Origin of the sequence: Streptomyces sp. NP160 (assembly GCF_006335115.1) — a bacterium.
Classification (GTDB): Bacteria; Actinomycetota; Actinomycetes; order Actinomycetales; family Quadrisphaeraceae; genus Quadrisphaera.
On the sequence record NZ_VDMJ01000037.1, the window covers coordinates 56,720 to 105,991 of the forward strand.

Sequence of the window (49,272 nt, forward strand, 5' to 3'; positions counted from 1 at the left end):
CCCGCGGGCGTGGTGGCTGCGTCCCGCTGACCCCCGCACCCGCGCGGGCAGGGGGGCTGCTGCGGTCCGCCGCCACGAGGTGCCCGACCCGGCCCGGAAGTGCCGGAACCCTGCCCGGAAGTGCCGGAACCCTGCCCGGAGGTGTCGGAACCGGACCTCGGTCCCGACACCTCCGGGCAGGGTTCCGGCACTTCGGGGTGTCCTCCACGAAGGCCGGGCTCGACGGCGCGGCCCCCCCCGCCGTCGTGCCTCCTCAGCTGGCGATGTGGGCGCCCAGCCAGCCCTCCGGCAGCCCGAACGCGTCCACCACGCGCAGCGCGTGCGGGCGCACCTGCGCGCACAGCGCGTTGACCGCGGTGGTCAGCTCGCGGCTGCGGCCGGCGGTGATGAGCCCGCGCTCGAGGTACCAGGCGCGGTCGGCCTCCACCACCGAGAGCACGTGCAGGTCGAGCAGGCGGGACAGGAGCACCTTCGCGCGCTCGTCGTCGGCGCGGCCGATGGCCGCGTCGGCGGTGCGGGCCACCCACGCGTCGAGGTGGGCGCGCGCGGCGAGCACCAGGTGGTCCTGCACCTCGTTCATCACCGTGAAGCCGCTCTCGCCGGCCTGCGCGCGCTTGCGCATGCGCAGCGCCAGGCTCTCCAGCGTCCGGCGCTCGCGGTGCTCGAGCATGCGCAGCTGCCACGCCCTGTCGAAGAGCTCGGCGTCGGCGTCGTCCTGGCCCGCGGCGGCGTGCTTCTGGGCGCCCCGCTGGCGCAGCGCACCGATGTCGGTGACCACCTCGCCGACGAACCCGGCGACGGCGCGGGCGGGGGTGCGCCCGGCGTAGGCGTCCACCAGGGACGTCGTCACGGCCTTCGCCTGCCCGATCTTCCCGGCGCCCTTGAGGGCGTCGCGGTGCTCGGAGAGCAGGTGCTTGCCCAGCAGCTGCATGAGCACCGTGTTGTCGCCCTCGAAGGTGGTGAAGACGTCGGTGTCGCCCTTGAGCTGCGCGATCCGGTTCTCCGAGAGGAACCCGGAGCCGCCGCAGGCCTCGCGCGCCTCCTGCAGGGAGCGGGTGGCGTGCCAGGTGAGCAGCGCCTTCATGCCGGCGGCCTTCGCCTCCAGCGCCTTCTGCGGGCCGGGCGTCGGCGCGGCGCCGAGGAGCACGGGGTTGGTCACGCGGTGCAGCTCGGCGACGACGTCGTCCTGCGCGAGGGCGTACACGGCGGAGGAGGCCAGCAGCGGCAGCAGCCGTCGCTGGTGGGTGCGGTAGTCGAGGAGCGTGACCTCCTCGCCCTCCGCCCCGCCGGCCTTCGGGAACTGCGCGCGCCGCTCGGCGTAGGTGACCGCGATGGCCAGCCCGGTCTTCGCGGCGGCCAGCGCGGCGCCGCCGATGCAGACGCGGCCCTTGACCAGCGCGCCGAGCGTGGTGAAGAAGCGGGCGTTGTCGCTGGCGATGGAGGAGGAGTAGGTGCCGTCCTCGGCCACCTGCCCGTACCTGTTGAGCAGGTTCTCGCGCGGCACGCGGACGTGGTCGAACATGATCCGGCCGTTGTCCACGCCGTTGAGGCCCATCTTGCGCCCGCAGTCGCTCAGCGTGACGCCGGGCAAGGCGTTCCCGGCCTCGTCGCGGATCGGCACCAGCACGGCGTGCACTCCGTGCTTCTTCCCCCGCGTCACCAGCTGGGCGTAGACGACGGCCATCCGGGCGTCGCGCGCGGCGTTGCCGATGTAGTCCTTGCGGGCCTCGGGGCCGGGGGAGTGGACGACCAGCTCGCCGGTGGCCTCGTCGTAGGTGGCGGTGGTGCGCAGGTTGGCGACGTCGGAGCCGTGCCCGGTCTCCGTCATCGCGAAGCAGCCGAGCAGGTCGGTCTCCACGGCGTCGCGCAGGAAGCGCTCGTGGTGCTCGGCGGTGCCGAGCGCCTGGATCGAGCCCGCGAACAGGCCCCACTGCACGCCCGCCTTGATGGTCAGGGACAGGTCGGCGTGGCCGAGCATCTCGAAGTTCACCGTCTGCGCGCCGACGCTGTCGCCGCCGATGCCGCCGGTGGCGCTGGCGGCGAAGCCGTAGCGGTGCTCCCCGGTGGCGACGATCTCCTGCAGGCGCTGCAGCGTGACCGCGCGGTGCTCCTCGGTGGAGAGGTGGTCGGTCGGCTCGCACCAGGCGGCGGGGATGGTGGTGCGGGCGCGGTCGCGCACGTGCGCCCAGCGCCCGTCGAGCACCTTCTGGACGGCGCGCGGGTCGGCGGCGAGCTGTGCGGGGTCCACCGGCCAGACGTGGCCGGCCCGGCCCTCGGCCTGCCCGTCCAGGCGGCTCGGCGAACCGTCGGAGGTCTCGGCGACGCCGGCGGCCACGTCAGCCGTGGCGGTGCTGTCGGTGCGGGCCGCGCTCTCGGTGGCGGGGGTGCTCATGGCGTCTCCTCCAGGTGGTCCCGGGCCGCCGGGTCTCGACGGCCTGTCGTCGGGGTCGTGTCGTGTGCGGTGGGCGGTGAGGACGACGACGGCGGCGTCGTCAGCGGAGCCCGCGACAGCCCGCCCCACGCCAGGGCGGTGAGCTGCTCGGCGAGCACGTCGGCGGGCGTGCGGCGGCCGCCGTCGGGCACCGGGGCGCTCATCCAGTGGTCCGCGGCGGCCCGGACCATGCCCACCAGGCCGTGGGCCCACGGCTCGGCGGTGGCGGCGTCGAGGCCGGCGGTGCGCAGCTGGCGGGCGATGGAGCGGGCGAACTCCGCGCTGACCGCCTGCGTCAGCCCGGCCAGCGGGTCAGCGGCTCCGCCGGAGCTGCTCGTGGCCATCGAGCCGGCGCCGCGGGTGACGAACCAGTACACGTCGGGGTCGTGCTCGACCAGGCGCAGGTAGGTGGCGATGACGGCGCCGAGGGCGGCGCGGGGGCGGTCGTGCTGGGCGGCCGCGGCCACCAGGTCGCGCAGGATGCGCCGGCTCACGCGGTCGGCGACGGCGAGGTAGAGCTGCTCCTTGTCGGCGAAGTGCCGGTACAGCGCGGTCTTGCTGGTGCCGGCGGCGGCGGCGATCTCGTCGACCCCCACGCCGGGGCCGTGCTGGGTGATGGCCCGCAGCGCCGCCTGCACGAGCTCCTCGCGGCGGGCCCGGCGGTGGGCCTCCCAGCGGGTGCTGCGCCCGTCCGCGGGCGCAGCAGCCGTCGGCAGCGGCGTCGTCGCAGCGGGTGTCACGGTGCGAGCGTAACCCGGTACCCGCAGTACCCGCTACCTCCAGTACCGGATAGACCACGGCTGCCGGTACCGTCGGCGGGTGGCCACCTCCACCGCTCCCTCCTCCGCCTCCGCGGCCCCGCCGACGGGACTGCGCGACGCCGTCGTCGTCGCCGCGGACCGCACCCCCTTCTCCCGGGCCGGGCGCGCCTACGCGCGCGCCTCCAGCCAGGACCTCCTCGCCGCCGCGCTGGACGGCCTCACCGCCCGCACCGGCCTGGCGGGGGAGCGCCTCGGCGCGGTCGTCGCCGGCTCCGTGCTGCGCCACAGCACCGACCTCAACCTCACCCGCGAGGCGCTGCTGTCCAGCGCGCTGGCGCCCACCACGCCCACCACGGACCTGTCGATGGCGTGCGCCACCGGCCTGGAGGCGGCGGTCATCGTGGCCAACGCCATCCGCGTCGGCCAGATCGACGCGGGTGTCGCCGGAGGCGCCGACTCCGCCAGCGACGCCCCTCTCGCCGTCAGCGACGACCTGCGCCGCACCCTCCTCGCCACCCGCTCCGCGCGCTCGGTGCCGCAGCGCCTCAGGGCGCTCGCCGGCCTGCGCCCCGGAGCCGTGCGCATCGAGGCCCCGCGCAACGCCGAGCCGCGCACCGGGCTGTCGATGGGGGAGCACGCGGCGCTGACCGCCGCCGCCTGGGGCGTCAGCCGCGCCGCGCAGGACGGGCTGGCCGCCCGCAGCCACCACGCCCTCGCCAGGGCCTGGGACGAGGGCTTCTTCGACGACCTCGTCACCAGCTGCCTGGGGCTGCGCCGCGACGACGTGCTGCGGCCCTCCACCAGCGTGGAGGCGCTCGCCGCGCTGCAGCCCGCGTTCGGCCGCGACCTGCCCGCGGACCAGACCGGCGCCGCCACCATGACCGCCGGCAACTCCACGCCGCTGACCGACGGCGCCGCCGTCGTCCTGCTGGCCACCCGCGAGTGGGCCGAGCAGCACTCGCTGCCCGTGCTGGCGCGGGTGGTGGACGCGGAGTCGGCCGCGGTGGACTTCGTCACCGGCACCGACGGGCTGCTCACCGCCCCCGTCTACGCCATGCCGCGCCTGCTGGACCGGATCGGGTGGACGCTGCAGGACGCCGACGTCCTGGAGGTCCACGAGGCCTTCGCCTCCACCGTGCTCGCCACCCTGGCCGCGTGGGAGTCCGAGGAGTTCTGCCAGCAGCGGCTCGGCCGGCCCGCCCTCGGCGCCGTCGACAGGACCCGCCTGAACCCCGTCGGCTCCTCCCTGGCCACCGGCCACCCGTTCGCCGCGACCGGCGGGCGCGTGCTCGCCACGGCCGCCAAGCAGCTGCACCAGCTCTCGGTCTCGCGCGGCACCGGCGACGGCGCAGCGCCCCACCAGCACAGGCCCCGCGCGCTCATCTCCGTGTGCGCCGCCGGCGGGCAGGGCGTGGTCATGGCGCTGGAGGCGGCGTGATGGCGCGCCCGGCACAGCCCCGCGACCTGTACGCCGAGCTGGTGCGCACCGCCCCCGGTGCGGCGCTCGCCCGCCGGGCAGGGCTGCCGCGCCCCGCGGTGCTGCGCCGCTTCGAGGCCGGAGCTCCGCTGCTGCCCGGTCCCGCGCTCGTGCTCACCCTCGGCACCGGGTTGTCCGCGTTCCGCACGCGCGAGGCCGGCGGCGCGCTCGCCTCGGTCCTGGCCCGCGCGGGTGCCGACGTGGCGCTGGAGCTGTCCGCCGTGCCCGACGGCGAGCGCCTGGGCGCCGTGGTGGTCGACGCCACCGGCGCGACCAGCACCGCCGACCTCGCCGCGCTCGGCCTGGCCCTCGGGCCCGCCGTGCGGCGGCTGGGGCCGAGCGCCCGGGTGCTGCTCGTCGGACGCACCCCGGCCGCCGGTGGGGGTGCCGCCGCCGTCGAGACCGCGGCCGTCCAGCAGGGCCTGGAGGGCATCACGCGCACGGTGGGCAAGGAGCTGCGCGCCGGGGCCACCGCCAACCTCCTGCGCCTGGCCCCCGGTGCCGGGGCCGGCGACCTGGCCGGGCCGCTGGCCTTCCTCGCCTCGGCGCGGTCGGCCTTCGTCGACGGGCAGGTCGTCGAGGTCGCGCCCGGCACCGCTGGCGACGACGACGGGGGCACCGCCTCCGAGCGACCGCTGGACGGCGCCGTCGCCGTCGTCACCGGGGCCGCCCGCGGCATCGGACGGGCCACGGCGCAGGTGCTCGCCCGTCAGGGCGCCCGCGTGGTCGCCGTGGACGTGCCCGCCGCCAGCGGCGACCTGGCCCGCACCGCCAACGGCGTGGCCGGGCAGGCGCTCGCGCTCGACGTGACCGCCGCCGACGCGCCGACGCGCCTGGTGGAGCACCTGCGTCGGGTGCTGGACGGGCCCGCGGGCGACCGGCTCGTCGTCGTCCACAACGCCGGCATCACCCGCGACCGGCTGCTGGTCAACCTCGACGCCGCCCGGTGGGAGGCCGTGCTGGCGGTGAACCTCGCGGCACCGCTGCGCCTGACCGGTGCGCTCCTGGACGCCGGGCTGCTCGGTGCGGGCGCGCGCGTGGTGGGCGTCTCCTCCACGTCCGGGCTGGCGGGCAACCGCGGCCAGGCCAACTACGCGGCGTCCAAGGCGGGCGTCGCCGGCATGGTGCGGGCGCTCGCGCCGCGCCTGGCGGAGGTCGGAGCGACGGCCAACGCGGTGGCGCCGGGCTTCGTCGAGACCGAGATGACCGCCAGGATCCCGCCGGTGCTGCGCCAGCTGGGACGGCGCACGGCCAGCCTGCAGCAGGGCGGGCTGCCCGTGGACGTCGCCGAGACCGTGGCCTGGCTGGCCGAGCCCGCCAGCGCGGGCGTCACCGGTCAGGTGGTCAGGGTCTGCGGCCAGGCGCTGGTGGGCGCGTGAGCGGCCGGTCCCTGACCCCCGTGTACGCGCGGGCGGTGCTGTCCGCACGGCGCAAGGGCGCCGCGGTGCGCGCCGCCGCCGCCGCGGGTGAGCCGCTGGTGCTGCCGAGCGGCCCGGGCTCCGCGCTCGTGCACACCGGCGTCAGCGTCAGCGCTGACCGGGCGGCCGCGCTGGCCCGGGCCACCGGGGTGCCGCTGCGCCCGGTGCTGCCCGTGCTGGGACCGCACCTGCTGGCCTTCGCGGCGCAGCTGGAGCTGCTCTCCGCCGACGCCTTCCCCCTGCCGCTGCCCGGCCTCGTGCACGTGACCCAGCTGGTGCGCCAGCACCGCGCTCTCGCCCCCGGGGAGCGGGTCGACGTGCGCGTCACCGCGCGCAGGCCGCTGCCCCACACCAAGGGGGCCGTGGTCGAGCTGGAGTCCGTGCTGACCAGCGGCAGCGAGGTGGTGTGGGAGGGCACCAGCGGCTACCTCGCCCGCGACGCGAGCGCCGGTCCCGGCGCTGCCGCGGCGTCCGAGCGGCGCCCACCGCTCGAGCTGCCCGGTCCGGCCTCCCGCACGGCGGCTCGGTGGCTCGTCCCCACCGGCGCGGGCCGCCGCTACGCAGCGGTGAGCGGCGACGTGAACCCGATCCACCTGTCGGCGCTGGCGGCGAGGGCGTCCGGCTTCCGCGGCGCCATCGCGCACGGGATGTGGACCCTGGCGCGCGCCCTCGGCCAGGTGGAGCCGCAGCTCGGTCCCGCCGTCGAGGTGCGCGCCCGCTGGGGCTCGGCGCTGCTGCTCGGCTCCCGCGCGGCCCTGTGCGTGGAGCCGCTGGGCGGCGGGCGCGGCGGCTGGTCGCTCGCGGTGCGCTCGGGCTCGCCCCAGCCGGGCGCCCGGGTCCACCTCACGGCCGTCACCGCCCCCCTCGCTCCCCCTTCGTGACCACGGGGGTGCCGCTCAGGCCTTGTCGAGGGCGTCCGGCTTGTGGACGGCCTCCTTGCCGGTCTTGTCGCTCTTGACGAGGTACTGGGGGTCGTCCTTGTCGGCCTTGACCTTGCGGCCGCCGGCCTCCGTGTCCTCGGTGATCTTCTTCTCGACCGTGCCCTCGACGGTGTTGCCGTGCGACGACCACTCGACGTCGTCGCCCTTGCGGAGGGTCTGCTCCTCAGCCATGGCCCCCCGATGCCCAGCTCGCGGCGGTTCACACGTGGCCGGACGGGGGACGGGTTGCCGGCCGGTGATCGGCTGCCTACGGTCGGTACCACCGGGACAGCGACGTCGTCGGTGACGCCGCTGCCCGCCCACGGGAGGTGCGCGCATGAGCAGCAACCGGGCGGTGGCCTACAACGGCCACGGCGTGGACGTCATCGACATCGACTACCCCACGTTCGAGCTCAAGGACGGACCGGGCGTCAACCCGGCCAACGTGGGCCGCCCGGTGCGGCACGGCGTCGTCCTCAAGACCGTCTCCACCAACATCTGCGGCTCCGACCAGCACATGGTCCGCGGCCGCACCACGGCGCCGGAGGGCCTGGTGCTGGGCCACGAGATCACCGGCGAGGTGGTCGAGGTCGGGCCGGACGTGGAGTTCATCAAGGAGGGCGACCTCGTGTCGGTGCCCTTCAACATCGCGTGCGGCCGCTGCCGCAACTGCAAGGAGCGCAAGACCGGCATCTGCCTCAACGTCAACCCCGACCGCCCGGGCTCGGCCTACGGGTACGTCGACATGGGCGGCTGGGTGGGCGGCCAGGCCGAGTACGTGCTCGTGCCCTACGCCGACTGGAACCTGCTGAAGTTCCCCGACAGGGACCAGGCGATGGAGAAGATCCTCGACCTGACGATGCTGTCCGACATCTTCCCCACCGGCTTCCACGGCTGCGTCACCGCCGGCGTGGGCGTGGGGAGCACCGTGTACATCGCCGGCGCCGGCCCGGTGGGCCTGGCCGCGGCGGCCGGCGCGCAGCTGCTCGGCGCCGCCGTCGTCATCGTCGGCGACCTCAACGAGGACCGCCTGGCGCAGGCCCGCAGCTTCGGCTGCGAGACCGTCGACGTCTCCAAGGGCGACCCCAAGGACCAGGTCGAGCAGATCCTCGGCGTGCCGGAGGTCGACTGCGGCGTGGACGCCGTGGGCTTCGAGGCCCGCGGGCACGGCTCCGGCTCCGGCTCCGAGGCCCCCGCCACCGTGCTCAACTCCCTCATGGAGCTGACGACGGCGGGCGGCGCGCTCGGCATCCCTGGCCTGTACGTCACCGGTGACCCGGGCGGCGTGGACGAGGCCGCCAAGCGCGGCGCGCTCTCGCTCGACCTGGGCACGGGGTGGGCGAAGTCGCTGAGCTTCACCACCGGCCAGTGCCCGGTGATGAAGTACCACCGCGGTCTCATGATGGCGATCCTGCACGACAGGGTGCAGATCGCGAAGGCCGTCAACGCCACCCCGATCGGCCTGGACGAGGCCCCGCAGGGCTACGCCGACTTCGACAAGGGCGCGGCCAAGAAGTACGTGCTCGACCCGCACGGCGTCATCGGGCGCTGACCCCTCGTGATCATGGGCGTCCGCCACCCTGCCCGGGGTGGCGGACGCCCATGATCACGGTCGGGGGCGCGGCGGGTCAGCGGCGGACGCTGCTCATGTCGGGGTAGCGCTCGCCGGCGGTGGCGCCGGCCGGCGCCGCCTCGTCCAGGCGAGCCAGGTCGTCCGCGGTCAGGTGGACGTCCAGCGCCCCGACGTTCTCCTCCAGGCGCGACACCTTCGTGGTGCCGGGGATCGGGACGACGTCGGGGCCCTGGGCGAGGACCCACGCCAGCGCCAGCTGCGCCGGCGTGCAGCCCTTCTCGTCGGCGATGGCGCGCACCCGGTCGACCATGCGCAGGTTCTCGGCGAAGGCCTCGCCCTGGAAGCGGGGGTTGTTCCGGCGGAAGTCGTCCGGGGACGTGATCGCCCCGGTGAGGAACCCGCGGCCCAGCGGGGCGTACGGCACGAAGCCGATCCCCAGCTCCCGCACGGTGTCGAGCACCCCGTCGGACTCCACGTCGCGCGTCCACAGGCTCCACTCCGTCTGGAGCGCCGTGACCGGGTGGACGGCGTCAGCGCGCCGGACGGTCTCCGGCGCGGCCTCGGAGATGCCGAGGAAGCGCACCTTGCCGGCCGTCACCAGCTCGCTCATGGCGCCCCACGTCTCCTCCACCGGCACGGTCGTGTCGACCCGGTGCTGGTAGTAGAGGTCGATGTGGTCGACCCCGAGCCGCTCCAGCGACGCGTCGCAGGCGGCGCGCACGTACTCGGGTCGGCCGTTGACGCGCCGGGTGCCGTCTCCGCGCCGCTCGTTGCCGAACTTCGTGGCGAGCACCACCTCCTCGCGGCGCGAGCCGATGGCCCGCCCGACCAGCCGCTCGTTGGTGAAGGGGCCGTACATGTCGGCGGTGTCGAGCAGCGTGATGCCCAGGTCGAGGGCGCGGTGGACGGTGCGCACCGACTCCTCGTCGTCGCGGGCGTCGGCAGAGCCGTAGAACTCGCTCATCCCCATGCAGCCGAGGCCGAGGGGTGAGACGGACAGGTCGCGCAGGCGCCGGGGGGCGCGCTGGGCGGTGGGGTCGGTGGTCGTCACGGGCACGACTTCCTCGATCGTCGGAGGGGGATGGGGGTCAGCGGCGGCGCAGCGAGGCGTCGGTGAGGGACGGCGGGGCGTAGCCGGCGTCGGCGGCGGCGAGCGTCGTGCCCGGGGGCACGATCTCGTCGATCCTGTCCAGCACGTCGTCGGTGAGCACCACGTCGACGGCGCCGAGCTGGCTCTCCAGCTGCTCCATGGTCCGCGGCCCGATGATCGGGCTGGTCACGGCCGGGTGGCGCAGCACGAACGCCAGCGCCAGGTGCACCAGCGACAGGCCGGCCTCCTCGGCGAGCACGGCGAGGGCGTCGGCGGCCTCGAGCTTGCGCTGGTTGTCCGGCAGGGACAGGTCGAAGCGCGCGGGGATGCGCTGGGCGCGGCTGGAGACCGGGGCGCTGCTCGCGTCCATGCCCTTGCGGTAGCGCCCGGTGAGCCAGCCGCCGGCCAGCGGGCTCCACGGCAGCACGCCCATGCCGTACCGCTGCGCCACGGGCAGCAGGTCGCGCTCGACCCCGCGCACGAGGATCGAGTACGGCGGCTGCTCGGTGACGTAGCGCGACAGCCCGCGCTCCTTCGCGACCCACTGGCCCTCGACCACCTCGTGGGCGGGGAACGTCGAGGAGCCGAAGTACCGGATCTTCCCGGCGCGCTGCAGGTCCGTCAGCGCCGACAGGGTCTCCTCGGTGTCCACGGTCGGGTCGGGGCGGTGGACCTGGTAGAGGTCGATCCAGTCGGTCTGGAGCCGCCGCAGGCTGTCCTCGACCTCCCTGACCAGCCAGCGCCGCGAGTTGCCCTGGCGGTTCACGCCCTCGCCCATCTGGCCGTGGGCCTTGGTGGCGAGCACCACCTCGTCGCGCCGCCCCTGCAGGGCCCTGCCGACGATCTCCTCGCTCTCGCCCTGCGCGTACACGTCGGCCGTGTCGACGAAGTTCACGCCGGCGTCGAGCGCGCGGTGGATGATCCGGACCGACTCGTCGTGGTCGGGGTTGCCCCACGCGCCGAACATCATGGCGCCGAGGCAGAGGGGGCTGACCTGGACGCCGGTGCGTCCCAGTGTGCGGGTGTCCACGTCCGCCCACGCTGCGCCTGCTCCGGCGATCACGCACCCCGGGGCGGCGCGAGGACGACGACGGGCGCGGCCGGTCCCCGGCCGCCGCGCGGCTACGCGGCGGGCTGCAGCGGGTGGATGCGCAGGGCCACCTGCTCCGGCGGCGTCTTCCCGCGCCTGCGCGCCGCCGCAGCGCCGGCGCGCTGGCCGCCGAGCAGCAGCCGGCCCAGCAGCGGGTGCTTGATCTGCACGAGCAGGCGCAGCCGGCGGACCACGGCCGGGTCGACCACCACCTCGGCGAGCGCCTCCAGCTCGGTGGCCGCGGGGTCGGCCCTCCCGCGGCGGTCGCACGGGACGAGCAGCACCCGGCCGTTGTGCCGCAGCCTCTTGACCTTGCCGGCCTGGGCGCCGGTGATGACCAGCAGGTCGCCGTCGCGGCCGCCGAGCGCGGACCTGTCCGCCACCACCCACACCGGGGTGGGCACCGGTACGCCGGTGCGGCGGAACGTCGTCAGGCGGACGTAGCTGTGACGGCTCAGCGCGATGAGCGCCGCCGAGTCGGCCGCTTCGGCGTGGATGGCCACGGCGCCACCCTAGGGCTGGGAGGATGCTCGTGGGACGACAGCGCAGCCGACCCGAGACCGCCCCGCCCACCCGCACGCCAGACCGGAGGCCGCGCACCCCGTGGACGCACCCCAGCACGCCCCCAGCACCTCCGAGGGGGGCTCCACGCTCGCGGGCAGCGCTGCCGCCCGGCCCGGACCGGCGCTGCTCGCGCTGGCGATCGGCGCCTTCGCCATCGGCTCCACCGAGTTCCTCATGATGGGTCTGCTGCCCGAGATCGCCGCCGACCTGCGCGTGTCCGTGCCGGCGGTCGGCTACGCCATCTCCGCGTACGCCCTCGGCGTCGTCGTCGGCGCCCCCACGCTCACCGCCCTGTCCACGCGCTTCCCCCACCAGCGGGTGCTCACCGGCCTCATGGCCCTGTTCGTGCTCGGGCACGCGGTGACCGCGCTGGCGCCCGGGTACGACGGCCTGCTCGTGGGCCGCTTCGTCACGGGCCTCTCGCACGGGTCCTTCTTCGGCGTGGCCGCCGTCGTGGCGAGCCGGCTCGCGCCGCCCGGGAAGGCGGCCAGCGCCATCAGCCGCGTCTTCACCGGCCTCACGGTGGCGCAGGTGCTCGGCGTGCCCGTCGGCACGCTGCTCGGCCAGCAGCTGGGGTGGCGCTGGGCCTTCGCCGCCATCGGCCTGCTCGGCGTGGCCACCGCCCTCGCGGTGCTGCGCTGGGTGCCGCTGCGCCGCGACACCGCCACGCCCCTGCGCCGCGAGATGGCGGACCTGGTCCGCCCGCAGGTGCTGCTGACGCTGGCGGCCACGGCCATCGGCACCGGCGGGCTGTTCGCCGTCTACAGCTACGTCGCCCCGATCCTCACCGACGTCGCCGGCTTCTCCGCGGGCGCGGTGGCGTGGGTGCTCGTGGTCTACGGGCTGGGCACGGTCGCCGGGACCCTGCTGGGCGGGCGCACCGCCGACAGGTTCCCCGAGGGCTCGGTGGTGCTCGGGCTGCTGGGCCTGGGCGCGGCGTGCCTGCTGCTCCTGGCGCTGTCGGGCTCGAAGGCCGGCGCGCTGGTGGCGCTGGTCGTCTTCGCCGTCCTGGCGTTCTTCGTGGGCCCGGCCCTGATGAACCGCACCATCTCCGTGGCGCCGGGTTCCGGCCTCATGGCCTCGGCGTTCAACCAGGCCGCCTTCAACGCCGCCAACGCCCTCGGCGCCGCCGCCGGCGCCCAGGTGCTGGCCGCGGGGTTCGGGCTGCGCGCCACGATGGTGGTGGGCGCGGGGCTGGCCGCGGCGGGCTCGCTGGTGGCGCTCGTGGCGGTCGTGCTGCTGCACGGCGCGCCGCAGCCCGCGGCGCGCCTGGCCGAGGTGGCGCGGGCGCGCGCAGCCCGCCGCGCGGCGGAGCACGAGCCGTCGCTGGTGCTGGAGGCGCTGCGCCTGGCGGGGGAGGCCGGCGCCACCTCCTGCGTGGCCGCCGTCCGCCTCTCCGAGCCCGCACCCCGCAGCTGACGCCGCCTCGCCGGCAGGGGCGCGGGGGGTGAGGATCGGGCGGTGCCCGAGGGAGACACCGTCGCGCGGCTCGCGCAGCGCATGCGCCCGCTGCTCGAGGGCCGCACCCTCGTCCATGGCCGGCTCAACGTGCCCGCGCACGCCACCGCCGACCTCGCCGGCGCCCGCGTGCTCGGCATCGCCACCCACGGCAAGCACCTCCTGACCCGCCTCGACCTCGCCGGCGAGGCGCTCACCCTCCACACGCACCTGCTCATGGACGGGGAGTGGGCGCTGCTCGGCCCCGGCAGGCGGCTGCCCTCCCGCCTGGTGCCCGACGTGCGCGTGCTGCTGGTCACCGACGAGCAGCGCACCGCCGCGGGCCTGCGCATGCCGGTGGTGGAGCTGCTGCGCACCGCCGACGAGGACCGCGCCACCGGCCACCTGGGCCCGGACCTGCTCGACCCCGCGCTCGACGTGCCCGCCGCCGCGGCCCGCCTGCTGTCGGACCCGGCGCGCCCGCTCGCCGCGGCCCTGCTCGACCAGCGGCTCGTCGCCGGCCTGGGCAACCTGTGGGCCAACGAGCTGTGCTTCCTGACCGGGCGCAGCCCGTGGACGCCCGTCGCAGACCTGGGTGAGGACGGCGCGCGGCGCCTGGTGGTGCGCGCCGCCCGCGCGCTGCGCGCCTCGGCGAGCGGCGTCACCGGCTACCAGGTGACCACCGGCAACACCCGCCCCGGCCAGGAGCACTGGGTGGCCGGACGGGCCGGCCAGCCCTGCCGGCGGTGCGGCACCCGGGTCGAGGTGGTCGCCGAGGTGCCCGGCGCGGCGCGGGCGTTCGGCGAGGACGACGACGCGGCCACCGGCGTCCGCCGCCGCACCTGGTGGTGCCCCCACTGCCAGCCGGGGCCGTCCCCCCTGGACCGCGCCGGCCGGCCCTAGGGTGGCGGGCGTGACGAGCGACGCCCCCCGCGAGGTGCTGACCTGGGACCTGTTCGGGACGGCGGTGCGCGAGCTGGCGCAGCAGGTCGCCGACAGCGGCTACGAGCCCGAGGTGGTCCTCGCGATCGCCCGCGGCGGGCTCGTCCCCGGCGGTGCCCTCGCGTACGCCCTCGGGGTGAAGAACACCGCCGTGATGAACGTGGAGTTCTACACCGGCGTCGACGAGCGCCTGCCCGTCCCGGTGGTGCTGCCGCCGGTCCTGCAGGCCGTCGACATCGCGGGCAGCCGCGTGCTCGTCGTCGACGACGTCGCCGACTCCGGCCGGACGCTGCGCATGGTGCTCGACTTCTGCGCCGGCCACGTCAGCGAGGTCCGCAGCGCGGTCATCTACGACAAGCCCCGCTCCATCGTCGCCTGCGAGTACGTGTGGAAGCGCACCGACCGCTGGATCGACTTCCCCTGGTCAGCCCAGGGCCCCGTCACCGCGGGGGAATGAGGGCGCGCGTTCCGTCGGGGTGCCGACGCGTGGCACCGCGCCGGTCCAGCAGCTCCAGCAGGGGGACGACGACGCGGCGCGTGGTGGCCAGGGCCCGCCGCGCCTCGCTCGCGGTGAACACCGCTGACGCGTCCTCGAGGTGCGCCGCCAGCACCGAAGGCGCCGCCTGCACGGCACCAGCCGCCAGGTAGACGCCCTCGGCCACGCGCTCCAGCGCCCCCGCGCGCACCGCGGCCGCCAGCTCACGGGACCCCAGCCCCAGGTCGCGCAGCCGGTGCGCCTCCGGCGCCGCGTACGGCTCGCGGCTCAGGTCAGCCAGCACCTGCGCCACGGCCCTCTCCACCGCGGGCGGCAGCGCCGGGCCGGCCGGAGCGCCGCCAGCCACGAGTCGCCCCTCCCTCACTGCCAGCGGCGGACGGGCCCCGCCCGCGGACGCCACCGGCGTCCCCGCCGTCGCCGGGGACCTCACCAGCGCCGCCACCAGACCCGCAGAGGCCAGCCCGAGCCGGCGCCGCACCACCTCCACCGGCGGGCCGGGCTCCAGCGGGTGCTCGCGCAGGTGCGCGGCCACCTCCCCGGCCAGCCGTCCCCGGAGGGCGTCCGCGAGGGCCGGTGAGAGGAGGTGGTCCCCGTCGGCGAGCACGCCCGGTGCGGCGGCCAGCGCCTCCACGGCCTCGCGCCGCAGCCCCAGCGCGTGCAGCTGCGAGCCGGTCACCTGCCCGCGGCGGTCCAGCTCTCCGGCGGGGTCGCCCCCCACGGCCGACGCCCCACTGAGCCCGGCCAGCACCGCCGCGCGCTCGCGCGCGGCGCCCCGGCGCGACAGGGACGGCGGCACGGGGTCCAGCACCAGCGCCGCCGCCAGCACCCGGTGGCCGCCGGGGTCGCGGACCAGACCGCGGTCACCGGTGCGCAGCGGCAACGGGGACGCCAGCGACAGCCGCGCGTGCCGCCCTCCGAGGGGGCGGACGCGCACGGGCACGGTGGCGGTCCCGAGGTGCAGCACGAGGTGCTCGGGCCAGCGGTCCTCGCCACCGGCGCCGTCCCCGTCCCCCCTACCGGGGACGGGCAGCAGCCGGACGTCCGCGCTCGTCGTCGTCGTGGTGGTGCCCGGGGTGCTCAGCGCGGTGCCGCGGCGGACGGCGCCGGCCGCCACCCCGCGCAGGTTCAGCGCCACCCGCGCCGGTCCCGCGGCGACGGCGACGGGGGTGTCGAGGGTCTGCAGGCCGCGGACTCTGACTCGCGTGCCGTCGGGAAGGGCGAGCTCGTCGCCCGCGGTCACGGTGCCGGCGGCCAGCGTGCCCGTGACCACGGTGCCCGCGCCGCGGACGGTGAAGCTGCGGTCCACCCACAGGCGCACGGGTGCGGTCGGGTCGGGCCGGGGGGCGGCGGCCAGCACGCGGGCCAGGGCGGTGCGCAGCGCCGGCAGGCCCTCGCCGGTGACCGCGCTCGCCTCGACCCGGACCAGGCCCTCCAGGCCCGTGCCCTCCAGCTCGCGGGCCGCCCGCGCCAGGACGCGGTCGCGCTGGGCGCGGTCGGCGAGGTCGGCGCGGGAGAGCACCAGGAGGCCGCGGCGCACGCCGAGCGCCGCGAGGGCGTCGACGTGCTCGCCCGTCTGGGGCATCCACCCGCCGTCGGCGGCCACGACGAGCACCACGGCGGGCACCTGGCCGACGCCGGCGAGCATGGTCGGCACGAACCTCTCGTGGCCGGGGACGTCGACGAACGCGACGTCGTCCTGGCCGTCCTCGAAGTCCAGGCGGGTCCGCACGAAGCCGAGGTCGGTGGTCATGCCGCGCCGCTGCTCCTCGGCGAGCCTGTCGGGGTCGGTGCCCGTCAGGGCGCGCAGCAGCGCGGACTTGCCGTGGTCGACGTGCCCGGCGGTGGCGACGACGTGCACTCAGGCGTCCCGGCGGACGAAGACGCCGGGGTCCGCCACCGCGCGGGCGGCGAGCCGCACGGCCAGGCGCAGTGCCCCCCAGTCGTCCTGGGGGACGGCGCGCAGGTCGAGCAGGCAGCGCCCTCCCTCCACACGGGTCAGCACGGGCGCGCCCACCGGCCCCGGGTCCCGGGCGGCGACCGGGCCGAGCTCGGTGGGGACGGCGCGGCGCGGGTGGCGCAGCGGCTCGGCGAACGCCGCCGGCAGGCTGAGGGCCACCGAGGGCAGGACGACGCCGGGGGCCCCGCCCCCGCCGACCACGGCCTCGCTGTCGACCACGTGGACGTCGAGCTCGGGGTCGGCCGTCCGCATGACCGCCGCGCAGTGGCGCGCCCGCTCCCGCAGCCCGTCGACGTCGGCCTCGAGCGCCGCGAGGACCGGGGGAGGCGGGCCGGTGAGCGTGGCCTCCAGCGCGGCGAGCGTGAGCTTGTCCACGCGCAGCGCACGGGCCAGGGGGTGGCGGCGCAGCCGCTCCACGAGGTCCGCGCGTCCCAGGACGAGCCCGGCCTGCGGGCCGCCGAGCAGCTTGTCGCCGCTGGCGGTGACCAGGTCCGCACCGGCCCGCAGGGCGGTGGCGGCGTCGGGCTCGTCGGGGAGGTCGCGGCGCGGGGCGAGCAGCCCGGAGCCGGTGTCGACGAGCAGCGGCACCGGGCCCCCCGGAGCCGCGGCGCAGACGCGGGCGAGGTCGGTGGTGCTCGGCGCGGAGGTGAAGCCCTCCACGCGGAAGTTCGACGGGTGCACCTTCATCACCAGGCCCACGCGACGGCCCTCGCGCTCGGCGGCCTCGAACGCCGCCGCCACGTCAGCGGCGGTGGTGCGGTTGGTGGTGCCGACCTCGCGCAGCCGGGCCCCGGTGGAGGCGACCAGCTCGTGCAGCCGGAACCCGTCGCCGACCTCCACCATCTCCCCGCGGCTCATGACGACGTCGCGGTCGAGCCCGCCCCCCGCCAGCGCCGTGGCGGCGAGCACCAGGGCGGCGGCTCCGTTGTTGACCACGTGCACGGCCTCGGCGTCGGGGACGGCGGCGGCCAGAGCGCCCGTGGCGCCGCGGCCGCGGCGGGCGCGGCGCCCGGTGGCGAGGTCCAGCTCGACGTCGGTGGTGCCGGCGGCGTCGACCACCGCCTGCACCGCGGCCTGCGACAGGGCCGCCCGGCCCAGGTTGGTGTGCAGCAGCACGCCGGTGGCGTTGATGACCGGTCGCAGCGTGGACGCGGTGGGCGGCAGGTCGGCCAGGACGGCCGCGACGACGACGTCGAGGTCCGGGTCGAGGGCTCCGTCCCGCACGCGCTGCTGGGCGCGGCCGACGGCGGCGCGCACCAGCGAGCGGCCGAGGCGCTGCCGCGCCTCGGCGAGGGCGGGGGAGTCGAGCACCGCGTCGGTGCGCGGCACCTGGCGGCGGACGTCGGGACCGGGCGGCACCACCTCACCCTAGGAAGCGCCCGCGGTCCGCGCGCTCCCGCTCCACCGGTCCGCGCCCCACCGCGCCGGTGGCCGCTCAGCTGCCCAGCTGGCCGACGGCGTGGGAGACCACCAGCAGCGACGTCATGAGGGCCGCCGTCGCCTCCACGCCCATGAGCGCCTTCGCGGGGTGCGTGAGCGGCATGGTGTCGGTGGGCGAGAAGGCGCTCGAGCCGCTCAGCGAGAGGTAGAGGTAGTCGCCGAAGCGGGGGGTCCAGTCCGACCCCTCGCTGGAGCCGCGCGCCACCTCGACCACCGTGTGGAGGTTCTCGTCCTGGGAGAAGCGCCAGTCGGCCCCCGGCAGCTCGGCACGGCCGAGGGTGGCGCGGGAGACCGGGCCTCCGCGGTCCAGCTCCCAGTAGAGGACGGCGAACCCGAGCACGCCGGTGGTCCAGATCGCCAGCGCTGCAGCGAGCTCGCTGCCACCGCTGTGGGAGCCGCCGGAGACGAGCTCGTGGACGGAGCGGGCGAGGGCGACCAGGTTGGTGACCACCACCAGGGTGGTCAGCGCCAGGGCCGCGCTGCGCGAGGTGCGCGTCTGGCGCGTCAGGCGGACGGGGTTGCCGGCGACGATGGCGACGAGGAGGACCGCTTCGAGGGCGGGCACCAGCCAGCGCTCACCGAGGAGGAGGCGGTGCGGCAGCAGCGCGTACAGCGTCCCGGCCAGGACGAGGGCCAGCGCCGGTGGCCACCGCAGCTCCCCGCGGCGTCCCCGGGGCGGACCGGTCGTGATGGTGCCTGAGCGCCCCCCGCGTCTCACGGCGCGGCGCTCATGACGAACAGCTCATGACGAACAGCTCATGACGGGCACGGCAGGCTCCTGGGGGTCCGGGGGCGGCCCTGCCGTGGACCCCCGGCAACGCTAGGCACCCCGGCGCTGCGCCGCACCCGCAGCACGCGGGCCCGGCCCCTCCGGCGCGCCCGGGCGCACCCCGGCTGCACGAGGGCTTCGTGGCGCGAGTCCTCGGACCAGGGTCCGCCCGGGGGCGCGCGGCCGGGCGAGGTGCTGGGCACCGGCGACGGGTCCTTCGTCGCGGAGTTCGTCGAGACGTCGCAGTCCACGGGCGGGGCCCGGCAGGTCGTCCACTGGACGACGGCGCGGATGGCGCAGGACGCCACCCACTGGCACCCGGTGGTGACGGCGACCTTCGAGGTGCTCGAGGGGGAGCTCACCGTCGAGGTCGACTGCCGGGTGCACCTGCTCACCGCCGGCGGGGTGGTGGTCGTCGCCCCGGGCAGCCGCCACCGCTTCCAGGTGGAGCGGTGGGCCCGGTGGCGCCAGACCAACGCGCCGGCGCTGCGCCACGAGCTGCTCTTCCGGGCCGACGTCGACCGCTCCCGCCGGTGTGGCTGCAGAGGGCGCTGGTGGCCGTGATGGACCGGGTGCGCCCGGTGCGCGGCCTCCCCCCGGCGCCCTGAGAGCCCGGCGGACCGCGTCCCCGGCCGGCGGCCGCACCACCTCGACGCGCCACCGGCGCCACCGGCTGCCAGGGGGCCGATGCCCGACGATGGACGGGTGCCCGGCTCCACGCTCCTGCTCGTGCTCGACCTCGTCGGCGTGCTCGCCTTCGCCGTCGACGGAGCGCTGACCGCCTCGCGCACCGCGCGCCTCGACGTGGTCGGCGTGGTCACCCTCGGCGTCGTCACCGCCCTCGGCGGCGGCATCATGCGCGACCTGCTCATCGGCAGGGTCCCCCCGGCCACCTTCTCGGACTGGCGCTACCTCGCCGTCGCCGCCACCGGCGGCGCGCTCGTCTGCCTGTTCGGGTACCGCATGGGGCGGCGGCGCGTGGCCGGCGCGCTGACCGTGCTCGACGCCGCCGGGCTGTCCCTGTTCGCCGTCACCGGCACCGGCACGGCGCTCGCGGCGGGCCTCGGGCCGGTGCAGTCGGTGCTGCTCGGCGGCCTGACGGCCATCGGCGGTGGCACCCTGCGCGACCTGCTCACCGGGCGCACGCCCCAGGTGCTCAGCTCGGGCCTGTACGCGGTGCCGGCCCTGCTGGCCGCCACCGTCGTCGTCCTGTCCGCCCAGCTGACGCACACCGACGTGGTCGGGGTCGGCTCGGTCTGGGCGGTGGTCGCGGCCGGGCTGTGCTTCACGCTGCGCATGGTGGGCGTGGTGCGCCGCATCGACCTGCCGGGTCCGCGGCAGCCGCCGGTCGCCTGACGGCTCCGCCAGGCAGGTGATCACGGGATCGGGGCGCCCTCGGCAGGTGCCGGCCCCTCAAGCGACCCGCTCCCGGCCCGATGCCCTCTGAGGGACCGGCCGGTCCCGCAGCAGGGCCGGCGCGAGCGCGCCGCTGAGCAGGGGAGCCGTGAGGTGGCAGGAGCGGTGCGCAGGGCGAGGGTCGGAGCGAGGCTGACGGTGGCGCTGGGCGTGGTGCTGGCCCTGCTCGTGGCCGTCGGGGCCGTGGGTCTGGTGGGGCTGCGCAGCCAGGAGCGCGCCGCCGAGACCGCCCGCGAGGTCAGCACGGTGGTCCGCTACGTCCAGGACGTCCGCTACTACGACGCCGATGTCACCGGCTGGCAGGTCACCTACGCCTTCGACACCTACCGGATCGGCGTGGAGGCGGCCCTGGAGGACACCGCCGCCAACCGCGCCGGCTTCCTCGCGGACAAGGAGGCGCTGCAGGCGCTGCTGGCGCAGGCCCCCACCGCAGCGATGACCGCCGAGGAGCGGGCCCTGAACGACCAGCTCACCGCCAGGTGGCAGGCCTACTTCACCAGCGAGCAGCGCACGGTGGACCTGTACCGCTCCGGGGACCGCGCCGGCGCCGAGACCGAGATGCTCGACACCGGCTTCGGGATCTACGGCGAGGTGCTGGACCTGACCGCGGAGCTCGTGGACTCCGTCGACGCCCGCGACGCCGCGGCCCAGGCGAGCGCGCAGTCCGAGGCCGCCAGGGCCCGCACCCTCATCGTCGCGGCGCTCGGCGTGGCGCTGGTCGTGGTGGTGCTGCTGCTGGTGGTGCTCACCCGCAGCCTCACCACCCCCCTGCGACGGCTGCGCGCCGACGTCGCCGCCCTCGCCGCGGGCGACCTGACCGCCGAGCCGGTGGTCGACGGCCGTGACGAGCTCACCGAGGTGGCCGACGGGCTGCGGACCGCCGTCCGGGCCACCCGCGCCACCGTCGGCGAGCTGCGCTCCGGCGCGGACGCCGTCGCCGACCTCAGCCGCGAGCTCACGGCGGTGGCCGGGGAGCTGGCGCGCACCAACGCCGCCGCCGTGAGCAGCGGCCAGCACGTGCGCACCGCCGCCGGGGAGGTGGCCGGCAACGTCACCACCCTGGCCGCCGGCGCCGCGGAGATGGGTAGTGCGATCCAGGCCATCGCCGAGGGGACCGTCCAGGCCGCCGAGGTCTCCCGCCGCGCGGTGGAGACCGCCGACGCCACGAGCGCCTCCATGGCGGAGCTGACCAGCGCGAGCGAGGCGATCGCCACGGTGGTCAAGACCATCACCGCGATCGCCGAGCAGACCAACCTCCTGGCCCTGAACGCCACCATCGAGGCGGCCCGCGCCGGGGAGCTGGGCAAGGGCTTCGCGGTGGTGGCCGGGGAGGTCAAGGAGCTGGCGCGCCAGACCGCGGAGGCCACGCAGGACATCACCGGCAAGGTCGGCGCCATCCAGACCGGCAGCCGCGCGGCCAGCGAGGCGATGGCGCAGATCAGCGAGGTGATCGCCACGATCGACAGCCACCAGGCGACGATCGCCGCGGCCGTGGAGGAGCAGACCGCCACCACCTCGGAGATGGCGCGAAGCGCCGCCGAGGCCGCGGCCGGCACCCACGAGATCACCGGGGTGGTGGACGGCGTGGCCAGCGCCGGCGAGGCCGGGGCGCGCAGCACCGAGCGCGTCACGGCCACCGTCGACAGGCTCACCGCCACGGTGGAGCAGCTGCGCTCGTCGGCGGCCGCGTTCCGCCTCTGAGCGCAGGCCGACGGTCGCGCCGGTCGGGCGCGCCCGTCGGGGCCCTCCGGGTCGCCGGGGTCGCCGGGGTCGTCGGGGGAGCGGAGGCGGACGGGGATCGAACCCGCCAGACCGAGGTGCTCGGTCTCGTCGGCTTTGAAGGCCGCGACTCCCACCAGGTGAGCAGACGCCTCCCCGGCCCCGGTCCCGCACGAGGCGGGTCGCGGCCGTCCCGACAGGCTAAGCGGACGGCGCCGTGCCTACCGTGCGGGGTGAGCTCCGCCACCGCCTCGTCCGCCCAGAGCACCCGCAGGCTGACCAGCTACGCCCACGGCGGGGGGTGCGCCTGCAAGATCCCGCCCGGAGAGCTGGAGGCCGCCGTCGCCGGTCTGGTGGGCAGGCAGCCCGGCAGTCCCGCCGTCGACGGCGCGGAGCTGCTCGTGGGCCTCGACGACGGCGACGACGCGGCCGTCGTCGTCCTGCGGGACGGGAAGGCGGTCGTCTCGACCACCGACTTCTTCACCCCCGTGGTCGACGACGCCTACGACTGGGGCCGCATCGCCGCCACCAACGCCCTGTCCGACGTCTACGCGATGGGCGCGGACCCCCTGGTGGCGCTGAACCTGCTGTGCTGGCCCCGCACGGGCGACGCGCCGCTGCCGGTGGAGCTGGCGGCGGAGGTGCTGCGCGGCGGGCTGGACGTGGCGCGCGTCGCGGGCTGCTTCGTGGCGGGCGGGCACTCGGTGGACGACCCCGAGCCCAAGTACGGCATGGCCGTCACGGGGCTGGGCGACCCGGCGCGCCTGCTGCGCAACGACGCCGGCGAGGCCGGCCAGCCGCTGACGCTCACCAAGCCGCTGGGGCTGGGCGTGCTCAACAACCGGCACAAGGCGACCGGGGAGGTGTTCGAGGAGGCGGTGGCCGCGATGACCACGCTCAACCGCGACGCCTCCCGCGCGGCGCTGGCCGCCGGGGCGCGCGCCGCCACCGACGTCACGGGGTTCGGGCTGCTGGGGCACCTGTACAAGCTGGCGCGCGCGAGCGGGGTGACAGCGGTCGTCGACGCCGCGGCCGTGCCGTACCTGGACGGCGTCCGCTCCTCGGTGGCGCAGGGGTACGTGCCGGGCGGGTCGCGGCGCAACCTCGCGTGGGTGCAGCCCCACCTGTCGTCCGGCGGCACCGCGGACGAGGAGCTGCTGCTGCTCGCCGACGCCCAGACCTCCGGCGGGCTGCTCGTGGCCGCCGACCTCACCGCCGCCCTGCCGGGGTCGGCGCTGGTGGGGGAGCTGGTGCCGCGCCGGGCGGACGGCGCCGTCGTCGTCGTCCGCTGACGCCGCGGTCGCAGCGCCAGGTCGCCGAGGCCGGATCCGGCCTCGGCGACCTGACGCTCCACGAGGACCTGGCTCTGCGCCGCCCCTCCCTGCTCGGGAGGTCCATGATCACGGCCGGACGGTGCTCCGGACGTCCGTGGTCACGGCGGGGGAGCGGGTCAGTGGCGGTTGGCGCCGGTGACGCCGGGCAGCACCTCTGACGCGCGCTGCTGCTCCCCGGCGAACGAGCTGATGACGACGAGGGTGCCGGTCAGTGCGGGGATGACCCACTGCATGAGGTCGAGCTTGCCCTGCGCCTCCACCACCTCGGCGGGGGTCCGCTTGGACGGCTTGGTGCCGCCCTTGACCTTCGGGTCGCCCGCGGCGTCGACGACCTTGCCCAGGGCCCGCGAGTACGCGGTGGCGCCGAGGGCGGCCACCGTCACCGCGGTCTTCACGGCCGACATCGTCTTGACGCCCGGCTGCGCGGCCAGGCGGCTGGAGTTGCCGGCCAGCTGGCCCACGGACCCGACGAGGTGCGCGCCGATGGCGACGGCGTTGACCGGCGTCCACCGGTTCCAGCCGGCGTTGGTGACGCGGCCGGCGTCCTTCTCGTCGGCCTCGCCGGCGGCGGCGTTGAGGGCGACGGCGTTGGCCAGGGTCCCGCCGAACCAGGCGGCCAGGCCGACGTCGTGCAGGGAGCGAGAGAAGGTGTTGCGAGCCACAGGAGACCTCCGTGGTGGGTGGGTGGTGACAGCTGCTCAGGGACGGTCAGGTGTTCTCGTCAGTCCCTACCCGTGGATTTCATGGTCACTACCCGCTCACCCGACTTCAGGGCGCCGACTTCAGGGCGCCGTCTCGGGCGCGAGGTGCCGGTCCGGCTCGCGGCCCTCCCGGCGGGCGTCCAGGCGCTCGCGCTGCGGCACCACCGTGTACTTCGGGTCGCGGGCGGAGATCATCCCCGCCTCGTACACCCCGAAGCGCGTGAGCGCCGCACCGGCGTTGAGCAGCGCGCCGCCGACCGCGGACACCACGCGGCGGGCGCGCTGCGCCTTCGCCGTCCTCGGCCACACCGGCAGGTCGGCCGCCAGGGCCCCGGCGGCGCCGCCGGCCATGGCGATGCGGCTCAGCCGCAGCAGGACCCCGGCCCGCCCGGCCCGGTAGGCCTCGCCGATCACCCCGATGCGGTGCTCCATGCGGTGGCTCAGCGCCAGCTCCGCGACGGCACCGGCCACCCCCATCCGACGGGCGGGGCCGGCCTCCTCCACCGGGGCGGCGATCATGCCGATGCCCCCGGCGCTCGCGGCGCCGGAGGCGGCGAAGACGAACGGCAGCTCGGGGTACACCGAGTGCCACGCCGGCACGGCGGTGTCGGCGATGAGGACGGCGGTGTACGTCGCCAGCGGCGGCCCGAAGACGGCGGAGCCGACGCCGCCCACCCGGCCGGCCACCGGCAGCACCGCCTCCGCGAGGTGGCCCAGCCGTGCGCCGGCGACGCGGCGCACCAGCGGCAGCACGACGCCGGACAGCTCGTGCACCGCGGCGAGCCCGGCCCCGGTGGAGAACGGCATGAGGATCCACGAGCCCACGCTCAGCGGCGAGGTCCACTTGACCACCCGCAGCATGTTGAGGAAGCGGGTGGGCACACCGAGGTCGTCGATGAGCAGGACCACCGAGACGATCGACCCGCCGGAGGCTGCAAGCCGCCCGACCTTCGCCAGCGCGGGACGGCCGGTGGCGTCGGCCAGGGCCCCCATCACCGATGCCGCGCCGCTCATGCCCCCCAGGTACAGGTAGCCCGGCACCTGGGGGACCTCCCACACCGGGGTGTGGATGACCTGGCGGCCGTAGTAGGACTCGAACTCCGCGTCGGGGACGACGACGCTCTCCGCGCCCCGGCGGCGGCGCGGCCGGTCGCCGACGCCCTTCGAGGTGGCGCGCGGCGCGCCCTGCTCGCTGGGCCGCTCGGTCGGGCCGGGCAGCTGCTCGCCGGCCCGTCCGGTCTGCTGGTGGCTCACGGGCGGCGGCCCAGGAAGGACAGCGCGACCACGCCGAAGAGGGCCCCGGCGGCCGTGGCCGCGTGCCGCCACATGGAGGGCAGGTGCTTGGTCGTCACCACCGGGTCCGGCGGGAGGCCGTAGACCTCCGGGTCGTCCAGGAGCAGGAAGAACGCGCCGTCGCCGCCCACGCCGTCGTCCGGGTCGCGCCCGTACAGCTGCGCCTTCGGCTCGCCCTTGGCCTGCAGCTCCGCCAGCCGCGCGTCGGCGCGCTCGCGCAGCTCGTCGAGCGGCCCGTACTGGATCGACTCCGTCGGGCAGGCGGTGGCGCAGGCGGGCTGCTTGTCGGCGCCGATGCGGTCGTAGCAGAGCGTGCACTTGTGGGCCCGCCCCGTCGACTCGCGCTTGCCGATCACGCCGTAGGGGCACGCGGAGACGCAGTAGCCGCAGCCGTTGCAGACGTCGTCCTGGACGACGACGGTGCCGAACTCCGTGCGGAACAGCGCACCCGTGGGGCAGACGTCCAGGCAGGCGGCGTGGGTGCAGTGCTTGCAGACGTCGGAGCTCATGAGCCAGCGGACGCCCTCGATGGAGCCCGACGGGCCCTGCTCACCGGCGGCCTCGTGCGGGGGCCGCGTCACCTCCGGCTCCAGGAAGCCCTCGGGGCGGATGCTCGGCATCCCCAGCGAGACCGCGGGCTTGGCGTTCTGGGGCTCGGTGGCCGCCGGGGCGGCCTGCTCGATGAAGGCGACGTGCCGCCACGTGCTCGCGCCGAGCATCGAGGAGTTGTCGTAGGACCACCCCGTGAGGTCCATCTCGCCGGTGGCGGGCACCTCGTTCCACTCCTTGCAGGCCACCTCGCAGGCCTTGCAGCCGATGCACACGGAGGTGTCGGTGAAGAACCCCATCCGCGGCGGGTGGTCCTCGCCGTAGCCGGAGTGCGACGCCGGGTCGTACCCCTCGCCGGTCTGCCGGGGGGTGGTGCTCGTCATGGGGTGTTCCGCCCGTCTGTGACTTCGGAGGCGTCAGCGTCCAGCTCGGCTCCGCCGCACGGTGAGGGGACGTCGTCGTCGGTCGGCAGACCGGCCGCGGCGCGGCGCGCCGCGACGTACTCGACGAGGGCCGGACCGCGCGGACGCCGCCCGGGGACGACGTCGCACGCGCCGACCTTGTCCTGGATGTGCGTGTTGGGGTCCAGCAGGATCTCCACCAGCTCGTTCGCGGCGTCGCCGCGGCTGATGCCGTTGGGTCCCCAGTGCCACGGGATGCCCACCTGGTGCACCACCTGCACCTCGCTGCCGTCCTCGCCGCCGCCGGGAAGCCGCAGCGGCCGGACGCGCGGCGTCACCATGACGCGCGCCTCGATGGCGCTGCGCGGCGTGACGACGGTCGCCCACCCCTGGTGCTCCAGCCCGCGCTCGCGCGCCAGCTCCGCGGAGACCTCGATGAACATCTCCGGCTGCAGCTCCGAGAGGTACGGCAGCGTGCGGCTCATGCCGCCGGCCGTGTGGTGCTCGGTGAGCCGGTAGGTGGTGAAGACGAACGGGTAGACGTCCGAGCGCGTCGGCACCCCGCGGTTCCCCGGTCGCGGGAAGGCCCGGCGCGCCGGGTTGTAGACGCGGTTCGGGTGCAGCGGGTTGCCCACCGGCGACTCGGCGCCCTCGTAGTGCGTGGGCAGCGGCCCGTCGACCACGCCCGACGGCGCGAACAGCCACGCCTTGCCGTCGGCCTGCATGATGAACGGGTCGCGGCCGGCGATCGCCTCCGGACCGCGCGAACCCGCCGGCGGGACGTAGGACGGCGGCTTGGTCGCCTCGAAGTCGGGCACGTCGTGCCCGGTCCACCGCTGCTGGTCCTCGTCCCACCAGATGAGCGCCTTGCGCTCGCTCCAGGGCTTGCCCTGCGGGTCCGCCGAGGCGCGGTTGTACAGCTGGCGGCGGTTCATCGGCCAGGCCCAGCCCCACTCCGCGGCCACCCAGTCCTGGTCTCGACCAGGACGACGACGAGCGGTCTGGTTGACCTCGTCCGCGTAGGCGCCGCAGTAGATCCAGCAGCCGGAGCGGGTGGTCCCGTCGGACTTCAGCTCCATGTAGGAGGAGAGGGCCCGGTCCACGCCGTCGTGCGTCTCGGTGCCGCTGATCTCCCGCAGCACCGCCTCGCCGTCCGGCTCCGCGCTCAGCGGGTCCGAGGCGGGGCCGAACTCGTCCTCGTGCAGCGGGTAGTCCCACGTGAGGTCGAGCAGGGGCCGGTCCCGCTCGTCGGTGGAGGCCGCGAGCTTCTCGCGCAGGATCCGCCCGAGGTGCCAGTAGAACCACAGCTCGCTGCGGGACTCGCCCGGCGGGGCCACCGCCTGGTGGCGCCACTGCAGCAGCCGCTGCGTCTGCGTGAACGTGCCCGCCTTCTCGACGTGGCTGGCCGCGGGCAGGAAGAAGACCTCCGTGCCGATGTCCTCGGTCCGCAGCTCGCCGGTCTCGATCTCCGGCCCGTCCTTCCAGAACGTGGCCGACTCGATCATCTGCAGGTCGCGGACCACGAGCCACTTGAGGTTGGCCATGCCCAGGCGCTGCAGCCGGGCGTTGGCCGAGCCGACGGCGGGGTTCTGCCCCAGCAGGAAGTAGCCGTCGACCTTGCCGTCGACCATGTCCATGACCGTGCGGTACGTGCCGTGGTCACCGGAGATCTTCGGCAAGTACCCGAAGGCGAAGTCGTTCTCGGGCTGCGCGGCGTCGCCCCACCACGACTTCAGCAGGCTGACCGTGTAGTCGCGCATGTTGCCCCAGAACCCGGCCAGGTCCTCGGACGGGCCGACGTAGGTGTCGACGTCGTCCTGCCCCGCCTTGGGCATGGGCAGGTAGCCCGACCAGAGGTTGAACAGCGTGGGGATGTCGGTGGAGCCCTGGATGCTCGCGTGCCCGCGCAGCGCGAGGATGCCGCCGCCCGGACGCCCGATGTTGCCCAGCAGCGTCTGCAGGATGGCCGCGGTGCGGATGTACTGCGCGCCCTGGGAGTGGTGCGTCCAGCCCACCGCGTACGCCAGGGCCGTGGTGCGCTCGCGGCCGCTGTTCTCCACCAGCGACCGCGCGACCTCGAGGAAGGCGTCCTGCGGGGTGCCGCAGATCCGCTCGACCATCTCGGGGGTGTAGCGGGCGAAGTGCCGCTTGAGGATCTGGAACACCGTGCGCGGGTGCTGCAGCGTCTCGTCGCGCTCCGGCTTGGAGCCGATGGTGGCGCCCCCGCTGCCGTAGGCGTCGCCCCCGGCGGTGGCCTTGTGCGTCTCGCCGCCCTGGTTGCCGCCGTCGCCCACCGAGCTGCTGCGGTCTCCGGCGGCCGCGGTGTCGGTCGCGCCCTCGTAGGCCCAGGACGACGGGTCGTAGCTGCGCGACTCCTCGTCCCAGCCGGAGAACAGCCCGGTCGGGTCGGTGGACAGGCCGTCCTCCGAGGGGTCCTCGGTGTCGCGGTAGTCCTCGCCCACGATGGACGCGGCGTTGGTGTACGCCACCACGTAGTCGTGGAAGTAGCCGTCGTTCGCCAGGACGTGGTTGACCAGCCCGCCGAGGAAGGCGATGTCCGTGCCCGCGCGCAGCGGCACGTGCAGGTCCGCCACGGCCGACGTCCGCGTGAACCGCGGGTCGACGTGGATGACCTTCGCGCCGCGCCGCTTGGCCTCCATCACCCACTGGAAGCCCACCGGGTGCGCCTCGGCCATGTTGCTCCCCTGGATGAGGATGCAGTCAGCCTTGACGAGGTCCTGGAGGAAGTTGGTGGCCCCTCCGCGCCCGAACGAGGTCCCCAGACCGGGGACCGTGGAGGAGTGTCATATGCGGGCCTGGTTCTCGATCTGCACAGCGCCCAGGGCGGTGTACAGCTTCTTCATGAGGTAGTTCTCTTCGTTGTCCAGCGTCGCGCCGCCCAGGCTCGCGAAGCCCAGGGTGCGGCGCAGCCTCCTGCCGCGGTCGTCGAGCTCCTGCCAGCCGTTGCGGCGGGCCTCGAGGACGCGGTCGGCGATCATGTCCATCGCCGTGGCCAGGGGCAGGTCCTCCCAGTCGGTGCCGCCCGGGCGCCGGTAGCGCACCGTGGTGACGCGCGTGGGGGAGGTGACGAGGCTCTTGCTGGCGCTGCCCTTGGGGCACAGGCGCCCGCGGCTGATGGGGGAGTCGGGGTCGCCCTCGATCTGGACGATCTTCTCGTCCTTGACGTACACGTCCTGGCCGCAGCCGACGGCGCAGAACGGGCAGACGCTCTTGACCACGCGGTCGGCGGTCTCGGTGCGGGCGGTGATCGCGTCGGTGCGGGCGGTGCGGACCGCGGCACCGTGAGCGGTCTTGTCGGACCCCGTCACCTGCCGCAGCACGGGCCACAGCCCCGTCACGCGCTGTCCCAGCGAGCGCCCCGTCCTGGCGGACGGCGAGCTCGCCCGACGTCCTTCGTCGATGGCCACGCGCACAGCAGAACACGCGTCCATCCGCGGGGCAACGGCAGCCCCCTCCCGAGGGGCGTCAGCTGGTGACGTCCTTGCGCTCGAAGCCGACCACCGCCAGCACCCCGAACACCACTGTCAGCAGCAGCGCCGTCGACAGCCCGCGCAGCATGTCGTCCCACACCACGGCCGGCTGCAGCAGCGCCGTCCACGCGCCCGCGTCGTAGGTGGGCAGCCACGCCCGCAGGTCACCGAGCGCCGTGATGGACGCGAGGATCGCCGAGAGGATGTTGGCCAGCACCGCCCCGCCCACCGCACCCAGCGGCGCGTCCGTGCGGGTGCCCAGCCAGAACGCCAGCGCCCCCACCCACGACAGCTGGACGACGACGTACGCGGTCGCCAGCCCCAGCCGGCCGAGCGCCTCCCCGGCGCCGAGCGCGTCGCCCAGCGGGCTGGTCAGCGGCCCCCACCCGTACGCGACCGTCCCGACCAGCAGGCACACCGCGATGAACGCGACGATGCCCAGCGTCGCCGACGAGGCCGCCACCACCGCCTTGACGGCCAGCAGCCGCCGCCGCCCCACGGGCGCCGCCAGCAGGTACCGCAGCGAGGACCAGCTGGCCTCGGCCGCCACGGTGTCGCCCGCGAAGAGGGCCACCAGGACGACGAAGAGGAAGCCCGAGGCCGCCAGCAGCGCGAACACCGCGAAGTTGACGGCGCTCGAGGTCGCCAGGTCCACGAAGGACGTGCTGGTGTCGGCCGGGTCGTCCTCACCGCCCAGCGCGAACGCCCCGACCAGCAGCAGCGGCAGCGCCACCACGAGCACGCCCACCCAGCGGGTGCGGCGCCGCGAGAGCTGGCGGGCCACCTCCACCCGCAGCGGCAGGGCCCGCCCCGCCGCCCGGTCGGGCACGACGGCGCCCGCCGAGCCGCTCACGGCGCGGCCACCAGCTCGAGGAAGACCTCCTCCAGGTGCCGCTGAGGCACCACGAGGTCCACCTGGACGCCGGAGGCGACCAGCGCGGCCACCAGCCCGCCCGTCCCCGACGCCCCCGGCGCCACGAGCACGCCGCCGTCGCGCACGCCGAGCACCCGCCCGCCGTCGTCGTCGCGCTCGAGCACCTCGCGCAGCACCGCCACCGCCCGGTCCACCTGCCCCTCGCCCACGTTCACCAGCACCTCGCCGGACCCGGCCACCAGCTCCGCCACGGAGCCCGCCGCCAGCACCTTCCCGCGCGCCATGACCACCGCGTGGCTGCACGTGGCCTCCACCTCCGAGAGCAGGTGGGAGGACACGAGCACCGTGCGGCCGGTGGCGGCGTAGTCGCGCAGCACCTGGCGCATGGCGGTGATCTGCGGCGGGTCGAGGCCGTTGGTCGGCTCGTCCAGCACCAGCAGGTCGGGGAAGCCGAGCATCGCCTGGGCGATGCCGAGCCGCTGGCGCATGCCCTGGCTGTAGCCGCGCACGCGCCGGTGCACGGCGTCACCGAGCCCGGCCACCGCCAGCGCCTCCTCGAAGCGCGCGTCCTGCGCGGGACGCCCGGTGGAGGCCCAGAACAGCCGCAGGTTGGCCATCCCCGACAGGTGCGGCAGGAACCCGGGGCCCTCCACCAGCGCCCCGACCCGCGTCAGCACCGGCGAGCCGGGCCGCACGCGCTGGCCCAGCACCTCCAGCGACCCGGCGGTCGGCCGCAGCAGGCCCATGAGCATGCGCAGCGTGGTGGTCTTGCCGGCGCCGTTCGGCCCGAGCAGCCCCACCACCTGCCCGCGGCCCACCGTGAAGGAGACCCCGTCCACGGCGCGGAAGCCGTCCCCGTAGACCTTCTCCAGGTCCTCGACCCGCAGCACCACGTCGTCCCGGTGCTCTCCCGGCTCCCGCGGGGCCGCGTCGTGCGCGGCGCCCACCGCAGGACGACGACGGCGGCGGACCGCGTCCACGCCGGCCAGCGCGAGCACCGCGAGCACCACGCCGGCCAGGGCGAGCACGTGCGCCCAGGGCACGTCCACGGAGCTGCCCCGGCGCTCGCTGGCGGAGGCGGGCGCCGCGGCGACCGACAGCTGCCCGCCGCTCCCGCCCTCGCCCCCGGCCAGCGCGACGCCGTAGACGCGCGGGTCGGCCGGCACGGCGTACGCGGAGTCCGTGGTGGCCACCACCAGCCGCAGCCGGTGCCCGGCGGCGACGTCGCGGACCACGGCCGGCAGGGTCACGTCCACGGTGGTCGGCCGACCCGGCGTCGTGGCCACGCGCAGCGGCGCGACCAGCCCGGAGGGCAGCGCGGCGCTGCCGTCCGGGCTGACGTCGGCCAGGGAGGCGAAGAGCACGGCGTCGTCGGTGTTCGAGGTGACCGACAGCTGCACGCTGGACGCGCCGAGCAGCGTCAGCGGGGCGTCCAGCGGCGCGGTCTCGAAGACGGCGGCCTGCCCGGGCAGCACGGCGGTGCTGAAGCCGCCGCCGGCGGCCAGCCCGACCAGGGAGGCGACATCACCCAGGCCCGGCAGCGCCGTCATGGCCGCGGGGCGCCCGCCGGCGGGCGAGAGCACCAGCTGCTGGCCGCTCTGGCCGCTCTGGCCGCCCTGCGCCCCCTGCGGCGGGGCGGGCGCGAGCGCCAGCCGCTGCGCGGTGCCCGCCAGCGGCGGGACGGCGTCGAGCGAGCGCTCCTCGGGCGACGCGCCCCCTCCGTCGCCACCGCCGCGGCCTCCGAAGAGGCTCTGCTGCGGCACGGCCACGGTGAACGGCCCGGTCGGCGCGGCCGCGGGCTCGCGCCGCAGGTGCTCGTCGAACCAGGTCCGGGCGCGGGCGTCGAAGGCGGCGCCGTCGAAGCCGCCGTCGTGGCCGCCGCCCACCCAGGCCACCGCCACGGGGGCGCCGGAGCGCTGGGCGGCCTCGGCGTTGGCCAGGGAGTCGCCCAGGCCGAAGAGGGAGTCGCCCTCACCCTGCACGAGCAGCACGGCCGCGCGGCTGTCGGGCAGCACGGCGGCGGGCGAGGAGCGGGCCAGCTGCGCGCGCAGCGCGTCCGGCACCGCACCGGTCTCGGCGGCCTGCAGGTACCCGCGGCACAGGTCCGGCGCCAGGCGACCGCACGCCGCGGTCGAGGCGTCGAGCCCGGACCCCCCGGCGGCGCCCGCTCCCGACGGGCTGCCGGTGCGGGCGCCCTCGAGGGCGCTGCCCGTGAGGCTGGTCAGCAGCTGCGAGGCCCAGCCCGCCTTGAAGACGCCACCCGCCTGTCCCCGGGCGGCCTGCGGGTCGAGCGCCGAGGACAGGTCCGACCACGTGATGCCGGAGGCGACGGCGTCGACGCGTGGGTCCGTCCCCGCCAGCAGCAGTCCCACCGCGCCGCCGTAGGAGGCGCCCGCCACCCCGACGCGCGGGTCGCCGGGGCCGTCCTGCTGCACCTCGGGGCGCGCGGCGAGCAGGTCGACCAGGGCGCGCGCGTCGGCCACCTCGTAGTCGGGGTCGTCGAGGTGCACGTACCCGCCCGAGGCGCCGAAGCCGCGCGCCGTGTACGCCAGCGCCGCGTACCCGGCCCGGGCCAGGGAGCGGCCCTGGGCGGCGAGGTCGGCCTTGGAGCCGCCGAAGCCGTGCGCGAGGACCACCGCCGGGACCGGGGCGGCCCGGCTGGCGCCGTCGGGCTCGTAGAGCGTCGCGTCGAGGGACACCTGCTGGCCGCCCTGCTCGGCCCCCACCGGCACCGTCAGGACCTCCTCCCGGACGCCCTCGGCACCGCTGGACGAGCTGGACGAGCTGCTCGACGGGCTGCTCGACGGGCTGCTGGCACCCGCTGCTGCCGCGGCGGGTGCGGCGGCACCGACCGCAGCGCCCAGCGCGCCTCCCAGGCCCAGGGCGGCGGCCGCGGACCCGGCCACGAGCCGGGAGCGCCAGGAGCGCAGCCCGCCGCCGGGCAGGACCCCGCGAGAGGTCACGGACTCCTGCTGGGGCCCGCCGGCGGGGCCCCCGACCGACGATCGCGCCACGTCGAGAGCATGCCCTGCGATCGTCGCCCCAGCGCGCACGGCCCGCCGCACCGGCGCCGCGGTCAGCCGGAGAGCAGCCCTGGTCCCCCCTCGTCCTGAGGGGTGGCCGCGGTCGGGTCCCGCAGGTGGCGGCCCTCTGCGTCGTCGATCCGTCACGCTCAGTGATGCGCGGTCACCGGTGGGCTGTGACGTCTGCCACGTCCGGCCTGTCGGGGCGACGGATACCGGCGGGGGAGGTGGCGGACTGCGCCGATCACGGTGACGATGGGTGACCTGGTCAGCACCTCGGCCTCACCGGCCGGGCGACAGGGGAACAACCGCTGCCGCCCAGGCGCTTGCCAGGACCAGGAACGACCGTGGAGCCGGCGAGACCCGCCGGCTGCTCGAGCTTTCCGCCCAGGCCGCTGGACCACCCGTTCCCAGGAGGCACGACATGGCACCGACCACCGCCACCACCACCCCGGCCGACGAGACCCGCACCGACGAGGCCGCGACCGAGCAGCACCCGGACTGGACGCCGCTGGCCAACCCCCGCCGCGTCCGCATCTGACCTCCGGCTGGTGCCTCCACCGGCTCGCCCGAGCCGGTGACGACGAAGGGCCCCGCGCGCAGCAGCGCCCGGGGCCCTCGTCGTCCCCGACCGGGGCCGGGTCAGGACAGGACGCGCAGGCGCACCGTCTCCGGCATGGCCTCCAGCTCGGCCAGGACCGCCGGGTCCACCGAGCTCGCGACGTCGGTCACCACGTAGCCCATCTGCCCGCGCGTGGTGAGCGACTGGCCCACGATGTTCACGCCGTGCCGCGCCAGCACGGAGTTCACCGTGGCGAGCACCCCCGGCACGTTCTGGTGCAGGTGGCCGAGGCGCGTGCCGTGGCCGGCGTCGGTGATGACCTGCGGCAGGTTCACCGCCAGCGACGTGCTGCCGTGCGCGGCGTAGTCGCGCAGCTTGCCGGCCACGAACCGCCCGATGTCCTCCTGCGCCTCCTCGGTCGAGCCGCCCACGTGGGGGGTGAGGATGGTGTTGGGCAGTCCGCGCAGGCGGGAGTCGAACGGGTCGCCGTTGCGGCGGGGCTCGTTGGCGAAGACGTCGACGGCGGCCCCGGCCAGGTGGCCCGAGACCAGGTGGTCGCGCAGCGCGCCGTGGTCCACGACGAAGCCGCGGGAGAGGTTGAGGAAGACCGCTCCCGGCTTCATGGCGGCGAACTGCTCGGCCCCGAAGAGCCCGCCGTTGCCCGCGCGGCCGTCCACGTGGAGCGTGACGGCGTCGGCGACAGCGAGCACCTCCTCCATGCTCGACATCCGCACGGCGTTGCCCATCGCGAGCTTCTCGGCGGTGTCGTAGAAGACCACGCGCATGCCGAGGGCCTCTGCCACCACGGACAGCTGGCTGCCGATGTTGCCGTAGCCGATGATCCCCAGCGTGCGGCCGCGCACCTCGTGCGAGCCGGCGGCGGACTTCTGCCACACCCCGGCGTGCAGGGCGCTGTCGAACACCGTCAGCTGGCGGGTCAGCGCGATGACCTCGGCGAGCACCAGCTCCACCACGGACCGGGTGTTGGAGAACGGCGCGTTGAAGACCGCCACCCCGCGGGCGGCCGCGGCCTCGAGGTCGATCTGGTTGGTGCCGATGCAGAACGCGCCGATCGCCTCCAGGTCCGGTGCGGCGTCCAGGACGGCCTCCGTGACGTGGGTGGTCGAGCGGATGCCCAGCAGCTTCACGCCGGGCAGCGCCTCGACCAGCTCGGACTCGGACAGGGCGCCGGGGCGCTGCTGCACGGGGACCCCGGCGCGGCCGAGGACGTCGACGGCGAGGGGGTGGATGTTCTCCAGCAGGAGCGCGCTGGCGGGTCTGCCCGGGCTGACGGTCACGGGCGTCCATCCTGCCGCACCGGGGGACGCGCCCCCGTCCCGGCGCCGGCGGGAAGATGCCTGGTGGCCACCCGCCTGCTGCTGCTCGCCGACACCCACGTGCCCGTGCGCGCCCGCGCCCTCCCGGCGCAGGTGCTCGCCGCCGTGGACGAGGCCGACCTGGTGGTGCACGCCGGCGACTGGGTGGGCGAGGCCGTCCTCGACGAGCTCCAGGCGCGCTGCGCGGCCGCCGGCGCGCGGCTGCTGGGCGTCGCCGGCAACAACGACGGTCCCGGGCTGCGGGCCCGGCTGCCCGAGGTGGCCCGCGACGACGTCGAGGGGCTGCGCCTCGCCGTCGTCCACGAGACCGGACCGGCGGGCGGGCGCGAGCGGCGCTGCGCGGCGGCCTTCCCCGACGTCGACGTGCTCGTCTTCGGCCACAGCCACATCCCCTGGGACAGCACCGCGCTGCGCCCCGGCGGCGGCTCCCTGCGGCTGCTCAACCCCGGCTCGCCCACCGACCGGCGGCGCCAGCCCGCCTGCACCTACCTCACCGCGCTCGCGGCGGACGGCGCGCTGCACGACGTCGTCCTGCACGCGCTGCCGCTGCGTGGCGGGCGCCCACCGGGGTAGGGGCGTCCCGTGCGACCACCGACCCGGGCGGGGCGCTCCCGCCGACGCCGTCCGACGGAGGCCCGGTGAACAGCCGGTGAGCGCCCGGTGAGCGCCCGGTGAGCGCAGCGGCCCAGCCGGGGCACCAGCCGGCCCGCGCCGAGCGGCTCGCGCTCGCGGTGTCCCGCCAGGGCGGCACCTGCCTGTGGTGCGGGCGGGAGTTCGGTGCGCTGGTGCCGGCCACCACCGACCACCTCGTTCCCCGCGTCAAGGGCGGCCCGAGCTGGCCCGAGAACGAGGTGGCCGCCTGCAGGCGGTGCAACGGCCAGCGCGGCCACACCACGCCCGCCGACTGGTACGCCGAGTGCGAGCGGCGCGGGTGGCACCCGGACGCCGCAGCGCTGCGGGCGGCGCTGGACGCCCTCGACGCCGCCGTCAGCGCCCGCGGGGGCCAGCGCCGCGCCCGTCCGTACCTCGCCGCGCAGCGGCGGCGCCTGGCGCGGATGCGTCCCGCCGACGAGCCCGCGGACCGCAGGGGCTGGCAGACTCCCCGACCGTGAGCCCGGCACTCCCGAAGGACCCGCCAGCCGAGGGCGTGCGCGCCCGGGAGGCCCGCTCCGAGCCCCGGGCGGGGCACGTGCGCACGCGCCACACGGCAGCGCGCGTCGAGGACCGGCTGAACAAGCTCCTCGCGGCGCACCTGCGCCGCCGCGGCTGGACGCCGCGCGTGCTCGGCTACGCCTCCTACGGCGGCGAGGGCTGGGTGCGCGTGCTCGGACGCGTCCTGGCCACCCGCCCCCCGGAGCACGGCGACGACGACGCGGGCACGCCTGTGCCGGAGGGCCCGTACGACCCGGTGGCCCTGCGCGACTGGGTGGGCCCCTACGACCGCGACCAGCTCAAGGAGCGCGCGCTGACGGCACTGCGCGGGTGGCGGGCGTTCATCTCCGCGCCCGTGGAGGGCGTCGCGGTGTGGGTGACCGTGGGGGAGCAGGTGCACCGCCTGGTCTCCGAGCGCGGCGGCTACCTCGACGCCCGCCTGCCGTCCGACCTGCCGCCGGGCGTCCACGACGTCACCTTCTCCACCGCACCCCCCGGCGAGCTGGACGCCGACGAGCGCACCGGTGCGCCGTCCACGGCGCGGGTCACCGTGGTCGGCGCGGACCAGCGCGACGGCGTGGTGTCGGACATCGACGACACCGTCATGGTGACCTCGCTGCCGCGCCCCTTCATCGCGGCGTGGAACACCTTCGTGCTGCACGAGCAGGCGCGCAGCCCGGTGCCGGGCATGGCGGACCTGCTGACGTCGGCCGCCCAGGCGCACCCCGGTGCGCTGGTGCTGTACCTGTCGACGGGGGCCTGGAACGCCGCGCCCACCATCACCCGCTTCATGCTGCGCCACGGCTACCCGGCCGGTCCGCTGCTGCTCACCGACTGGGGGCCCACCAACACGGGCTGGTTCCGCAGCGGCCAGGAGCACAAGCGCGCGGCGCTGCGCCGCCTCGCCGAGGAGCTGCCCCAGGTGCGGTGGCTGCTGGTGGGAGACGACGGCCAGCACGACCCGGAGATCTACGGCGAGTTCGCGCGCCAGCACTCCCAGCACGTCCGCGCCGTCGCCATCCGCCAGCTGACGGCGGCGGAGCAGGTGCTCTCCCACGTGCTGCCGGTGCCCGTCTCGGGCTCGGCGCGCTCCGGGCAGGTCGCGGCCGTCCCGGAGGTGCGCGCCCCGGACGGCGTGGGCCTGGCCCACCAGCTGCGCCAGGCCGGCGTGCCGCTGGCGCGCCACGTGTGGCTGCCCCCGGAGGAGGACGCCCCCACCTCCTGACCGCCCCTCCGGTCGTGATCATGGACGTCCGGCCACCACAGTGGTCGGCGTGGGAACCGGATCGCTGAGCCTGCTCGACTACCGCCGGCGGGTGTCGCAGCTGTACGCCGACGTGCGCGAGACCGCCGCCCGTCGCGGTCCGCGCGAGGCGCACGAGCTGTGGCGCACCGCCCGGGACGAGCTGTACGCCACCCACGTCGACTCCCCGCTGCTGCCGGACGACCCCCGCCGCCGGACCGGCCTGCCCGTGGCCCCCTACGACCCCGAGCTCCGCTTCACGGCCGCCGTCGAGGCGGCGGACCCCGGCGGAGCCGTCGACCAGCAGCACGAGCTGCGCGTCACCACCGGCACCGACGGCGAGGTGGTGTTCACGCGCCTCGGCCGCGCCGCCACGCCGCTGGGGCCGCTCGACCTGTGGTGGCTGTCCGGCTACGGCGGCGGCGTGTGGCTGCCCGTGCGGGACGGCTCCAGCGGGCAGGGCTCGTACGGCGGCGGCCGCTACCTGCTCGACACCGTCAAGGGCGCCGACCTCGGCGCCGTCGGTCAGCAGGACGACGACGAGCAGGGCCAGCAGCGGCTCGTCCTCGACCTGAACTTCCTCTACAACCCCTCGTGCGCGTACGACCCGGCGTGGGCCTGCCCGCTCGCGCCGCCCGGCAACCGCCTGGAGGCCCGCGTGGAGGCGGGCGAGCTGGAGTGAGGCTCAGGCGCTGAGCAGGCCGGCCACGGCGCGCAGGTCGTCGACGAGGGCGGCGTAGGCGGCGTCGCGGGCGTCCTCGGGCGTCCGCAGCACCGCTGAGGGGTGCGTCGTGACGAAGAACGTCTTGGTGCCCCGGGTCGTCTCGCGCTCGATGGGGTGGCCGCGGTCCTTGCCGATGCGGATCGCGGGCCCGAGCAGCGCCTTCGCGGCCGTCGCCCCCAGCAGGACGACGACGCGCGGGTCCACCAGGCGCAGCTCCTCGGCCAGCCACGGCTTGCACGCGGTGATGTGCGCGGCCTCCGGGGTGGCGTGGATGCGCCGGTTGCCGCGGGGGGTGAACCGGAAGTGCTTGACCGCGTTGGTCACGTAGACCTGGTCGCGCGCCAGGCCGGCCTCCTCCAGCGCCCGCTGCAGCAGCTGCCCGGCCGGCCCGACGAAGGGGACGCCCCGCCGGTCCTCGGAGTCGCCCGGCTGCTCACCGACCAGCGCCACGCTCGCGCGGGGGTTCCCGGCGGAGAACACCACCTGCGTGGCGGGCTCCCACAGCTCGCACCCCCGGCACGCGGGCGCGGCGGCGCGCAGCGCGTCGACGTGGTCGGCGCCCTCCGGCACCCACTGCTGGGCGCCGGGCCGCTCGACCTGCTCCGTCGTCCCCGCCATCAGACGGCGACCCTCCCGCGCAGCGCACCCCGCGGCGCGAGGGCGGGCGTCCCGGCGCCGTCGCCGGAGCGCATGCCGGCGACGAGGTCGTCCAGGGCCGCCCTCGCCGTCGTCGTCGGCCTCCACCCGAGGGCCTTGAGCCGGGAGCAGTCCAGCAGCGGCGTGCCCGCGGCGAGGTCCACCCAGCCGGGGTCGGTGGGCTGCAGGCGGGCGCGCCAGGAGGCGTCGGCGGCCGAGCGCAGCAGCGACACCGGCGCGGGGACGCGGCGGCGCGCGCCGAGCCCGGCGGCGATGTCGTCGGGGCCGAGCGCGTCGTCCGCCGCGACGTTGTAGGCACCCCTCGCGCGCTCGGGACCGGCGGCGAGCAGGTGCCACAGGCCGTCGGCGAGGTCGTCGGCGTGCACCACCGGCGCGACGAAGGCCTCCGGCAGCGGCAGCACGGGCAGGACCCGCGTGCGTCGTCGTCCTGCTCCTCCCAGCAGGCCGGCGGGCAGCAGCGGCCCGCCGAAGTAGCGGGCGATCTCCGACCCGGCCTCGCGCTGCAGCACCAGCCCGGGCCGCACCCGGGCCACCGCCGGCGCCTCGCCGGCCTCCTCGAAGGCGTCGAGGAGGTCTTCGGCGTCCACCTTGTCGCGGCTGTAGCCGGAGGTCGGCACGCCCGTGCGCGGCCAGCTCTCGTCGACGACGGGCTTGCGCCCCGCGGCCGCCTCGGCCTGCGGGACGGGGGCGTAGACGCCGGTGGAGGAGGCGTGCACGAGGTGCGGCACGCGGGCCTCGCGGGCGGCGTCGAGCACCGCGCGCGTGCCGCCGAGGTTGACCGAGCGCATGGCCTCCCGGTCGTGGGACGGCTGGATCCGCCAGGCGAGGTGGACGACGGCGTCCACGCCGTCCATGGCCTCGCGCAGCGCACCGGCGGCCCAGGGCGCGGAGAGGTCGATGCCGTGCCAGCGCACCGGCGCGCCGGGGGAGCGCTCGGGCGCCGGGGCCTGCGAGGGCGTGCGCCGCGCCACCCCGGAGACGGCGACGCCCTCGCGCGCGAGCCGCCGCAGCAGGGCGGTGCCGACGTTGCCCGTGGCGCCGGTGACGAGCACGCGGCGCGGTGAGGAAGGGGCCATGGAGCGAGCCGACCACGTCGACGAGCGGACCGCGACCCGGCCACCTAGGTTCGGACACATGACCGAGAACGCGTCTTCCCACGACTCCCGACCGCCTGCGCAGACCGCGCCCGACCAGGCCGGCACCGGCTCCCAGGCGGACCCCACGGCCGTCAAGGACCCCGAGACCTGGGCCACCGGCGACGAGCCCGCCACCGGTGCCCAGCTCAGCTACCTGCGCACCCTCGCCACCGAGGCGGGCGAGCAGGTCCCCGACGACCTCAGCAAGGCCCACGCCTCGGAGATGATCGACGAGCTGAAGTCGCGCAGCGCCCGCGTCTCCGAGGGCTGAGCCCCGTGGCAGGCTCGCCGTCGTGACCTCGACGACGACGGCGCGAGCCCTGCGCGACACCGGCCTGCAGTGGCGCCCCGCGAAGGGCGACAGGTTCGTCATCCCCGACCGCGAGATGGACGACGTGGTCTTCGTCGTCTCCGACATGACCATCGAGGCGCACGACCTGCCGTCTGGCCAGGTGCTCGGCTTCAACGGCACCACGGAGTGGGCCCTGGACAGCGTCGACGCGGCCGAGGTGCTCTGGCTGCCCCGGGAGGGGCAGCTGCGCGAGCACCTCGGTGGCGCGCTGGTCGCCCTGCGGCCGGCGGGGGAGCAGTGGGGCGTGACCACCCGCCGTGACGGCGGTGCCGAGGTGACCACGGCGGCCGAGGACGCCGAGGAGGCGTACGCGCTCGCGCTGCTCGCGCTGCGCGGCACCACCTCCCGCCAGCTGCTGCCCGTGGCGGCCGGCGGGCTCGCCGCCGTGCTCGCGCCCCTGCCCGCCGCCGCCTGGTCGACCACAGCGGGCAGCGCGCTGACGGTGGCCGACGTCGTCGCCGGTGCCGTCGGGGGGCTGGGCGCCGACCCCGCCACCAGCTGGCGCGGGGCCCTCGTGACGCTGCTCGAGGCCTGGACGCGGTCGCTGGAGGCAGCGGGCGCAGTGGTCGGCGACGGGGCCGCGCAGGCCGAGGAGGTCGCCGAGGCGGGGGCGGACGGCGTGCTCGTCGACCTGGTCGGCGCCACGTGGGACGTCGCGGTGGCCACGGGCGTGCCGGACCCCGCCGCCGCGCTCGACCCCGCCGTCGTGGACCGAGCGCTCGCCCACGTGCGCTCGTGGCCGACCTCGGGCCCCGCGGCGCCGTCAGGGGACGCGCTCGCGGAGCTGCTCCGGCTCACGGGCCGCCACGTCGAGGCTCGCTGACCGCAGCGCTGCTGCCCTGTGGGCCCGCAGGGCGGGCCGGGGTCACCTCCGCGGGTGACCCCGGTCAGCTCCGGTGGGCGCTCGCTGCGGGAGCCCCGCTGCACCTGACCGCGGTCGCGTGCGGTCCGGCGCCGGCAGCGCCCGCCCGCGCAGCGCGTGGTGACGGGAGCGGGCGCGCCTGAGGTGCGTCACCCCGCCTCGGCGGCCTCGAGGGCGAGCCACTCCGGCCCCGAGACGTAGGCCTGCACGGCCATGCCGGCCGCGCCGCGGCCCCAGACCGAGGAGTCGTCCGAGCGCACCACGAGGTCCACGGCCGACGCCTCCGGGTCCCGGGCGGCGTGCACGCCCTCGGCCAGGGCGGCCCGGCCGACGGTCGCCACCGCTGCCGCGTCACCGGTGAGCAGGATCCGCTCGACCATGGTGAAGCTGGCCACGGCGGCGACGAGCGTCCCCAGGTGGCGGGCGGCGTCGTCGACCACCACCTGCGCGGCCGGGTCTCCCGCGGCGGCCCGGGTCAGCAGCTCCTCGGCGGTGGTCGGTCGACCGAGCGCCAACCGGGCCGCGGCCTCGAGGGCCGGCAGAGTCAGCAGCGACGACGCGCACCCGCGGTGCCCCACCGGGCAGCGCGGACCCGAGCCGTCCAGGGGCAGGTGGCTCAGCAGGTGCAGCGCGGTGTCCGGCGTCTCGACCACCGCGTCGTGCATGACGAGGCCGTAGCCGATGCCCGCCCCCACGGCGAGCGCGGCGAAGGAGGTGGTGGCGCGTCCCTCGCCGAACCAGTGCTCGGTCTGGGTGAAGGCGTGCATGCCGTTGCCCACGACGACGCGCCGCCCGAGGCGGTCGGTGAGCGTCGCCGTGAGGTCCACGGGGGTGGACCAGCCCAGCGACAGGGCGCGGCGGACCACGCCGGAGGGGTCGACGTACCCGTCGAGGGTGACGCCCACCTCCTCCACGGCGCCGGTGCCACCGGCCCGGCCGGCGAGGGAGGTGACGAGGCGCGCCGTCGCGTCGGCCACCGCCGCGGGGGACCGGTCCGGCAGCGGTGCGTCCTCCCGCGCGAGCACCTGGGCGCGCAGGTCCGTCAGGACGCCCCAGGCCCTGTCGGCGGACAGGTCCACCCCCACGAACCGGTGCCGGTCCGCCGGGACGTCCAGCGGGCGGGTCGGACGCCGGGTCTCCGGGTCCGCCGCGGGCGGTGCCTCCACCAGCAGGCCGCTGGCGATGAGGGGCTTGGACAGCCGGGTCAGGCTCCCGGCCGACAGGCCGAGGCGACGCGCCAGCTGGCTGCGGGGCAGGGGGCCGTGGCGCAGCACCTCCACGGCGACGTCGTGGGCGGCGCCGGGGGCTCCCGGCGCCGCGGAGAGCTGCTGCCCGTCCGGCAGCGGCGTCGCCACCGGCGAGGTGGTGGGCGAGGGGGCGGACACGAGGCGGCGGTCGGTCCCGGCGGCGACGACGGCCTCGCCGCCCCCTGCGGCTCCGGAGGTGCGCGGAGGGGCCTGTCGAGCGGCCCTGCTGTGACTGTCCACGGACCTCCTCGTCCCGGTGCGCGGGGGCCAAGGTGCCAGCGCGGACGGAGCCCGGTCAACTGCGCGGGAGACGGCTCCGGCAACGGTCTGGACACGGGAAGGTCACGGAGAGGTCACGAACGGGCGCTTCCGCACCGAAACCCACAGACCCGAACACGCCACTGCACACCTGATCCGGACTTGCAGTTGACGCGCCGGAGTCTCTGGGGCAAAACTCAGCGATCAGTGGCGGGTGCGAGCCCGCCGATGAGGCCCGCAGGTCGGTGCGGTGCCCTCCCGGGTGGACGAAGGAGCCCACGCAATGCGCATCAGGTCACGTCAGGGTCGCGCCGTCGGCGCGCTGCTCACCGCCGGTCTCGTCACGGTCCTCACGGCCGGCTGCCTCCAGGAGTCCGGCGGCAATGGCGGCGGCAGCGGTGGCGGCGGCGGGAACGACGACGGCAGCGTCACGATCATGTACGGCTTCACGGACTCGAGCTCAGACCAGTTCCAGGCGGAGATCAACAAGTTCGCCGAGGCCGAGGGCATCACGGTCAACTTCGAGCCCACGCCCGACTTCAACACCGTCATCGCCACGCGCGTCTCGGGCAACAACGCGCCGGACATCGCGATCTTCCCCCAGCCCGGCATCATGAAGACGTTCCAGAACGACCTGACGCCGCTGACGGACGTGGTCGACAAGGCCAACCTGGACGCGATGGTCCCCGGCATCGTCGAGGCCGGCCAGATCGACGGCGAGCAGTACGCGCTGCCGATGAGCCTCAACATCAAGTCGATCGTCTTCTACCCCAAGCAGGCCTTCGACGCGGCCGGCTACACCGCCCCCACCACGCTCGACGGTCTGCAGCAGCTGACCGACCAGGTCAAGGCCTCGGGGACCGCGCCGTGGTGCTTCGGCATCGAGTCCGCGTCGGCCACCGGCTGGCCGGCCACCGACTGGATCGAGAACCTCCTGCTCATCCAGAGCGGCCCGGACGTCTACAACCAGTGGGTCAGCCACGAGATCCCCTTCAACGACCCCCAGGTGGTCGCTGCGGCCGACACCATGAGCTCGCTGCTGCTGACCGAGGGCAACGTCAACGGCGGGCGCCAGTCGATCGCGAGCAACAACTTCGCGACGGCGGCCAACCCCATGTTCGACACCCCGCCGGCCTGCTTCATGTACCGCCAGGGCAACTTCGTCGCCCGCGACGGCGGCTTCCCGGACGACGTGCTGCAGAACCTGGACAGCACCGTGGGCGTCTTCCCCATGCCGGGCGAGACCGAGGCCGACAAGCCCGTCCTCGGCGGCGGCGACCTCGCCTCGGTCTTCAACGACTCCGAGAACGCCAAGAAGATCATGAACTACATGGCGTCCAAGGACTTCGGCGCCGACTGGGCGAAGGCCAACGGCTTCATCTCGCCGCGGACCGACTTCGACCAGGCCAACTACCCGAACGAGCTGACCAAGCAGATGGCGGGCTTCGCCTACCAGTCCACCGCGTTCGTCTTCGACGGCTCCGACCAGATGCCGGGTGAGGTCGGCTCGGGCTCGTTCTGGCGCGAGATGACCGCCTGGATCTCCGGGTCCGAGAGCGAGCAGCAGGCCCTCGACAACATCGAGGCCAGCTGGCCGGCCACCAACTGAGGCTGAGCCTGCGAACCCCGCCGACGGCGCCGTGCTCCACCCGGAGCCCGGCGCCGTCGGTGCAGGGGCCCCGCCGCCTGGCGCCGGGGTCCCCCACCCACCACACTCAGCCCGCACCAGCCATCTGGTCCGCCGGACGTGGAGGTCCCGTGACCATCACCATCTTGAACGCGATCATCGCGGTGGTCGGCGGCGTCGCCGGCGCCGTCGTCCTCTTCTACATCCTCAACAAGCTCACCGAGCTGCTGCCCAGCAAGCCGCAGGAGCTCATCAAGCCCTACGTCTTCATCCTCCCGGCCTTCGTGGCGCTGGGGCTGTACCTCGTCTACCCCTTCTTCCAGACGCTCGTCTACAGCTTCGCGAACCGCGACAGCACGGCCTTCATCGGCCTGTCCAACTACACCAACCTGCTGGCGTCGCCGAACTTCCAGACGACGCTGGTCAACACGTTCCTGTGGATCCTCATCGTCCCGACGTTCGCGATCATCTTCGGCCTCATCATCGCGACGCTCGCCGACCGGCTGCGGCCCTCGGGCGAGAAGCTGTCGAAGACGCTGATCTTCCTGCCGCTGGCCATCAGCGCCGTCGGCGCCTGGGCCATCTGGCAGCTCGTCTACCGCGCCGTCCCGGCGACGCAGAACCAGACGGGTCTGCTCAACGCCATCTGGACCGGCCTCGGCGGGGACCCCGTCCCGTGGATGCAGACGTCCGACTTCAAGCTGAACAGCTTCCTGCTGATGGCCATCCTCATCTGGACCCAGGCCGGCTTCGCGATGGTGCTGCTCTCCGCGGCCATCAAGGGCGTGCCCACCGACACGCTCGAGGCCGCCCGCATCGACGGCGCCGGTGAGGGGAAGATCTTCTTCAGCATCGTCATCCCGCAGATCCGGGCGACGCTCATCACGGTGTTCATCACCGTGCTCATCGGGGTGCTCAAGACCTTCGACGTCGTCTACGTGGCGACGAACGGCGGCTTCGGCACCAACATCATCGCGCTGAACTTCTACCAGGCGCTCTACGTCGCGCGCGACGCCGGGCAGGCGGCGGCCATCGTGGTGATCCTGATGCTGGTCATCGTGCCGTTCCTCATCTACCAGATCCGCCAGTTCCGGGCCGAGGAGGCAGCACGATGAGCCAGTCGACCACCGTCCCCCCGGTCTCGAACCCCGGCCAGACGAAGGACCCGAGGACCCGCGCCCTGCCCCGCCGCAAGGCGCCGGCCGGCGGACACGGCGAGGACGCGGGCGCTCCGGCCCCGCTGTGGGTGAAGATCGTCATCACCCTGCTGTGCCTGGCGTGGATCCTGCCGGTCTTCGGCCTGGCGGTGACGTCGCTGCGCGACCGCACCGACGCCGCTGCCAGCGGCTGGTGGAGCATCTTCACGAGCCCCTCGCAGCTCAGCCGCCTGACGGTGGAGAACTACGTCGAGGTGTTCGACAGGGCGCCGATGGCCCAGGCCTTCGTCAACTCCCTGGCCATCACGATCCCGGCGACGATCATCCCGATCCTCATCGCCGCGTTCGCCGCCTACGCGTTCACCTTCATGGAGTTCCCGTTCCGGAACTTCCTGCTCGTGCTCATCGTGGCGCTGCTCGTGGTGCCCAACCAGGTGGCCTTCGCCCCGATCCTCAACATCTACGGCCAGCTGGGCCTCAACGGCCAGTTCGCCGCGGTGTGGGGAGCGCACATCGGCTTCGGCATGGCGCTGGCGATCTACCTCATCCGCAACTACATGGCCACGCTCCCGCGGGAGATCATCGAGTCGGCCAAGATCGACGGCGCGACGCACTTCCAGACGTTCTGGAAGCTCATCATCCCGATGTCGACCCCGGCGCTGGCGTCATTCGCGATCTTCCAGTTCCTCTGGGTCTGGAACGACCTGCTCGTCGCGCTGATCTTCCTCGGGCCCGGTCCGCGCCAGCCGCTGACCATCGCGCTGGTCTCGCTCCTGGGCCAGCAGGGCCAGGGCGACCAGCTGCTCACCGCCGGCGCGTTCTTCACGATGATCCTTCCGATCCTCGTGTTCCTCTCGCTCCAGCGGTACTTCGTGCGCGGCCTGACGGCGGGTTCCGTCAAGGGCTGAGCACCACCACCCCCAGCGGCGCCGCACCGGCTCTCGGTGCGGCGCCGCTGCCGTGACACGGTGGGACGCGCAGAGCCCACCTCCGCGCCACCGACCCGTGAAGGACCCATGCCCTCCCACCCCAGCGCCGTCCTGCTGACCCGCCCCGACGCCGGCCCCGAGGCCGCCGCGCTGGTGCTCGCCGTGCCCGCCGACGGGTCCCTGCCCCGCACGGTCTGGTGGGGACCCGCCTCCCAGGTCGCGGGCGCCAGCGCCGACGACGTCGTGGCCGCCCGCCTCGGGCTCCTGGGCGTGCAGGGCCTGGCGGTGCTCCCGGAGCACTCCGGCGGCCTGTACACCCGTCCCGCGCTGCGCGGGCACCGCCCGGCACCGGCGACCACCCCGACCGGCGCGGAGGACCCTGCGTGGTCCACCGCCTTCCGCGTGACCGACCTCCAGCTCGCAGGTCACGACGACGCCGAGGGCACCGGCGCCGCGGCCGCGTCGCAGCGCGTCGTCGTCGTCGCCGAGGACCGCGTGGCGGCCCTGGGCCTGCGCACCGAGCTGGAGGCGCTGCCGGGCGGCCTCCTGCGCGCCCGGCACGCCCTGACCAACGACGGGGCCTCGCCGTACGCGCTCGAGGGCCTGGAGGTGCTGGTGCCGCTGCCCGACGAGGCGGCGGAGGTGCTGGACCACACCGGCGGCTGGCTGCACGAGCGCGTGCCGCAGCGCGCACCCGTGCGCGACGGGCTGTGGCTGCGGGAGAACCGCACGGGCAAGACCGGGCACGACGCCGCGGGCGACGTCGTCGTCGGCGTCCCCGGGTTCTCCTTCGAGGCGGGCGAGGTGCGCAGCGCCGCCGTCGGGTGGAGCGGGAACACCGTGCAGCGGCTGGAGCGGTCGCCGTCCACCCAGACCACCCTGGGCGGCGGTGAGCTGCTGCTGGCCGGGGAGACGACCCTGGCACCCGGGGAGTCGTACACGACGCCGTGGCTGTACCTGGGTGCCTCGACCCGGGGGCTGGACGGGCTCGCGGCGGCGAACCACGCGTTCCTGCGCGCCGTCGGCGAGGCGACCGGGGCCGCGCCGAAGCGCCCGGTGCCGGTGACCCTGAACGTGTGGGAGGCGGTCTGGTTCGACCACGACCTGCCGCGCCTGCTGCGCCTGGCGGAGCTGGCCGCCTCGGTGGGGGTCGAGCGGTTCGTGCTGGACGACGGGTGGTTCGGCGCCCGCCGCGACGACACCGCCGGCCTGGGCGACTGGACCGTCTCCCCGGACGCCTGGCCGGACGCCGAGGGCGGCCTGGGCGCCCTGGCCGAGGCGGTCCACGGCCACGGCATGCAGTTCGGCCTGTGGTTCGAGCCGGAGATGGTCAACCCCGACTCCGACCTGTTCCGCGCCCACCCCGACTGGGTGCTGTCCGCCCGGGGCACCACGCCGACCCTGGAGCGGAACCAGCTGGTGCTGGACCTGTCCCGCGACGAGGTCCGCGAGCACGTCCGGGACGCGGTCTCCGCGGTGCTGTCCGCGGTGCCCGTCGACTACGTCAAGTGGGACCACAACCGGGACCTGCTCGAGGCCGGCGGCGGCGCGGCCGCTGGTCGCCCGGTGGTCAGCGCGCACACCGCGGGCTTCTACCGCCTCCTCGACGAGCTGCGGGCGCTGCACCCGCGCGTGGAGTGGGAGAGCTGCGCCTCCGGCGGCGGCCGGGTGGACCTGGAGGTCCTCCAGCACGTCCAGCGCGTGTGGACCTCGGACATGACCGACGCGGTGGCCCGGCAGGACGTCCAGCGCTGGATGGTCCAGCAGGCCCCGCCGGAGTACCTCGGCGCCCACGTCTCCGCGCCGGTCTCGCACCAGACGCACCGCACCGTGCCGCTGGACTTCCGCGCGGCCACCGCCCTGTTCGGCGCCTTCGGCATCGAGTGGGACGTCTCCACGGCCTCCGAGGAGGACCGGGCGCGGCTGGCGGCGTGGGTGGCGGTGTTCAAGGAGCACCGCGGGCTGCTGCACTCCGGGCGCACCTGGCGCGCGGACTCCCCGGACCCGGTGGTGCGCAGCCACGGCGTGGTGGCGCTCGACGGGTCGCAGGCGCTGGTGGCGCAGGTGCAGATGGGCGAGTCGTGGGTGGAGCACCCGGTGCCGGTGCGGCTGCCGGTGGCGTGGAACCCCGGCGACCCGGGCCTGGAGCCCGAGCTGCGCTACCGCGCCCGGTGGGTCGGGCCGGTGCCCGAGCCCGACCGCGGCGCCCGCGCCAACGCCCGCCTGGGGTGGCGCTCCGGCGACGTCGACGCGTCCGGTCCGCTCGGCGGCGCGGCGCTGCCGGGCGCGGTGCTCGGCTCGGTGGGCCTGGTGCTGCCGCGCCGGTTCCCCTGGAGCGTCACGCTGGTGCACCTCCAGGCCGTCTGACCCCGGATCCTGCACCGGACTCCCACGACCACGGAGGGTTCCCCGTGATCATGGGAGTCCGGCGCACCGTCAGGTCGTGGGGACGGGGACCGCGGGCGCGGCGGGCACGGGGTCCAGCACGACGTGCGCGCCGGCGGCGTAGTCCTCCAGGGCCTCCCCGTGCAGCAGGCGGGCCGGCGCGGCGCCGGCGCCCAGCACGCGCGCCAGCGCCGCCACCGGCAGCGGCGAGCGGCTGCCCAGCAGCACCGCGTTCCCGTGCCGCCGTCCCCGCAGCACCCCGGGCTCGATGGCGGCGGCGGTGTGGGGGAACACCGAGCGCAGCGTGGCCACCTCGGCCTTGATGCCCACCGGCGAGGTCCTGTCCACGGTGTTGGCCAGGTAGAGCCCGCCGGGGGGGAGCACCCTGTCCACGTCGAGCAGGAACTCCCGCGTGCTGACGTGCCGCGGGGTGGAGTCGCCGGCGAAGACGTCGCGGACCACGAGGTCGGCGGAGGCG

General features: G+C 75.8%; 42 protein-coding genes and 1 tRNA gene (1 of these 43 running past the window's edge). 22 read left to right on the forward strand and 21 right to left on the reverse strand.

Annotated features, from left to right (window positions below; translation table 11 throughout):
- Positions 1-30: the end of an NAD-dependent protein deacetylase gene (locus FHN55_RS17445; RefSeq protein ID WP_257571103.1), read on the forward strand. The gene continues 897 nt to the left of window position 1, outside the view; only the last 30 of its 927 coding nucleotides appear in the window; the start codon falls outside the window, past its left edge; the stop codon is at positions 28-30.
- A gap of 223 nt (positions 31-253) precedes the next feature.
- Here FHN55_RS17445 and FHN55_RS17450 read toward each other — a convergent pair whose 3' ends face one another.
- Together FHN55_RS17450 and FHN55_RS17455 are read right to left on the reverse strand one after the other, a co-directional pair.
- Positions 254-2,392, reverse strand: a complete 2,139-nt coding sequence (locus FHN55_RS17450) for an acyl-CoA dehydrogenase (RefSeq protein WP_139713598.1) — start codon at positions 2,390-2,392, stop codon at positions 254-256.
- A complete protein-coding gene (locus FHN55_RS17455) occupies positions 2,389-3,171 on the reverse strand; it encodes a TetR/AcrR family transcriptional regulator (protein ID WP_218974783.1) in 783 nt (260 codons plus the stop codon). Before FHN55_RS17455 ends, FHN55_RS17450 begins: the two co-directional genes overlap by 4 nt.
- Before the next feature lie 79 nt (positions 3,172-3,250).
- Here FHN55_RS17455 and FHN55_RS17460 point away from each other — a divergent pair, with 79 nt between their 5' ends.
- The 3 genes from FHN55_RS17460 to FHN55_RS17470 are packed head-to-tail and all read left to right on the forward strand — an operon-like array spanning position 3,251 to position 6,968.
- Positions 3,251-4,630 (forward strand): acetyl-CoA C-acetyltransferase, encoded by a 1,380-nt coding sequence (locus FHN55_RS17460; protein WP_139713599.1) that lies wholly within the window; start codon positions 3,251-3,253, stop codon positions 4,628-4,630.
- A complete protein-coding gene (locus FHN55_RS17465) occupies positions 4,630-6,048 on the forward strand; it encodes a 3-oxoacyl-ACP reductase (protein ID WP_139713600.1) in 1,419 nt (472 codons plus the stop codon). Before FHN55_RS17460 ends, FHN55_RS17465 begins: the two co-directional genes overlap by 1 nt.
- On the forward strand, positions 6,045-6,968 hold the full coding sequence (locus FHN55_RS17470; RefSeq protein WP_139713601.1) for a MaoC/PaaZ C-terminal domain-containing protein: 924 nt from the start codon (positions 6,045-6,047) through the stop codon (positions 6,966-6,968). The genes FHN55_RS17465 and FHN55_RS17470 overlap by 4 nt, the downstream gene beginning before the upstream one ends.
- Positions 6,969-6,983: 15 nt before the next feature.
- On the opposite strand, the gene FHN55_RS17475 is transcribed toward FHN55_RS17470, so the two are convergent.
- Positions 6,984-7,199 carry a DUF2945 domain-containing protein gene (locus FHN55_RS17475; protein ID WP_139713602.1) on the reverse strand — a complete coding sequence of 72 codons (216 nt, stop codon included), beginning with the start codon at positions 7,197-7,199 and terminating at the stop codon, positions 6,984-6,986.
- A 145-nt stretch (positions 7,200-7,344) separates the two neighbouring features.
- Here FHN55_RS17475 and fdhA point away from each other — a divergent pair, with 145 nt between their 5' ends.
- Complete coding sequence (gene fdhA, locus FHN55_RS17480) at positions 7,345-8,559, forward strand: formaldehyde dehydrogenase, glutathione-independent (RefSeq protein ID WP_139713603.1); 1,215 nt, start codon at positions 7,345-7,347, stop codon at positions 8,557-8,559.
- 76 nt (positions 8,560-8,635) lie between these two features.
- Here fdhA and FHN55_RS17485 read toward each other — a convergent pair whose 3' ends face one another.
- The 3 genes from FHN55_RS17485 to FHN55_RS17495 form a co-directional block, all read right to left on the reverse strand.
- The gene (locus FHN55_RS17485; RefSeq protein WP_139713642.1) at positions 8,636-9,550 is read right to left on the reverse strand and encodes an aldo/keto reductase; all 915 of its coding nucleotides are present in this window, start codon (positions 9,548-9,550) and stop codon (positions 8,636-8,638) included.
- A 118-nt stretch (positions 9,551-9,668) separates the two neighbouring features.
- Positions 9,669-10,700 carry an aldo/keto reductase gene (locus FHN55_RS17490; RefSeq protein ID WP_139713604.1) on the reverse strand — a complete coding sequence of 344 codons (1,032 nt, stop codon included), beginning with the start codon at positions 10,698-10,700 and terminating at the stop codon, positions 9,669-9,671.
- Positions 10,701-10,792: 92 nt separating this feature from the next.
- Complete coding sequence (locus tag FHN55_RS17495; protein ID WP_257571104.1) at positions 10,793-11,263, reverse strand: PPOX class F420-dependent oxidoreductase; 471 nt, start codon at positions 11,261-11,263, stop codon at positions 10,793-10,795.
- Positions 11,264-11,363: 100 nt separating this feature from the next.
- Here FHN55_RS17495 and FHN55_RS17500 point away from each other — a divergent pair, with 100 nt between their 5' ends.
- The 3 genes from FHN55_RS17500 to FHN55_RS17510 are packed head-to-tail and all read left to right on the forward strand — an operon-like array spanning position 11,364 to position 14,160.
- On the forward strand, positions 11,364-12,743 hold the full coding sequence (locus tag FHN55_RS17500; RefSeq protein ID WP_218974784.1) for an MFS transporter: 1,380 nt from the start codon (positions 11,364-11,366) through the stop codon (positions 12,741-12,743).
- A 42-nt stretch (positions 12,744-12,785) separates the two neighbouring features.
- Positions 12,786-13,664, forward strand: a complete 879-nt coding sequence (locus FHN55_RS17505; protein WP_139713605.1) for a DNA-formamidopyrimidine glycosylase family protein — start codon at positions 12,786-12,788, stop codon at positions 13,662-13,664.
- A 10-nt stretch (positions 13,665-13,674) separates the two neighbouring features.
- Positions 13,675-14,160 (forward strand): phosphoribosyltransferase, encoded by a 486-nt coding sequence (locus FHN55_RS17510; RefSeq protein WP_139713606.1) that lies wholly within the window; start codon positions 13,675-13,677, stop codon positions 14,158-14,160.
- On the opposite strand, the gene FHN55_RS24175 is transcribed toward FHN55_RS17510, so the two are convergent.
- The 3 genes from FHN55_RS24175 to FHN55_RS17525 form a co-directional block, all read right to left on the reverse strand.
- Positions 14,144-16,057, reverse strand: coding sequence for a selenocysteine-specific translation elongation factor (locus tag FHN55_RS24175; protein WP_139713607.1), 1,914 nt, complete (start codon positions 16,055-16,057; stop codon positions 14,144-14,146). The genes FHN55_RS17510 and FHN55_RS24175 overlap by 17 nt on opposite strands.
- Complete coding sequence (gene selA / locus FHN55_RS17520) at positions 16,058-17,515, reverse strand: L-seryl-tRNA(Sec) selenium transferase (RefSeq protein ID WP_139713608.1); 1,458 nt, start codon at positions 17,513-17,515, stop codon at positions 16,058-16,060.
- Between the two features lie 76 nt (positions 17,516-17,591).
- Positions 17,592-18,314, reverse strand: coding sequence for a hypothetical protein (locus FHN55_RS17525; RefSeq protein ID WP_257571105.1), 723 nt, complete (start codon positions 18,312-18,314; stop codon positions 17,592-17,594).
- A gap of 243 nt (positions 18,315-18,557) precedes the next feature.
- Here FHN55_RS17525 and FHN55_RS17530 point away from each other — a divergent pair, with 243 nt between their 5' ends.
- From FHN55_RS17530 to FHN55_RS17540, 3 genes are all read left to right on the forward strand, one after another.
- The gene (locus tag FHN55_RS17530; protein WP_139713609.1) at positions 18,558-18,929 is read left to right on the forward strand and encodes a cupin domain-containing protein; all 372 of its coding nucleotides are present in this window, start codon (positions 18,558-18,560) and stop codon (positions 18,927-18,929) included.
- Between the two features lie 141 nt (positions 18,930-19,070).
- Positions 19,071-19,721 carry a trimeric intracellular cation channel family protein gene (locus FHN55_RS17535; RefSeq protein ID WP_218974786.1) on the forward strand — a complete coding sequence of 217 codons (651 nt, stop codon included), beginning with the start codon at positions 19,071-19,073 and terminating at the stop codon, positions 19,719-19,721.
- 165 nt (positions 19,722-19,886) lie between these two features.
- Positions 19,887-21,482: a methyl-accepting chemotaxis protein gene (locus FHN55_RS17540; protein ID WP_139713611.1), complete on the forward strand. Its 1,596-nt coding sequence runs from the start codon at positions 19,887-19,889 to the stop codon at positions 21,480-21,482.
- An 81-nt stretch (positions 21,483-21,563) separates the two neighbouring features.
- Here FHN55_RS17540 and FHN55_RS17545 read toward each other — a convergent pair.
- Positions 21,564-21,656, reverse strand: a tRNA-Sec gene (locus tag FHN55_RS17545).
- Positions 21,657-21,733: 77 nt separating this feature from the next.
- Between FHN55_RS17545 and selD the strand changes: the two genes are divergently transcribed.
- Positions 21,734-22,792, forward strand: coding sequence for a selenide, water dikinase SelD (selD, locus tag FHN55_RS17550; protein ID WP_139713612.1), 1,059 nt, complete (start codon positions 21,734-21,736; stop codon positions 22,790-22,792).
- A gap of 158 nt (positions 22,793-22,950) precedes the next feature.
- Here the strand turns inward: selD and FHN55_RS17555 are convergent, their stop codons facing one another.
- The 7 genes from FHN55_RS17555 to serA all read right to left on the reverse strand — a co-directional run bounded on the left by FHN55_RS17555 (position 22,951) and on the right by serA (position 35,026).
- On the reverse strand, positions 22,951-23,496 hold the full coding sequence (locus FHN55_RS17555) for a hypothetical protein (protein ID WP_139713613.1): 546 nt from the start codon (positions 23,494-23,496) through the stop codon (positions 22,951-22,953).
- A 120-nt stretch (positions 23,497-23,616) separates the two neighbouring features.
- Positions 23,617-24,789 carry an NrfD/PsrC family molybdoenzyme membrane anchor subunit gene (gene nrfD, locus FHN55_RS17560; protein WP_257571106.1) on the reverse strand — a complete coding sequence of 391 codons (1,173 nt, stop codon included), beginning with the start codon at positions 24,787-24,789 and terminating at the stop codon, positions 23,617-23,619.
- Positions 24,786-25,760 (reverse strand): 4Fe-4S dicluster domain-containing protein, encoded by a 975-nt coding sequence (locus tag FHN55_RS17565; RefSeq protein ID WP_139713614.1) that lies wholly within the window; start codon positions 25,758-25,760, stop codon positions 24,786-24,788. Before FHN55_RS17565 ends, nrfD begins: the two co-directional genes overlap by 4 nt.
- Positions 25,757-29,149 carry a formate dehydrogenase gene (gene fdh, locus FHN55_RS17570; RefSeq protein ID WP_373995749.1) on the reverse strand — a complete coding sequence of 1,131 codons (3,393 nt, stop codon included), beginning with the start codon at positions 29,147-29,149 and terminating at the stop codon, positions 25,757-25,759. Before fdh ends, FHN55_RS17565 begins: the two co-directional genes overlap by 4 nt.
- A 115-nt stretch (positions 29,150-29,264) precedes the next feature.
- A complete protein-coding gene (locus FHN55_RS17580; protein ID WP_180357920.1) occupies positions 29,265-30,122 on the reverse strand; it encodes an ABC transporter permease in 858 nt (285 codons plus the stop codon).
- Positions 30,119-33,106 (reverse strand): alpha/beta fold hydrolase, encoded by a 2,988-nt coding sequence (locus FHN55_RS17585; protein WP_257571107.1) that lies wholly within the window; start codon positions 33,104-33,106, stop codon positions 30,119-30,121. The genes FHN55_RS17580 and FHN55_RS17585 overlap by 4 nt, the downstream gene beginning before the upstream one ends.
- 702 nt (positions 33,107-33,808) lie before the next feature.
- Positions 33,809-35,026 carry a phosphoglycerate dehydrogenase gene (serA, locus tag FHN55_RS17590; RefSeq protein WP_139713616.1) on the reverse strand — a complete coding sequence of 406 codons (1,218 nt, stop codon included), beginning with the start codon at positions 35,024-35,026 and terminating at the stop codon, positions 33,809-33,811.
- 63 nt (positions 35,027-35,089) lie between these two features.
- On the opposite strand from serA, the gene FHN55_RS17595 reads away from it, so the two are divergent.
- The 4 genes from FHN55_RS17595 to FHN55_RS17610 all read left to right on the forward strand — a co-directional run bounded on the left by FHN55_RS17595 (position 35,090) and on the right by FHN55_RS17610 (position 38,142).
- Positions 35,090-35,638 (forward strand): metallophosphoesterase, encoded by a 549-nt coding sequence (locus tag FHN55_RS17595; protein ID WP_139713617.1) that lies wholly within the window; start codon positions 35,090-35,092, stop codon positions 35,636-35,638.
- Between the two features lie 98 nt (positions 35,639-35,736).
- Positions 35,737-36,177, forward strand: a complete 441-nt coding sequence (locus FHN55_RS17600) for an HNH endonuclease (protein ID WP_139713618.1) — start codon at positions 35,737-35,739, stop codon at positions 36,175-36,177.
- Positions 36,174-37,442 (forward strand): App1 family protein, encoded by a 1,269-nt coding sequence (locus tag FHN55_RS17605; protein ID WP_218974788.1) that lies wholly within the window; start codon positions 36,174-36,176, stop codon positions 37,440-37,442. Before FHN55_RS17600 ends, FHN55_RS17605 begins: the two co-directional genes overlap by 4 nt.
- Positions 37,443-37,491: 49 nt before the next feature.
- Positions 37,492-38,142 (forward strand): DUF1684 domain-containing protein, encoded by a 651-nt coding sequence (locus tag FHN55_RS17610; protein WP_218974789.1) that lies wholly within the window; start codon positions 37,492-37,494, stop codon positions 38,140-38,142.
- A gap of 3 nt (positions 38,143-38,145) precedes the next feature.
- Here FHN55_RS17610 and FHN55_RS17615 read toward each other — a convergent pair whose 3' ends face one another.
- Together FHN55_RS17615 and FHN55_RS17620 are read right to left on the reverse strand one after the other, a co-directional pair.
- Positions 38,146-38,802, reverse strand: coding sequence for a UdgX family uracil-DNA binding protein (locus tag FHN55_RS17615; protein ID WP_139713619.1), 657 nt, complete (start codon positions 38,800-38,802; stop codon positions 38,146-38,148).
- On the reverse strand, positions 38,802-39,917 hold the full coding sequence (locus tag FHN55_RS17620; RefSeq protein ID WP_139713620.1) for an NAD(P)-dependent oxidoreductase: 1,116 nt from the start codon (positions 39,915-39,917) through the stop codon (positions 38,802-38,804). The genes FHN55_RS17615 and FHN55_RS17620 overlap by 1 nt, the downstream gene beginning before the upstream one ends.
- Before the next feature lie 58 nt (positions 39,918-39,975).
- Here FHN55_RS17620 and FHN55_RS17625 point away from each other — a divergent pair, with 58 nt between their 5' ends.
- Both FHN55_RS17625 and FHN55_RS22865 read left to right on the forward strand, forming a co-directional pair.
- Positions 39,976-40,248, forward strand: a complete 273-nt coding sequence (locus FHN55_RS17625) for a DUF3072 domain-containing protein (protein WP_139713621.1) — start codon at positions 39,976-39,978, stop codon at positions 40,246-40,248.
- A gap of 22 nt (positions 40,249-40,270) precedes the next feature.
- Positions 40,271-41,152: a hypothetical protein gene (locus FHN55_RS22865; protein ID WP_180357921.1), complete on the forward strand. Its 882-nt coding sequence runs from the start codon at positions 40,271-40,273 to the stop codon at positions 41,150-41,152.
- A 188-nt stretch (positions 41,153-41,340) separates the two neighbouring features.
- Here FHN55_RS22865 and FHN55_RS17635 read toward each other — a convergent pair whose 3' ends face one another.
- Positions 41,341-42,678, reverse strand: a complete 1,338-nt coding sequence (locus FHN55_RS17635; RefSeq protein WP_218974790.1) for an ROK family transcriptional regulator — start codon at positions 42,676-42,678, stop codon at positions 41,341-41,343.
- A 301-nt stretch (positions 42,679-42,979) separates the two neighbouring features.
- Between FHN55_RS17635 and FHN55_RS17640 the strand changes: the two genes are divergently transcribed.
- From FHN55_RS17640 to FHN55_RS17655, 4 genes are all read left to right on the forward strand, one after another.
- Entirely contained in the window at positions 42,980-44,305 is a 1,326-nt protein-coding gene (locus FHN55_RS17640; RefSeq protein ID WP_139713622.1) for an ABC transporter substrate-binding protein, read from the forward strand.
- A 149-nt stretch (positions 44,306-44,454) separates the two neighbouring features.
- Positions 44,455-45,438 carry a carbohydrate ABC transporter permease gene (locus FHN55_RS17645; RefSeq protein ID WP_139713623.1) on the forward strand — a complete coding sequence of 328 codons (984 nt, stop codon included), beginning with the start codon at positions 44,455-44,457 and terminating at the stop codon, positions 45,436-45,438.
- Entirely contained in the window at positions 45,435-46,388 is a 954-nt protein-coding gene (locus FHN55_RS17650; protein WP_139713624.1) for a carbohydrate ABC transporter permease, read from the forward strand. Before FHN55_RS17645 ends, FHN55_RS17650 begins: the two co-directional genes overlap by 4 nt.
- A 108-nt stretch (positions 46,389-46,496) precedes the next feature.
- Positions 46,497-48,776 (forward strand): alpha-galactosidase, encoded by a 2,280-nt coding sequence (locus FHN55_RS17655; RefSeq protein WP_139713625.1) that lies wholly within the window; start codon positions 46,497-46,499, stop codon positions 48,774-48,776.
- A gap of 69 nt (positions 48,777-48,845) precedes the next feature.
- Here the strand turns inward: FHN55_RS17655 and FHN55_RS17660 are convergent.
- Positions 48,846-49,272, reverse strand: a 427-nt coding sequence (locus FHN55_RS17660) for a fused MFS/spermidine synthase (protein ID WP_180357922.1), incomplete at its 5' end; no start/stop codon positions are given.

Excerpts from the sequence above, each read along its gene's own strand:
- FHN55_RS17465 (WP_139713600.1), top strand. The coding sequence starts at position 4,630 with ATGGCGCGCCCGGCACAGCCCCGCGACCTGTACGCCGAGCTGGTGCGC.
- FHN55_RS17615 (WP_139713619.1), bottom strand. The coding sequence starts at position 38,802 with ATGGCGGGGACGACGGAGCAGGTCGAGCGGCCCGGCGCCCAGCAGTGG.
- FHN55_RS17650 (WP_139713624.1), top strand. The coding sequence starts at position 45,435 with ATGAGCCAGTCGACCACCGTCCCCCCGGTCTCGAACCCCGGCCAGACG.
- FHN55_RS17655 (WP_139713625.1), top strand. The coding sequence starts at position 46,497 with ATGCCCTCCCACCCCAGCGCCGTCCTGCTGACCCGCCCCGACGCCGGC.
- FHN55_RS17620 (WP_139713620.1), bottom strand. The coding sequence starts at position 39,917 with ATGGCCCCTTCCTCACCGCGCCGCGTGCTCGTCACCGGCGCCACGGGC.
- FHN55_RS17640 (WP_139713622.1), top strand. The coding sequence starts at position 42,980 with ATGCGCATCAGGTCACGTCAGGGTCGCGCCGTCGGCGCGCTGCTCACC.
- fdhA (WP_139713603.1), top strand. The coding sequence starts at position 7,345 with ATGAGCAGCAACCGGGCGGTGGCCTACAACGGCCACGGCGTGGACGTC.
- FHN55_RS17475 (WP_139713602.1), bottom strand. The coding sequence starts at position 7,199 with ATGGCTGAGGAGCAGACCCTCCGCAAGGGCGACGACGTCGAGTGGTCG.
- FHN55_RS17485 (WP_139713642.1), bottom strand. The coding sequence starts at position 9,550 with ATGGGGATGAGCGAGTTCTACGGCTCTGCCGACGCCCGCGACGACGAG.
- FHN55_RS17625 (WP_139713621.1), top strand. The coding sequence starts at position 39,976 with ATGACCGAGAACGCGTCTTCCCACGACTCCCGACCGCCTGCGCAGACC.
- FHN55_RS17565 (WP_139713614.1), bottom strand. The coding sequence starts at position 25,760 with ATGACGAGCACCACCCCCCGGCAGACCGGCGAGGGGTACGACCCGGCG.
- FHN55_RS17450 (WP_139713598.1), bottom strand. The coding sequence starts at position 2,392 with ATGAGCACCCCCGCCACCGAGAGCGCGGCCCGCACCGACAGCACCGCC.